General features: G+C 73.4%; 48 protein-coding genes and 1 pseudogene (2 of these 49 only partly in view). 32 read left to right on the forward strand and 17 right to left on the reverse strand.

The genetic code is table 11. From position 1 onward, the window contains the following. The 3 genes from WFI00_RS10535 to WFI00_RS10545 all read right to left on the reverse strand — a co-directional run. A protein-coding gene (locus tag WFI00_RS10535; protein ID WP_336632263.1) for a quinone oxidoreductase family protein crosses the window boundary here: on the reverse strand, positions 1-22 show its 5' end (the start). Its footprint begins 920 nt before the window's first position; 22 of the gene's 942 nt are visible here — the first part of the coding sequence; it begins with the start codon at positions 20-22; its stop codon lies beyond the left edge, outside the window. 199 nt (positions 23-221) lie between these two features. Further along, positions 222-4,106 (reverse strand): ATP-dependent RNA helicase HrpA, encoded by a 3,885-nt coding sequence (gene hrpA, locus WFI00_RS10540; RefSeq protein ID WP_336632264.1) that lies wholly within the window; start codon positions 4,104-4,106, stop codon positions 222-224. Positions 4,107-4,147: 41 nt separating this feature from the next. Continuing rightward, entirely contained in the window at positions 4,148-5,740 is a 1,593-nt protein-coding gene (locus WFI00_RS10545) for a dolichyl-phosphate-mannose--protein mannosyltransferase (RefSeq protein WP_336632265.1), read from the reverse strand. A 90-nt stretch (positions 5,741-5,830) separates the two neighbouring features. Here WFI00_RS10545 and rsmI point away from each other — a divergent pair, with 90 nt between their 5' ends. Continuing rightward, positions 5,831-6,646, forward strand: a complete 816-nt coding sequence (rsmI, locus tag WFI00_RS10550; RefSeq protein WP_336632266.1) for a 16S rRNA (cytidine(1402)-2'-O)-methyltransferase — start codon at positions 5,831-5,833, stop codon at positions 6,644-6,646. Positions 6,647-6,652: 6 nt separating this feature from the next. Here rsmI and WFI00_RS10555 read toward each other — a convergent pair whose 3' ends face one another. The 4 genes from WFI00_RS10555 to WFI00_RS10570 all read right to left on the reverse strand — a co-directional run bounded on the left by WFI00_RS10555 (position 6,653) and on the right by WFI00_RS10570 (position 12,557). Further along, positions 6,653-7,582 (reverse strand): sugar ABC transporter permease, encoded by a 930-nt coding sequence (locus WFI00_RS10555; protein WP_336632267.1) that lies wholly within the window; start codon positions 7,580-7,582, stop codon positions 6,653-6,655. Then, positions 7,582-9,198: an ABC transporter permease subunit gene (locus WFI00_RS10560; protein ID WP_336632268.1), complete on the reverse strand. Its 1,617-nt coding sequence runs from the start codon at positions 9,196-9,198 to the stop codon at positions 7,582-7,584. The genes WFI00_RS10555 and WFI00_RS10560 overlap by 1 nt, the downstream gene beginning before the upstream one ends. Before the next feature lie 69 nt (positions 9,199-9,267). After that, positions 9,268-10,506 carry a sugar ABC transporter substrate-binding protein gene (locus WFI00_RS10565; protein ID WP_336632269.1) on the reverse strand — a complete coding sequence of 413 codons (1,239 nt, stop codon included), beginning with the start codon at positions 10,504-10,506 and terminating at the stop codon, positions 9,268-9,270. Positions 10,507-10,532: 26 nt separating this feature from the next. Then, complete coding sequence (locus tag WFI00_RS10570; protein ID WP_336632270.1) at positions 10,533-12,557, reverse strand: beta-galactosidase; 2,025 nt, start codon at positions 12,555-12,557, stop codon at positions 10,533-10,535. Positions 12,558-12,724: 167 nt separating this feature from the next. Between WFI00_RS10570 and WFI00_RS10575 the strand changes: the two genes are divergently transcribed. From WFI00_RS10575 to WFI00_RS10590, 4 genes are all read left to right on the forward strand, one after another. After that, positions 12,725-13,738 (forward strand): LacI family DNA-binding transcriptional regulator, encoded by a 1,014-nt coding sequence (locus tag WFI00_RS10575; protein WP_336632271.1) that lies wholly within the window; start codon positions 12,725-12,727, stop codon positions 13,736-13,738. 61 nt (positions 13,739-13,799) lie between these two features. Next, a complete protein-coding gene (metG, locus tag WFI00_RS10580) occupies positions 13,800-15,362 on the forward strand; it encodes a methionine--tRNA ligase (protein WP_336632272.1) in 1,563 nt (520 codons plus the stop codon). A gap of 52 nt (positions 15,363-15,414) precedes the next feature. After that, positions 15,415-16,293: a TatD family hydrolase gene (locus tag WFI00_RS10585; RefSeq protein WP_336632273.1), complete on the forward strand. Its 879-nt coding sequence runs from the start codon at positions 15,415-15,417 to the stop codon at positions 16,291-16,293. After that, positions 16,293-16,823, forward strand: a complete 531-nt coding sequence (locus tag WFI00_RS10590; RefSeq protein ID WP_336632274.1) for an NUDIX domain-containing protein — start codon at positions 16,293-16,295, stop codon at positions 16,821-16,823. The genes WFI00_RS10585 and WFI00_RS10590 overlap by 1 nt, the downstream gene beginning before the upstream one ends. On the opposite strand, the gene WFI00_RS10595 is transcribed toward WFI00_RS10590, so the two are convergent. After that, a complete protein-coding gene (locus WFI00_RS10595; RefSeq protein WP_336632275.1) occupies positions 16,706-18,544 on the reverse strand; it encodes an HNH endonuclease signature motif containing protein in 1,839 nt (612 codons plus the stop codon). The genes WFI00_RS10590 and WFI00_RS10595 overlap by 118 nt on opposite strands. 211 nt (positions 18,545-18,755) lie before the next feature. Between WFI00_RS10595 and WFI00_RS10600 the strand changes: the two are divergent. Continuing rightward, positions 18,756-18,965, forward strand: a pseudogene (locus WFI00_RS10600) (GNAT family N-acetyltransferase); the annotation flags it as partial. Here the strand turns inward: WFI00_RS10600 and WFI00_RS10605 are convergent. The 4 genes from WFI00_RS10605 to WFI00_RS10620 all read right to left on the reverse strand — a co-directional run bounded on the left by WFI00_RS10605 (position 18,866) and on the right by WFI00_RS10620 (position 23,316). Next, a complete protein-coding gene (locus WFI00_RS10605) occupies positions 18,866-19,645 on the reverse strand; it encodes a phosphotransferase (protein ID WP_336632276.1) in 780 nt (259 codons plus the stop codon). The pseudogene WFI00_RS10600 and the gene WFI00_RS10605 overlap by 100 nt on opposite strands. Then, on the reverse strand, positions 19,642-20,928 hold the full coding sequence (locus tag WFI00_RS10610) for an MFS transporter (protein WP_336632277.1): 1,287 nt from the start codon (positions 20,926-20,928) through the stop codon (positions 19,642-19,644). The genes WFI00_RS10605 and WFI00_RS10610 overlap by 4 nt, the downstream gene beginning before the upstream one ends. 136 nt (positions 20,929-21,064) lie before the next feature. Next, positions 21,065-22,021 carry a LacI family DNA-binding transcriptional regulator gene (locus WFI00_RS10615; RefSeq protein ID WP_336632278.1) on the reverse strand — a complete coding sequence of 319 codons (957 nt, stop codon included), beginning with the start codon at positions 22,019-22,021 and terminating at the stop codon, positions 21,065-21,067. Next, positions 22,018-23,316: a glutamyl-tRNA reductase gene (locus WFI00_RS10620; protein WP_336632279.1), complete on the reverse strand. Its 1,299-nt coding sequence runs from the start codon at positions 23,314-23,316 to the stop codon at positions 22,018-22,020. The genes WFI00_RS10615 and WFI00_RS10620 overlap by 4 nt, the downstream gene beginning before the upstream one ends. Before the next feature lie 125 nt (positions 23,317-23,441). Between WFI00_RS10620 and hemE the strand changes: the two genes are divergently transcribed. The 18 genes from hemE to WFI00_RS10710 all read left to right on the forward strand — a co-directional run bounded on the left by hemE (position 23,442) and on the right by WFI00_RS10710 (position 42,253). Next, positions 23,442-24,506: a uroporphyrinogen decarboxylase gene (gene hemE / locus WFI00_RS10625; RefSeq protein WP_442928321.1), complete on the forward strand. Its 1,065-nt coding sequence runs from the start codon at positions 23,442-23,444 to the stop codon at positions 24,504-24,506. Further along, positions 24,503-25,909, forward strand: a complete 1,407-nt coding sequence (locus tag WFI00_RS10630) for a protoporphyrinogen/coproporphyrinogen oxidase (protein WP_336632280.1) — start codon at positions 24,503-24,505, stop codon at positions 25,907-25,909. The genes hemE and WFI00_RS10630 overlap by 4 nt, the downstream gene beginning before the upstream one ends. Before the next feature lie 10 nt (positions 25,910-25,919). After that, positions 25,920-26,609, forward strand: a complete 690-nt coding sequence (gene hemQ / locus WFI00_RS10635; protein WP_336632281.1) for a hydrogen peroxide-dependent heme synthase — start codon at positions 25,920-25,922, stop codon at positions 26,607-26,609. Beyond that, complete coding sequence (locus tag WFI00_RS10640; RefSeq protein ID WP_336632282.1) at positions 26,609-27,859, forward strand: ferrochelatase; 1,251 nt, start codon at positions 26,609-26,611, stop codon at positions 27,857-27,859. The genes hemQ and WFI00_RS10640 overlap by 1 nt, the downstream gene beginning before the upstream one ends. Then, positions 27,856-28,827, forward strand: coding sequence for a hydroxymethylbilane synthase (hemC, locus tag WFI00_RS10645; protein ID WP_336632283.1), 972 nt, complete (start codon positions 27,856-27,858; stop codon positions 28,825-28,827). The genes WFI00_RS10640 and hemC overlap by 4 nt, the downstream gene beginning before the upstream one ends. Continuing rightward, the gene (locus tag WFI00_RS10650) at positions 28,824-29,630 is read left to right on the forward strand and encodes a uroporphyrinogen-III synthase (RefSeq protein ID WP_336632284.1); all 807 of its coding nucleotides are present in this window, start codon (positions 28,824-28,826) and stop codon (positions 29,628-29,630) included. Before hemC ends, WFI00_RS10650 begins: the two co-directional genes overlap by 4 nt. Further along, positions 29,627-30,622 carry a porphobilinogen synthase gene (hemB, locus tag WFI00_RS10655; protein ID WP_336632285.1) on the forward strand — a complete coding sequence of 332 codons (996 nt, stop codon included), beginning with the start codon at positions 29,627-29,629 and terminating at the stop codon, positions 30,620-30,622. Before WFI00_RS10650 ends, hemB begins: the two co-directional genes overlap by 4 nt. Then, positions 30,619-31,926 carry a glutamate-1-semialdehyde 2,1-aminomutase gene (gene hemL, locus WFI00_RS10660; RefSeq protein WP_336632286.1) on the forward strand — a complete coding sequence of 436 codons (1,308 nt, stop codon included), beginning with the start codon at positions 30,619-30,621 and terminating at the stop codon, positions 31,924-31,926. Before hemB ends, hemL begins: the two co-directional genes overlap by 4 nt. Positions 31,927-32,095: 169 nt before the next feature. Continuing rightward, a complete protein-coding gene (gene rsmA, locus WFI00_RS10665; protein ID WP_336632316.1) occupies positions 32,096-32,962 on the forward strand; it encodes a 16S rRNA (adenine(1518)-N(6)/adenine(1519)-N(6))-dimethyltransferase RsmA in 867 nt (288 codons plus the stop codon). Further along, positions 32,959-34,032, forward strand: a complete 1,074-nt coding sequence (locus tag WFI00_RS10670) for an aldo/keto reductase (protein WP_336632287.1) — start codon at positions 32,959-32,961, stop codon at positions 34,030-34,032. The genes rsmA and WFI00_RS10670 overlap by 4 nt, the downstream gene beginning before the upstream one ends. After that, positions 34,029-34,958, forward strand: a complete 930-nt coding sequence (locus WFI00_RS10675) for a 4-(cytidine 5'-diphospho)-2-C-methyl-D-erythritol kinase (RefSeq protein ID WP_336632288.1) — start codon at positions 34,029-34,031, stop codon at positions 34,956-34,958. Before WFI00_RS10670 ends, WFI00_RS10675 begins: the two co-directional genes overlap by 4 nt. Before the next feature lie 131 nt (positions 34,959-35,089). Beyond that, positions 35,090-35,383 (forward strand): WXG100 family type VII secretion target, encoded by a 294-nt coding sequence (locus WFI00_RS10680; protein ID WP_336632289.1) that lies wholly within the window; start codon positions 35,090-35,092, stop codon positions 35,381-35,383. Between the two features lie 49 nt (positions 35,384-35,432). Continuing rightward, a complete protein-coding gene (locus tag WFI00_RS10685) occupies positions 35,433-36,104 on the forward strand; it encodes a WXG100 family type VII secretion target (RefSeq protein WP_336632290.1) in 672 nt (223 codons plus the stop codon). Beyond that, positions 36,104-36,412 carry a WXG100 family type VII secretion target gene (locus WFI00_RS10690; RefSeq protein ID WP_336632291.1) on the forward strand — a complete coding sequence of 103 codons (309 nt, stop codon included), beginning with the start codon at positions 36,104-36,106 and terminating at the stop codon, positions 36,410-36,412. The genes WFI00_RS10685 and WFI00_RS10690 overlap by 1 nt, the downstream gene beginning before the upstream one ends. 24 nt (positions 36,413-36,436) lie before the next feature. Next, complete coding sequence (locus WFI00_RS10695; protein WP_336632292.1) at positions 36,437-40,288, forward strand: toxin glutamine deamidase domain-containing protein; 3,852 nt, start codon at positions 36,437-36,439, stop codon at positions 40,286-40,288. Then, positions 40,285-40,710 (forward strand): hypothetical protein, encoded by a 426-nt coding sequence (locus tag WFI00_RS10700; protein WP_336632293.1) that lies wholly within the window; start codon positions 40,285-40,287, stop codon positions 40,708-40,710. Before WFI00_RS10695 ends, WFI00_RS10700 begins: the two co-directional genes overlap by 4 nt. Next, entirely contained in the window at positions 40,707-41,924 is a 1,218-nt protein-coding gene (locus WFI00_RS10705; protein WP_336632294.1) for a hypothetical protein, read from the forward strand. The genes WFI00_RS10700 and WFI00_RS10705 overlap by 4 nt, the downstream gene beginning before the upstream one ends. After that, a complete protein-coding gene (locus tag WFI00_RS10710) occupies positions 41,921-42,253 on the forward strand; it encodes a hypothetical protein (RefSeq protein WP_336632295.1) in 333 nt (110 codons plus the stop codon). The genes WFI00_RS10705 and WFI00_RS10710 overlap by 4 nt, the downstream gene beginning before the upstream one ends. Positions 42,254-42,308: 55 nt before the next feature. On the opposite strand, the gene WFI00_RS10715 is transcribed toward WFI00_RS10710, so the two are convergent. The 4 genes from WFI00_RS10715 to WFI00_RS10730 are packed head-to-tail and all read right to left on the reverse strand — an operon-like array spanning position 42,309 to position 44,974. Continuing rightward, positions 42,309-43,046 (reverse strand): hypothetical protein, encoded by a 738-nt coding sequence (locus WFI00_RS10715; RefSeq protein ID WP_336632296.1) that lies wholly within the window; start codon positions 43,044-43,046, stop codon positions 42,309-42,311. Continuing rightward, complete coding sequence (locus tag WFI00_RS10720; RefSeq protein WP_336632297.1) at positions 43,043-43,663, reverse strand: hypothetical protein; 621 nt, start codon at positions 43,661-43,663, stop codon at positions 43,043-43,045. The genes WFI00_RS10715 and WFI00_RS10720 overlap by 4 nt, the downstream gene beginning before the upstream one ends. Next, a complete protein-coding gene (locus WFI00_RS10725; RefSeq protein WP_336632298.1) occupies positions 43,660-44,430 on the reverse strand; it encodes a hypothetical protein in 771 nt (256 codons plus the stop codon). Before WFI00_RS10725 ends, WFI00_RS10720 begins: the two co-directional genes overlap by 4 nt. A gap of 4 nt (positions 44,431-44,434) precedes the next feature. Then, on the reverse strand, positions 44,435-44,974 hold the full coding sequence (locus WFI00_RS10730; protein ID WP_336632299.1) for a hypothetical protein: 540 nt from the start codon (positions 44,972-44,974) through the stop codon (positions 44,435-44,437). A gap of 115 nt (positions 44,975-45,089) precedes the next feature. Here WFI00_RS10730 and WFI00_RS10735 point away from each other — a divergent pair, with 115 nt between their 5' ends. The 5 genes from WFI00_RS10735 (at position 45,090) to WFI00_RS10755 (ending at position 54,390) form a co-directional block, all read left to right on the forward strand. Further along, positions 45,090-46,160 carry a hypothetical protein gene (locus tag WFI00_RS10735; protein ID WP_336632300.1) on the forward strand — a complete coding sequence of 357 codons (1,071 nt, stop codon included), beginning with the start codon at positions 45,090-45,092 and terminating at the stop codon, positions 46,158-46,160. Between the two features lie 18 nt (positions 46,161-46,178). Beyond that, entirely contained in the window at positions 46,179-50,498 is a 4,320-nt protein-coding gene (locus WFI00_RS10740; RefSeq protein WP_336632301.1) for an FtsK/SpoIIIE domain-containing protein, read from the forward strand. A gap of 108 nt (positions 50,499-50,606) precedes the next feature. Further along, a complete protein-coding gene (locus WFI00_RS10745) occupies positions 50,607-51,188 on the forward strand; it encodes an FHA domain-containing protein (protein ID WP_336632302.1) in 582 nt (193 codons plus the stop codon). Positions 51,189-51,205: 17 nt separating this feature from the next. Further along, positions 51,206-52,531: a GNAT family N-acetyltransferase gene (locus WFI00_RS10750; RefSeq protein WP_336632303.1), complete on the forward strand. Its 1,326-nt coding sequence runs from the start codon at positions 51,206-51,208 to the stop codon at positions 52,529-52,531. Between the two features lie 41 nt (positions 52,532-52,572). After that, entirely contained in the window at positions 52,573-54,390 is a 1,818-nt protein-coding gene (locus WFI00_RS10755) for an ABC-F family ATP-binding cassette domain-containing protein (protein WP_336632304.1), read from the forward strand. A gap of 133 nt (positions 54,391-54,523) precedes the next feature. On the opposite strand, the gene WFI00_RS10760 is transcribed toward WFI00_RS10755, so the two are convergent. Beyond that, positions 54,524-55,021, reverse strand: coding sequence for a MarR family winged helix-turn-helix transcriptional regulator (locus WFI00_RS10760; protein ID WP_336632305.1), 498 nt, complete (start codon positions 55,019-55,021; stop codon positions 54,524-54,526). A gap of 111 nt (positions 55,022-55,132) precedes the next feature. Between WFI00_RS10760 and WFI00_RS10765 the strand changes: the two genes are divergently transcribed. The 3 genes from WFI00_RS10765 to WFI00_RS10775 all read left to right on the forward strand — a co-directional run. Beyond that, entirely contained in the window at positions 55,133-56,815 is a 1,683-nt protein-coding gene (locus WFI00_RS10765) for an FAD-dependent oxidoreductase (RefSeq protein ID WP_336632306.1), read from the forward strand. A gap of 109 nt (positions 56,816-56,924) precedes the next feature. Next, complete coding sequence (locus WFI00_RS10770) at positions 56,925-57,074, forward strand: hypothetical protein (protein WP_336632317.1); 150 nt, start codon at positions 56,925-56,927, stop codon at positions 57,072-57,074. Positions 57,075-57,091: 17 nt separating this feature from the next. Beyond that, a protein-coding gene (locus tag WFI00_RS10775) for a metal-sensitive transcriptional regulator (RefSeq protein WP_336632307.1) crosses the window boundary here: on the forward strand, positions 57,092-57,152 show its start. It continues 209 nt past the right edge of the window; 61 of the gene's 270 nt are visible here — the first part of the coding sequence; the start codon lies at positions 57,092-57,094; the stop codon falls past the right edge of the window.

Raw genomic sequence — 57,152 nt, forward strand, 5'->3', positions numbered from 1 at the left:
TGTAGGTGATCGCGGTGCTCATGGTGAGTGCAACGGTACCCGGTGGGCCGTATTCCGCGGGCGCAGGGGCCCTGCCGCGCGCCCGGGCCGGCGTCGGCCCCGCACGTACTCCGCAGATCTTCACCTACTCCGCACCCATCGGGGCGGATCGTGCGGAGTACGCGCCATGATGCGGAGTTCGTGCGGGCGGGCGGCGCGGGCGGCGCGTGTGAGCGGGCGGGTCAGGCGGACAGAGCCTTCGTGATGCGGGGGAGGGAGACGGGCTCGGCGGTGCCGAGCGACTGCGCGAACAGGCTCACCCGGAACTCCTCGAGCAGCCACCGCGCGTGCACGAGGGACGGCGGCGACGTCGCCGGCAGGGGGAGCGCCCCGCCCGCGTCGGCGTAGAGTGCGGCGGCGCGCTCGAACTCCGTCATCCGCTGCCGGTCGCGGCCGGGATTGTCCGTCAGCGTGCGCACGCGATCGAGGGCGCCCTGCAGGTAGCGCGGCAGGTGCCGGAGGCGCTCGAGCCCCGTGCGCGAGACGAAGCCCGGGAAGACGAGACCCGCCAGCTGCCCCTTCACGTCGCCGAGCGCCGCGAGGAGGGTCAGCGCGTTCTGCCCCTTCACGGCGCGTTCGACGTCGCGGTGCAGCGTCAGGATGCGGGCCGTGAGCGAGACCGCCTGGAACAGCTCGTCCACGATCACGGCGGACAGGGCGTCGCGCACCGCGGCGAACTGCTCGGGGGTGCGCACGCCGCCCGGCGCCGTGCGCTGCATCACGGCGTCGGCGACGGCGAGACGGGCATCCTCGATCAGCGCCTTCGCGGAGGGGTACGGGGACGCGGCGAGCGACAGCTTCTCCGCGGCGGTCAGGTGATCGAGGACGTAGGCCGAGGGCGAGGCGACGGCGAGCAGAAGGAGTCGCCGCACCCCCGCCCGCGTGAGGTCGGCGGCGCGATCCGGGGTCGACTCGATCCGCAGCGCGACGCTGTCCTTCTCGTCGACGAGCGCGGGGTACCCGCGGACGACGCCGCCCGCGACCCGGGTGTCGACGACCTCCGGCAGCACGCCCACGTCCCACCCGGTGATGCCCGACCTCTCGGTCACGGCGACGGATGCGGCCGCGACGTCGTCGGGCGTGCGCGCGGCAGCCACCGCGGCGGGGCGGGCGAGCGTCCGCGCCACCTGCTCGCGGGCGCGACCGGCCAGCCGACGCTGGAGGTCGCCGAGGTCGCGGGAGGTTCCCGCCGTGCGGCCGCGCTGGTCGACGGCGCGGAACGTCACGAGCAGGTGCGGAGGGACACGGCCGAGGTCGAAGTCGTCGGTGCGCACCGGCTGGTTGGCCACGCGCTGGATGCGGGCGGCCAGGGCATCGCGCAGGGTCTGCGGCGGGAGGCCGGAATGGTCCTCGGGCCCGGCACCGGCGAGCTCGGCGCCGAGGGTGGCCGCCCAGTCGGCGGCGGGCACGACGTGTCTCCGGATCGCCTTGGGGAGCGCCTTCAGGAGCGCCGTGATCAGCTCGGCCCGGAGCCCGGGCACCTGCCAGTCGAAGCCGTCGGGACGCAGCGACGCGAGCAGCGGGAGCGGCACGACGACGCTGACGCCGTCCTCGGGGCTCCCCGGCTCGAACCGGTACGCGAGGGAGAGCACCTGGTCGCCCTGGGTCCAGCGCCCCGGGAAGTCCCGCTCGTCCGACCGGGACGATGCATCGAGGAGGTCGGCCTCGGTCATGTCGAGAAGGCGCGGCGCACGCACGGATGCCTCGCGCCACCACTGCTCGAACGAGCGGACGTCCACCACCTCGGCGGGGACGCGGGCGTCGTAGAACCCGAACACCGCCTCGTCGCCCACGAGGATGTCGCGACGTCGCTCGCGCTCCTCCACCTTCTCCAGACGTCGCCGCAGCTCGAGGTTCCGCCGTTCGAACGCGGTCAGCCTCTTGTCGAGGTGGGCGACGTTCCACTCGCCCTCCACGAGCGCATGGCGCAGGAACAGTTCGCGCGCCAGCGGCTGGTCGATGCGGGCGAGCTGCACCCGCCGACGGGGCACGATCTCGACCCCGAACAGCGTGACCTTCTCGGCCGCGACGGCGGCTCCGGCATCCTTCGACCAGTGCGGGTCGCTGAGGCTGCGGTGCGCGAGGTCGCCCGCGGGCTCCTCCGCCCACGCCGGATCGATGACGGCGACCGTCCGGGCGAATAGGCGCGAGGTCTCGACGAGCTCGGCGGCCATGACGGCGTCCGGAGACGCCTTGCGCAGCGCGGAGCCGGGGAAGATCGCGAAGCTCGCCCCGCGGGCACCGCGGTACTGCGCGAGCGGCGCGCGTCCCTTGGGTGCCGCCGCCTGCGCGGCACGTGCGCGCGTGTCGAGCACGCCGATGTGGGAGAGCAGCCCCGCCAGGATCGCCCGGTGCACGAGGGCGGGATCGGCCGCGCCGTCGCCCGCGGGGGGACGCGCCCGGTCGCCCTTCGCCGCCGTCAGCTGGCGCAGTTGGCGGTGCACGTCGAACCACTCGCGCGTGCGCACGTAGTTCAGGTGCTCGGCACGGCACAGCCGCCGGAACGCGCTCGATCCGAGCTCCCGCTGCTGCTCGCGCAGGTGGTTCCAGAGGTTCAGCAGCGTCAGGAAGTCGCTCGTCGGATCGGCGAACCGGGCGTGCAGGCGGTCGGCGCGCTCGCGCGCAGCGGCGTCCTCGGCGGAGGGGCGCTCGCGCACGTCCTGGATCGACAGGCCCGCGACGATCGCGAGCACCGGCTCCGTGACGCCCAGGCGGCGTGCCTCGACGATCATCCGTGCGAAGCGGGGATCGATCGGAAGCCGGGCGATCTCGCGACCCAGGCCGGTGAGGCGGCGCTCGCGCCCCACGGCGCGCAGCTCGGTGAGCAGGTCGAAGGCCGCCTTCACGCCGCGGCTGTCGGGCGGCGTGAGGAACGGGAACTCCTCGATGTCGCCGAACCCGAGGGACAGCATCTGCAGGATGACCGACGCGAGCGAGGTGCGCAGGATCTCGGGCTCGGTGTACTCGGGGCGCCCGAGGAAGTCCTCCTCGGAGTAGAGCCGGATCGCGATGCCGGTCGAGGTGCGTCCCGCTCGACCCGAGCGCTGCTGCGCCGACGCCTGCGAGATCGGCTCGATGGGCAGCTGCTGGATCTTCGTGCGCGCGCTGTAGCGGGAGATCCGCGCGGTGCCGGCGTCGACGACGTAGCGGATGCCGGGAACCGTGAGGCTCGTCTCGGCGACGTTGGTCGCGAGGATCACCCGGCGGCGCAGCCCCGCCACGGCGGACGGCTCGAACACGCGGTGCTGCTCGGCGGCGGAGAGCCGGCCGTAGAGGGGGAGGACCTCGGTGGGGCGTGCATCCTTCGCGTAGGCGCCGCGGATGGCATCCATCGCGTCGCGGATCTCCGCCTCGCCCGGCAGGAAGACGAGGACGTCGCCGTCGGCTTCGCGGTCGAGCTCGCGCAGGGCCGCGACCAGGGCGTCGACGTCGTCCTCGCCCGCCGGCTCGTCCGCATCGGTCGAGCCGCGGTACCGGATCTCGACGGGATAGGTGCGCCCGGACACCTCGACGATCGGGGCGGGATCGCCCGAGGAGTCCGCGAAGTGCCGAGCGAAGCTCTCCGGGTCGATCGTCGCCGACGTGATGATGACTTTGAGGTCGGGACGCTCCGGAAGGATGCGGGCGAGGTAGCCGAGGAGGAAGTCGATGTTGAGCGAGCGCTCGTGCGCCTCGTCGACGATGATCGTGTCGTAACGGCGCAGCAGCCGGTCGCGGTGGATCTCGTTCAGCAGGATGCCGTCGGTGACCAGCGCCACCCGGGTGTCGGCGGACACCTGATCGGTGAAGCGCACCTTGTAGCCGACGGCGCCGCCGAGCGGGACCTGCAGCTCGTGCGCGATCCGCTCGGCGATCGTCCGGGCGGCGATGCGGCGCGGCTGGGTGTGCGCGATCGAGGTGCGGCCGAGCTCGAGGCAGATCTTCGGCAGCTGGGTCGTCTTCCCCGAGCCGGTCGCGCCGGCCACGATCACGACCTGATGGCCGGAGATCGCGCGCGCGATCTCGTCACGCGCGGCGCTGACGGGCAGCTCGGGCGGATAGGAGATCACGGGGACGACGGCGGGCATAGCCCTCTATCGTATGACGAGCGCCGCCCGGACGGATCGACTCAGACCCAGCCCTGCATCCAGTTGTGCAGGCGGTAGAACTCGTACGGCACCTGCACCGCCGACCACAGCGGGTACCAGAAGACGGAGAGGGCGACGGCGACGGCGAGGAAGACCAGTACGACGCGCCTGCCCGAGCGCCGTCGGTGGACGCTCGCGTGCGCGGGACCGGCGATCCATCGCAGGGCGAAGGTGAGGGCGAGGATCAGGAACGGCCAGATCGCGATCGTGTAGAACTGGAAGATCGTGCGCTCGGGGAAGGTGAGCCAGGGCAGCCAGGTCGCGGCGATGCCGACCAGCACGACGGCGACCCGCCAGTCCCGCTCGAGCGCGAAGCGGTAGACGAGGTACAGCGCGGCGGCGACGCTCGCGTACCACAGCAGCGGGTTGGGCATGCTGTAGAGGATCTCGAGGCAGCCCGCCTCGCCGCCGGTGCACCCGGCCTGGCCGTCGGCGGTCGCCTGCGCGTACATCGACGTCGGCCGCCACAGGCTCGCCCACTGCCAGGCGGGGCTCGCGTAGCTGTGCGGCGACGACATGTTCGCCATCGAGGTGTAGATCGTCTGGTGGTACCTCCACAGGCTCTGCAGCGACAGCGGAACCCACACGAACGCGCCCGTCGCGGGGGAGTCGTCCGCGGCGTGCCGGTCGTAGCCCCCGTCGCTGAGGAACCACCCGGTCCACGACGCGAGGTACACGAGGGCGGCGACGGGAACGAGCAGCACGAAAGAGACGAGGCCCTGTCGCACGGCGTCCATCGGCCAGAACGTCACCCCGAGGCGACGTCGTTTGAGCGCGTCGGTGACCACGAGGTAGAGGCCGATCGCCGCGAGCACCCAGACTCCCGACCACTTCACGGCGCAGGCCGCGCCGGCGGCGGCGCCCGCGGCGACGACCCACGGACGATTCCACAGGATCGCTCCCCACAGCGGCGGATCATCGCCCCGCTGTCGCGCGACCGTGCGGGCGGCGAGCCGGTCGAGCGCCCCGCGGCGGTCGAGCACGGCGAACCAGAACGCCAGCAGCACGAAGAACGCGAGGAAGACGTCCAGGAGCGCCACCCGGCTCATGACGATGCCGAGGCCATCGATCGCGAGGAGGAACGACGCCACGGACGCGAAGACGAGCGAGCCGGTGAGGGACCGGGCGAAGAGGAAGAGCAGGAGGACCAGGGCCGTCCCGAACAGGGCGGTCGCCACACGCCAGCCGACCGAGCTGTCCGGCCCGAACAGCGCCATGCCCGCGCCGATCAGGAACTTGCCCAGCGGCGGATGGACGACGAAGCTGCCCGTCAGGGTGAAGATGTCGGTCTCACCGGCGACGAACCGGGCATCCGCCCCGTCGGGCCAGGTAGCCGCGTACCCCAGGTTCCACTGGCTCCAGGCATCCTTCACGTAGTACGTCTCGTCGAAGACGAGGCTGTGCGGATGCCCGAGGTTCCAGAACCGCAGGATGCCGGCGAGCAGGGTGATCAGCGTCGGGAGCAGCCAGGAGTACAGGCGGCGCAGTCGCGGGTCGTCGGCGACGCGGAGCCGCCAGGCGTCGTACCGGGACGGGCGGAGCTCGGGAAGCAGCGGCTCGACGGCGGTGGACACGGGCATCAGCCTAAACGCTCGGGCTCCGTGCCCCCTGTCTGCGATGACGCTCGCGGTCACCGCCGGCGGGCGGGCGCCTAGGCTGAGCGGGTGATCATCCTCGCCGCGACCCCCATCGGCAACCTCGGCGATGCGTCGGCCCGGCTCGTCACGGCGCTGGAGACCGCGACCGTCGTCGCGGCCGAGGACACCCGGACGACGCAGCACCTGCTGCAGGCGCTCGGCATCGACAACCGCCCGCGGCTCGTCGCGCTGCACGACCACAACGAGAAGCAGCGCGCCGCCGAGCTCGTCGCCCGCGCACGGGACGAGGACCTGCTCGTGCTGAGCGACGCCGGGATGCCGACCGTGAGCGACCCCGGGTACGCGCTGGTCGCGGAGGCGGTCGTCCAGGGTGTGACGGTGACGGCGATCCCCGGCCCGAGCGCCGTTGTCACGGCGCTCGCCGTCGCGGGCCTTCCCACCGACCGGTTCACGTTCGAGGGCTTCCTTCCGCGCAAGCCGGGGGAGCGGCGCAGGGCGCTCGCGCTCGTCGCGTCCGACCCCCGCACGATGGTCTTCTTCGAGGCGCCCTCGCGGCTCGCGGACACCCTCTCCGCCATGGCCGAGGCCTTCGGCGCCGACCGGCCCGCCGCGGTCTGCCGGGAGCTGACGAAGCTGCATGAGGAGGTCGTGCGCGACGGACTCGGGGCGCTCGCGGAGTGGGCGCGGGGCGGCGTCCGCGGCGAGATCGTCGTGGTGGTCGCCGGCGCCCCCGCCCGGGACGTGTCGGCGGAGGACGCCCTCGCGCAAGTGCAGGCGCTCGTCGCCTCCGGCACGAGACTCAAGGACGCCGCCGCCGAGGTCGCGACCGAGACCGGTCTGTCCAGCCGCGACCTCTATCAGGCGGCGCTCGCCGCCCGGTGAGCGGTCTCAGCCCTTGACCGAGCCCGCGGTGAGACCCCCGACGATGTAGCGCTGCAGTCCGAGGAACAGCGCCAAGACGGGGACCGAGGCGAGGATCGCCCCCGCGGCGAACAGCCCCCAGTTGCTGGCGAGCTGGTTCGAGACCCACTGGTACATGCCGACCGCGAGCGTCCAGTTGTCCTCCGAGACGAGCACGATCTTGGAGATGATGTAGTCGCCGAACGAGGCGATGAACGCCAGCAGACCGACCACCGCCAGGATCGGCGTCACGAGCGGCATGATGATCGTCCAGAAGATCTGCGCGTGGCTCGCGCCGTCGATCTTCGCGGATTCGTCGAGCTCCTGCGGGATCGTGGTGAAGAACCCGTACATGAGGAACGTGTTCACGCCCAGTGCGCCGCCGAGATAGATGCAGATCAGGGCGAGCTTGGAGTTCAGGCCCAGCGCGGGGAAGACGTCGCCGAGCGCGAGCAGCATGAGGAAGATCGCGACGAATGCGAGCGCCTGCGGGAACATCTGGATGACCAGGAGCGCGGTCAGCCCGACACGCCGACCGCGGAAGCGGAAGCGCGAGAACGCGTACGCGGCCGCGGCGCCCATCAGCACCGCGCCGACGGCGGCGGAGATGCCGACGATCAGCGTGTTGCCGTACCAGGTCCAGTACCGCGTGCCGAAGAGGGCGGCGTAGTTGGACAGGTCGAAGGCGCTGAACAGCGCGCTGCTCGAGGAGAGGCTGCCGCCGGGGTTGAGGGAGGCCGACAGGACGTACACGAGCGGGAAGACGGCATAGAAGAGGACCACGAGGGCCAGCACGTACTTCCAGCCGACCTCGAGGATCCAGCGTCGCCGGACCGCGCCCCGACGCGCGGGGTCGAGCCGCACCGCGGCCCTGGCGGCCTGTGCCTCGTGCCGGGGGGAGGTGTTCGCGATGCTCATCACTGGTACTCCTCGAGCTTCTTGGTCTGACGGAACGCCAGAGCGGAGATGACGGCGACCACGAGGAACACGATGATCGACAGGGCACTGGCCAGGCCGTAGTCGGCCTTTCCGCCGTTGACGCCCGAGATGTCCCAGATGGCCGAGATCAGGATGTCGGTGTAGCCGAGGGTGTACGGCGCTCCGGGGATGGGCGGGCCGCCGGTGTTGAACATGTAGATGATCGTGAAGTTGTTGAAGCTGAAGGCGAAGGACGAGATCAGCAGGGGTGCGGTCGCCACGAGCACGAGCGGCAGGATGATCGAGCGCAGCTGCCGGAAGCGTCCGGCGCCGTCGATCTCGGCGGCCTCCAGCGCGTCGGCGGGGAGGGCCTGGATCGCGCCGGTGCAGACGAGGAAGAAGTAGGGGAAGGTGAGCCAGACGTTGACGAAGAGCACCGCGAACCGGGCGAGCCAGGGGTCGCCGAGCCAGTCGATGTTCGCGCCGCCGAAGAAGAGCTGGTTGACCACGCCGAACTCGGAGTTGAACATGCCGCGCCACAGCAGTGCCGACATGAAGGCCGGGAACGCGTAGGGGAGGATGAACAGCGTCCGCAGCACCTTGCGACCGCGCAGGCGCTCGTCGTTGAAGACGATGGCCAGGACGAGCCCGAGCGCGAAGGGCACGGCGACCGAGAGGAACGCCCACGCGAACGTCCACGCCGTGACGAGGGCGAGCGGCTGGAGCATCGCCCCGTCGGTGAACAGGCGCAGGAAGTTGGCGAACCCGACGTGCACCGTCCATCCGGCGGCAAGGCTCTGTCCGTCGTTCGAGGTGAACAGGCCCTGGTCGGTGGCGTGGTAGACCGTGCCGGTCGCGGTGTCGGTGATGGTCTGCGTCGCCGCATCCCACTGCATCGTGGAGAGGTACACGGTGCCGGAGGAGCCGTCGCGGGTACGCAGGGACCCGTCGTTTGGATCGTCGGAGACCGGCACGCGCAGCGCGGTGATCTCGCTCTGCAGCGCGAGGACCCGGTTGAGCGGCAGGACCGTCCATCCCGGCACCTCCTTCGGAGCCCCCGACCCGGACATCTCGCCGACGACCTCGAGCGGCTGGTCGGGGGATCCCGCTCGGATGGCACCGTCGTCGTTGACCGCGAGGCCGTACTCGCCGCCGCGCTCGACGACGGCGAGCGGATACCGCGGCGAGCCCTCGACGAGGCGCTCACCCTGGATGAGCGCGGCCTGGACGGCTTGCTCCTGCGTGCCGACGTGGCCCGCGCCGTAGTTCGTGAAGGCGATGTACGCGGTGTAGCCGAAGATGAACACCTGGAAGATCAGGAGGAAGGCGAGCCCCGGGAGCAGGTACTTCAGCGGGAGCGCGCGCTTCGAGAAGTAGACGACATCGGCCGCGATGAGCAGCAGGACCGCGACGGCGAAGATGAGCCACGACTCGGCGCGGAACGCCGCGACGATGCCGAGCAGGCCGAACGCGTTGACGACGGCCATGACGGCGAGCTTGACGAGGAAGCCCCAGCCGGGGCCGTTCCAGCGGCGGCCGTGCGCCTCGGGGCGCGGGCCCGAGCCGCGCCCGGTCGGCGGTGACGCGAGCGCGGTGGCGCCTTTCGGAATGGACATCGGTGTCTCCTTCACGGGAAGAGGGTGTGCACCGGGTGCGGGAGGTCGGCCCGCACCCGGTGCCGGGGGTCAGCCGATGGCCGCCTGGACGTCCGCGACCATCGCGGACCAGGTCGAGGCGGGGTCGGCGCCCTTGATGATCTGCGACTGCGCGGTGTTCCACATCTCCCAGACCGAGCCCATGACCGGCAGCGAGGGCTGCGGCACGCCGGCGGCGGCCGAGGCGAGGAAGCCCGCGACGACCGGGTCGGAGGCGACCTTGTCGGCGACGCTCTTCCAGGCGGGCAGACGCGGGTCGGCGTCGTACAGCGCCTGCTGGGCCTCGTCGGTGGCGAGGTACCGGGTCAGGAACTGCTGCGCGACGAGGGCGTTCTTGCTCTGGGAGCTCACGTAGAACCCCTGCACGCCGACGAACGGCGCGGCGGTCTCGCCGCCCGCGGACGGGATCGGGTTGACCTTGATCTTCACGCCCTGCGCGGTGAGGGTGTCGATCGCCCACGGTCCCTGGATCGTGTAGGCGGCCTTGCCCGAGGCGAACAGCTCGTTGTTGGTGTCGTAGTCGATCGTGGTGGAGATGTCACCCGTGCCGGTCTCGCCGTGGGCTCCGAGCCACTGCGCGAACGCCGTGCCGTTGTCGCCGCCCATGCCGACCTCGGTCGTGTACGACCCCGACGCGTCCTGGGTGAACACGGGGGCTCCGAACGACGTCTGGAAGCCGTACATCGTGTACGCGTCGCCCTTCTGGCCGGCCGTGTTGATGACGAACGGTCGCTCGGCGCCCGCCGCCTTGGCCGTGGCGATCATGTCGTCGAAGGTCGCGGGGGCGTCCTCGCCGACGAGGCCCGTGTTCTGGACCAGCGCGATCGACTCCAGCGCGTACGGGAAGCCGTAGACCTGTCCGTCGTAGGTGAAGGCGTCGACGGCGACCTTCTCCAGCTGCGACGCCGCGTCGCCGAGGTCGACGGTGTCGATGACGCCCGCCTCCACGAACGCCCCGAGGAAGTCGTGCGCTCCCACGGTGATGTCCGGGCCGTTCCCGGTCGGGACCTGGTTGATGAAGTCGTTGCGGATGTCCTCGAAGTTCTTCTGGACGAGATCGATCGTGCCGCCCGTCTCCTCCTCGAACGTCTTCGCCGCCGCCTCGATGGCGGGTTTGCGGTTCTCGTCGGTCCAGATCGTGAGCGTCACTCCGCTCGCGTCGATCGTGTCGTCGGAGCCCGTGGAGGCCGGTGTCGAGCCGCCGGAGCAGCCCGCGAGCAGAACGGTGGTCGCGGCGAGGGCCGCGACGCCGATGCCCATCTTGCGCATGGTATGTCCTTCCGTAGAGGTGTTTCTCACTGTGGGTGCGTCGTGCGGACGACGGCGACGCCGCCGCCGTCCAGCACGAACGCGCCCGCGAGGGCCGTCTGCGTGAGCAGCTCGGTCCCCGACGTCTGGAGCGAGACGGGCTCGCTGCCGTGGTTGATGAGGACGCGGTAGTCCGCGTCCTCGCCGCGCCGGGTGACGGACTCGATTCCGGCGGGAAGGTCGGCGGGGGAGATCCCCGCGTCCCGGTAGACCTGCGTGAACACGGCGCGCAGGCCCGCGGCGTCGGGGCGCGTGGCGAGGTACCAGCCGACGCCGTCGCCGTGCGCATTGCGCGTGATCGCGGGGCGACCGGCGGCGGGCCCGTCGAGGTAGCGGGCGCGGGTCTGCGCGGAGCCGACGACGAGGTCCTCCTGCCAGACGTCGGCGTCGACCCGGACACCGTCCAGTTCGATCGCCGCGACGACGCCCTCCCGCAGCGGCAGGTGCTCCTCCACGCGGACGCCGAGCGCCGGCTCGAGCGGTGCGAGGAACCCGCCGGGGTGGACGGCGTCGTTCTCGTCGACGACGGCCGAGAAGAAGGAGACGACGAGCACGCCGCCCTGCGCGACGTAGCGGTTGAGGTTGTCGGCGTCGGCCTGGCGAAGGAGGTACTGGGCGGGTGCGAGGACGAGTCGATAGCCGGAGAGGTCGTGGCCGGGCAGGGCGAAGTCGACCGTGATGCCGTCGCGCCACAGCTGCTCGTAGAACGCGCGGATGCGCTCGTCGTGGCCGACGTCCACGCTCGGACGCCACTCGAGGTCCTGCGCCCAGAAGGATTCGAAGTCCCACAGGATCGCGACGTCCGCGTGCACGCGCGATCCGCGCATCTCGGCGAGGCGGCCGAGCGTCGCGCCGAGATCGACGACCTCGCGGAAGACGCGCGAGGTCGTGCCCGCGTGCGGGATCATCGCCGAGTGGAACTTCTCCGCGCCCGAGCGTGAGGCGCGCCACTGGAAGAAGAGGATCCCGTCGGCTCCGCGGCCGAGGTGCGACAGGGAGTTGCGGGCCATCTCGCCGGGGCGCTTGGCGATGTTGCGGGGCTGCCAGTTGACGGCGGACGTGGAGTGCTCCATCAGGATCCAGGGCGCTCCGCCGCCCACCGAGCGCGTGAGGTCGGCGGCGATGGCGAGGCCGATCTCGCCTTCGGGATCGGCCGCCCAGAGGTAGTGGTCGTCCGCGACGACGTCGACCTCGGCCGCCCACTTCCACAGGTCGCAGCCGTTGTGCTGATTCGCCATGAAGTTGGTCGTGACGGGGCGGTCGCTGTGCGCGCGGATGGCGTCGCGTTCGGCGACGAAGCACGCCCGCAGCTGGTCGTCGGTGAAGCGGGCGAAGTCGAGGCGCTGGGCGGGGTTGATGACGCTCGCCGCCGCCGCGGGGGCGCCGACGTGCTCCCAGTCGCCGTAGTGCTGCCCCCAGAACGCGGTTCCCCATGCGTGGTTGAGGGCGTCGAGCGTCCCGTAGCGCTCCCGCAGCCAGTCGCGCCAGGCGCGCACGGCATGCGCGGAGTAGTCCTCGCCGACGGGCACGCCGAACTCGTTGTGCACGTGCCAGAGGACGACGGCCGGGTGGTCCCCGTATCGCCGGGCGAGCTCGCTCGCGATCCGCACGGCTGCCGCACGGTAGGCCGGCGCCGAGTGCGACGCCATGCCGCGGGCTCCGAAGCCGAGGGCGACGCCCTCGGCGGTGACGGCGCGGGCGTCCGGGTGGTTCGCGAAGAACCAGGCGGGCGGAGAGGCCGTGGGTGTGCCGAGGTCGACGGCGATGCCGTTGCGGTGAAGGAGGTCGATGACCTCGTCGAGCCAGCCGAAATCGAACTCGCCCTCGCGCACTTCGAGCAGTCCCCACGCGAAGATGCCGATGCTGACGAGGTTCACCCCCGCCTCGCGCATACGCGCGACGTCGTCGTCCCACACCTCCCGTGGCCACTGCTCCGGGGTGTAGTCGCCGCCGTAGGCGATGCCGGGCAGCTCGGGCCAGAGGTGCGTGGCCGGGCCGGGGGTGATGCTCATCGATTCGGTTCCTCATCGTCCGTGTCGGGCTGTGACCGGTCACAGCTTCGGGCCCATGGTAGGCACCGATGTCGCGGCCGTGCACGGTTCGTTATCGAACTGTGACCGGTAACAGTCCTCGGTGCGCCGCCGACGGCGCCGCCGCCGCGCGCGGTAAAGTCGCGTCCGTGGACCCCATCCCGAGCGTGCGCAAGCCGACCATCCGCGATGTCGCGGCAGTGGCGGGTGTGTCGCACGGCACGGTGTCCCGCGTGCTCAACGGAGGCCACTGGGTCTCGCCGGATGCCCGTGCCGCCGTCGAGGAGGCGATCCGCACCACTGGCTACACCACGAATCACGCGGCGCGCAGTCTCGCGACGGGCAAGTCGGGGTCGGTCGCCTTCCTGCTCACCGAGCCGCAGCACCTGCTCTTCGCCGACCCGACCTTCGCCCTCCTGCTGCGGGGGGCGACCGAGGCCCTCGCGGAACGGTCGATGACCCTCGTGCTGCTCATCGCCGACACTCCCAAGGAGCAGGCCAATGTCGAGCGGTACGTCCGGGCGGGGCACGTCGACGGCGTCCTGCTCATCTCGTCGCACGAGTCCGACTCGCTCCTGGCCTCGCTCGTGGACGCCGGCGTGCCGGTCGTCTGCACGGGCATCCCGCTGGGGCGAGCGGCGTCCGTGCCGAACGTCTCGGTCGACGAGATCGGGTCCGCGCGTCTGATGACCCGCTACCTGATGGACCGGGGCCACGACCGCATCGCGCTCATCACGGGCCCCGACGACACGCCCGGCGGGCGCTTCCGCCTGGTGGGCTTCCGTGAAGAGCTCGGCGACCGCTTCGACCCCCGCCTCGTCGAACAGGGCAGCTACGAACGAGCCAGCGGCGACCTGGCGATGACACGCCTGCTGGAGCGCGAGCCGGACATCGACGCGGTGTTCGCGGCGAGCGACGTCATGGCGGTCGGAGCGATCGAGGCGATCCGACGCAGCGGCCGACGCGTCCCCGAGGACATCGCCGTCGCGGGCTTCGACGACTCGGGACTCGCCGAGACCCACCGGCCGCCGCTCACGACCATGCGCCAGCCGTGGCCGCAGATCAGCTCCACGATGGTGGACATGGTGCTCGACATCGTCGCGGGCAGACCGCGTGAGTCGATCGTGCTGCCGACGACGCTCATCGTGCGCGAGACGGCGTGACCGCCCGCGGGCGGTCGTCACACGCGGAGGCGAGAGTCTGCGCCCCGCCTAGAATCGACGGGTGAGCACCGGTCAGTCCTTCTACATCACGACGCCGATCTACTACCCCTCGGACCTCCCGCACATCGGTCACGGGTACACGTCGGTCGCCGTCGACGCGCTCGCGCGCTGGCATCGCCAGGCGGGTGACGACACCTGGATGCTCACCGGCACCGACGAGCACGGTCAGAAGATGCTCCGCGCCGCCGCCGCGAACGGAGTCACGCCGCAGGAGTGGGTCGACAAGCTCGTCACGGAGTCGTGGTTCCCGCTGCTGGAGACCCTCGACGTCGCCAACGACGACTTCATCCGCACGACCCAGGCTCGTCACGAGGAGAGCGTCCAGAAGTTCGTCCAGGCGCTCTACGACCGCGGCTACATCTATGCGGGGGAGTACGAGGCCCTGTACTGCGTCGGCTGCGAGGAGTTCAAGCCGGAGGCGGAGATCGTCGACGGCACCGGCGCGTTCGAGGGGCTCAAGGTCTGCGCGATCCACTCGAAGCCCCTCGAGCTGCTGCAGGAGAAGAACTACTTCTTCAAGCTGAGCGAGTTCCAGGACAAGCTGCTGGAGCTGTACTCGACCGAGCCCGACTTCGTACGCCCCGAGTCGGCGCGCAACGAGGTCGTCTCCTTCGTGCGGTCGGGCCTGAAGGACCTGTCCATCTCGCGCTCCGCGTTCGACTGGGGCATCACGGTCCCCTGGGACCCCTCGCACGTCATCTACGTGTGGGTCGACGCGCTGCTGAACTACGCGACGGCCGTCGGATACGGCACCGACCCGGAGCAGTTCGATCGTCGCTGGCCCGCCTACCACGTCGTCGGCAAGGACATCCTCCGCTTCCACGCGGTGATCTGGCCGGCGATGCTGATGGCGGCGGGGCTGGACGTGCCCCGCGGCGTGTTCGCGCACGGCTGGCTGCTCGTCGGCGGCGAGAAGATGTCGAAGTCGAAGCTCACCGGCATCGCCCCCACCGAGATCACCGACGTGTTCGGATCCGACGCGTACCGGTTCTACTTCCTGTCGGCGATCGCCTTCGGGCAGGACGGCTCGTTCTCGTGGGAGGACCTGTCGGCGCGGTACCACGCCGAGCTCGCGAACGGCTTCGGCAACCTCGCGTCGCGCACGACGGCGATGATCGAGAAGTACTTCGAGGGCATCGTGCCGCCGGCCGCCGCCTACACCGAGAACGATCTCGGCATCCAGAAGATCGTCGCGGATGCCACGGTGATGGCCGACTCGGCGATGGAGCGCTTCCGGCCGGATGAGGCGATCTCGCACATCTGGGCCATCGTCGACGCGCTCAACGGCTACATCACCGAGAACGAGCCGTGGGCACTCGCCAAGGACGACGCGCAGCGCGGACGCCTCGGCACGGTGCTGTACACGGCCGCGGAGGGGCTGCGCGCGCTCGCCGTGCTGCTGAGCCCGTTCATGCCGGAGGCGACGGAGAAGCTGTGGATCGCCCTCGGGCACGCGGGGCGTCTGCAGGACCAGCCGCTGCGCGACGCGGGGCGCTGGGGTCAGCTCGCCGCCGGTTCGTCCGTGAACGGTCTTGCTCCGCTCTTCCCCCGCGTGGAGCAGTGATCCGGGCCCGGACGAGCGGGGCCCGCGCCGTCGCGCGGAAGGGAGCGACAGCATGACGGATCCGTCGACCTATGTGCGCGTGCGCGAGAAGGGATCCCGCGACGTGTCCTACCCGGCCGCTCCCGAGCCGCTGCCGGTCGCGGTCTACGACAACCACTGCCACCTCGAGATCGAGGACGGCGAGGGTCTGCCGCTCGCCGAGCACCTGGAGCGTGCCGTCGCCGTGGGCGTGGCCGGCGTCGTCCAGGCGGGCGGTGACATCGAGTCCAGCCGCTGGTCGGCGTGGGCGGCGGCGTCGCATCCCCGGGTCCTCGCAGCCGTCGCGATCCACCCCAACGAGGCGCCCGCGTACGCCGTGGACGGACGGCTGGACGAGGCGATCGCCGTGATCGACGAGCTGGCGGCGCAGCCGCGGGTGCGAGCGATCGGGGAGACGGGGCTCGACTTCTTCCGGACGGGTGAGGAGGGTGTGCCCGCTCAGATCGAGAGCTTCGAGGCGCACATCGCGCTCGCGAAGAAGCACGGGATCTCGATGCAGATCCACGACCGCGACGCCCACGACGCGGTGCTCGACACGCTCGCCCGGGTGGGGGCGCCGGAGCGCACGGTGTTCCATTGCTTCTCCGGCGACGCCGACATGGCGCGCGTCGCGGCGGACCGCGGCTACTGGCTCAGCTTCGCGGGGAACGTGACGTTCAAGAACGCGCAGAATCTGCGCGACGCGCTCGCGGTGACGCCGCGCGAGCGCATCCTCGTCGAGACGGACGCCCCGTTCCTCACGCCCACGCCGCTGCGCGGTCGGCCCAATGCTCCCTACCTGGTCCCCGTGACCGTCCGGTTCATGGCGGAGGAGCTGGGTGTGGACCTGGAGGAGCTCTGCGTGCAACTGGCAGCGAACACGCTCGAGGTGTACGGGGCATTCGAGGACTGATGTCCGACGACGAGCTGTGGGACCTGACGGACGCCGCGGGCACGCCGACGGGCCGCACGCATCGTCGCGGCGACCCGGAGTGGCCCGAGGGCGAGGTCTTCCACGTCGTCGCGTCGACGTGCGTCGTGCGTGAGGACGGACGTGTCCTCGTCTCCCAGCGCGCCGCGGTGAAGGATCATCCGCTGCGCTGGGAGTTCCCCGCCGGGAGTGCGCTGGCGGGCGAGACGAGCGTCGAGGCTGCACGGCGCGAGCTCGAGGAGGAGGTCGGGCTCGTCGCCGCGCCCGCACGCTTCGTCCTGGTCGGCCGCGTGCGGGAGGCGCGGGCGCTGTTCGACCTGTACCTCCTCGCATGGACCGGCGATGCGCCGCTCCGGCTGGACCCCGAGGAGGTCGCCGCGTCGCGGTGGGTCGCCTACGACGAGGTCGAGCGGCTCTGCCGCGACGGCCTGATGGCGGCGCCGTGGGTCGCGCGTCTCGAGGTGCTCGGCGCGCCGCTGCGCGCGGCGCTCGATGCGGCGGGCGGCGCGTAGCCGCTGGGCCCGGAGCGGTCACCGGGCCCGGGGTGGGCGGTGGGGCCGGGGCGGGCGGTGGGTCCCTGCTGGGCGGTGGGGCCGGGGCGCAGGAGTCGTGGCGGGGGCGGGCGGAGGTCGCCCCACGCGTAGCGCAGCATCGTCCGCGGAGGCAGAGGCACGCCCTCGCGCCGATCGGGATGGTGCAGCACCGTGTTCCCCGCTCCGTCGCGGGTGATCCGCCATCCGCCGTGGTGCAGCTGCATGTGATGGAACCGGCACAGGAGGATCCCACGATCCACGTCGGTCCTCCCGCCGTCGCGGTGCCAGTGGTCGATGTGATGCGCTTCGCAGAACGAGGGTGGCCTGTCGCAGCCGCGCCACCGGCATCCACCGTCGCGCAGCGCCAGGGCCACGCGCTGAGCCGGGGTGAACAGACGTACCTCGCGGCCCAGGTCGAGCGGCCGGCCACGGCCGTCGACGGTGCACGGCAGGGTGCCCGTCGTGCAGGCGTGCCGTGCGACGAGCCAACCGGGCAGAGCGGTGCGGTCGTCGGTCAGGTGACCGACCGCGGGGCGTCCGTCCTCGACGGCTGCCGCGGACGCCGTGGTGAGCACGAGACGCACCCCCGCCTGCCGTGCGCCGAACACCGCGCCCGCCTCGGCGAGCGATCCCGCCCGGAGGACGTCGATCAGCAGGTCGTAGGCGAGCTGGTCGTTCGTCCGGGGGTCGGCGGTCAGCTCTTCGGCGCGCGCCCGTTCCTCCGGACCCACGAACCGTGGCCCGCCGCGTCGGGGACGGAGCGCCGAGTCGATGACGGCCGCGACCCATGCCGCCGCCTCGTCGTCGAACGTGAAGGAGCCGCGGCGGACACCGTCGTGGTCGGTCCACAGGCGGAAGCTCCGACCGTGGAACCGCTCGTCGAAGCGGCGCTCGGCGCCCGCCGGGTCGAGGATGTCGCGGACGGTCCGAGCCGCCTGGGCGAGTTCCTCGACGGTGCGGTGCGAGGCCTCATCGATGAGGTGTGTCGCCGCGGCAGCCCACGCCGCGCTCGCATCGGGTGCGGCATCGTCGAGCGCCGTCGCGTCCATCGCCTCGTCGTCCGGCCCTTCGTGTTCCGGCGAGCTCTCCACCATCGTGCGTGCGGCGTCGGCCCGGGGCGGTTCGCCCAGGCCGCGAAGGATCGCGTCGTGCTGGGCGCACGTGATCGCACCGTTCATCAGTGCGTCGCCGAGCGTGGCGTGCCACGGTCGCTCGGCGGCCGGAGCGGTGGTGTCGTCGCGAGCGGTGCCCGCGCCGTCCGGCTGAGGAGCGTCCGGTGCTCCGGCGAGGTCCGGCATCGCGGGCCCTCCGTGCCCGCCGTCTCCACCCTCGCCGCCCTCAGCGCCCTGCCCGCCCTTCCCGCCGGCGAGCGTCTCGCCCAGCCGCACCTGCCGGGCGGCGTCGCTGCGCGTCGTGCCCGTGAGCTCCTGGATGAGGGCGACGGGCGAGCGGTGACCGCGCGACTGCGCGAGGCCCCCGTGCCCGTGCTCGCGCGTCGATCGCGCGGCCACGACACCGGAGCCGGCGATGCGCAGCGACTCGCCGCCGCGCACGAGCGCCGACGCCGCCGCGATGAGCGAGACGACGGCGTCGTCGCCCAGCTCCGCCACCGCGCCCGCGATCCGCGTCGCATCCTCGTGGTCGCCGACCAGACTGCGCAGCGCGTCGAGCGCTGTCTGCAGGTCGGTGAAGAAGGACATGCTCCATGATCCCGCGGACCTCCGACATTCGAACAAAGATACGACCGAGCGTCGCTCGACGCCAGCGGCCCGTAGCCTGAGAGAGATGGACGTTCGCCTCCGACCCAGCATCCCGGCCGACATCGACTGGCTCGTCGAGCTTCGGGCCGAGGTCCTCCGAGGCGACCTGGAGCGGCTCGGACGCTTCGACGAGCATCATGTGCGCGATCGGATGCGTCGCGCGTTCCGTCCCGAGTGGACGCGGATCGTCGTGGTGGCGGGTCGCGACGTCGGATCGATCACGGCCCGCCCGGAGGGCGCGACGCGATGGATCGAGCACTTCTACCTCGCGACGCACGCCCAGGGCGCCGGCGTCGGCAGCGCGGTGCTGCGCACGGTCCTCGCCGAGCCGTTCGACGAGGTCACGCGCCTCGACGTCCTGCAGGGCAGCGCTGCCCGCCGCCTGTACGAGCGGCACGGGTTCACCGCCGATGCCGAGGACGAGGTCGACGTCTTCATGACCTGGAGGTCCTGACGCGCGCGGAGTTGCTCCCGTGCCACGGAGGAGATCAGGGCGACGACGGCCGGGACGAGGGCGGCCAGATCGCCCGCCGCCGCGCGGGGCTCGCGACTCGGGTCGTTCAGGGCGAATGCCTGCGCGGAGTACGCGAGGTCCCAGACACGTGTGCTCGGCCCCGCGGCGTCCGCGTCGATGAAGACCCAGCGTTCGCCGAGGATCAGGTTCCACGGCGCCAGGTCGTTGTGGCAGATGAGCTCGGCGCTGGGCGCGGGGATCGCACTCTCCCATACCGCATCCGCCGGCGGGGTATAGGGCATGCTCGCGTCGTGGATGCGGCGGACGATCCTGCCGACCCGGGACAGGTCGAGCCGCGACAGCGGGGGAGCCTCGATCGCACGGATGCCCGGGACGAACTCCTGCACCTGCCGGCCCTGCGCGTCGCGCCCGAGCGGCTCCGGCAGATCGACGCCGGTGCGGCGGAGCGCCGCGACGAAGTCGACGACGCTCGCCGTCGCGGCGGTCCACGGCTTGCGCACCGTCGCGCCGACACGGACGACCGTCGAGGCGACGTTGTCGCCCGAGAGCGGCTCTTCGGCGGTCACGGCGTCGGCGTCCGGTCGTCGCCGCCCGCCGGAGCGGTGTCCGTCTCGGCCAGCACCGGACGCGCCGCCGCGATGTGCGAGATCGAGCGCCAGACGAGGAGCAGCGTCACCGCCGAGCCGCCGAAGGCGAACCACCACGGCGCCGTCAGCCCCCACGTCTGGGCGATGACGCCGCCGAGCGCCTGACCGATGACCAAGCCGCCGAAGACGCCGACCATGTTGACCGATGCGATGCGACCCTGGAGGTGCAGGGGGACGAGGCGCTGGCGGACCGTGGTCGAGATCGTGCCCCACACGAACGCGTAGGCACCGAACCCGAACATGATCGCGAACGCGATCGCGGGCTCGGTCGTCACGGCGAAGCCGAGGTGCATCAGCACCTCGAGGGTCAGACAGACGCGCATGAGCGTCGCGAAGGACACGTGCTTCTCGAGCCAGCCGAACGACGCGATCCCGGCGAGGCCGCCCACCGCCGACGCGGTGGTGAGTGCGCCGTATCCGACCGCGCCCATGCCGAGGTGCTCGGTCGCGTACAGGACGAGGATGCCCCACGGCGCGGCCCAGGTCACGTTGAAGACCAGGATGATCAGCACGAGGGTGCGCACCGCGGGCGTCTGGCGCAGCCAGGCCAGACCCTCGCGGATCGGATGAGGGGCGACGGGGTCGTGCGCGTCCTCCGCCGACGGAACCGGGGTGTGTCCGATCCGTGCGATCAGCACCACCGCGAGGGCCACGCAGAGGATCTGCACGAGGAAGGGCCAGAACGACCCGACGGCGAAGAGGAACGCGCCGAGCGGCGGACCGGCGAGCTGGTTCGCGACCAGGTATCCGGCCTGCAGGCGTGCGTTTCCGATGCCGAGGTCCGCGGGGCGGACGAGCATGGGCAGGAGGGTGCTGCCGGCGGAGTCGGCGAACACCTCCGCCGTGCCGTAGAGGAAGGCCGTGGCCAGCACGATCCACACGGTCGCGTGACCGGTCAGCAGGAACACGACGAGCGCGGCGACGACGACGGCGCGGCTGCCGTTGGCGATCATGACCAGGCGGCGCCGGTCGTGGTGGTCGGCGACGGAGCCGGCGAACAGGCCGAAGAGGAGCCACGGCAGGAACTGCATCATCGCGCCGGCGGCGACCAGGATCGGCGACGACGTGAGGGACGCGATCAGCAGGGGTGCGGCGGACAGGGCGATGCCGTCGCCGAGATTGCTCGTCCACGACGAGGACAGCAGCCACCGGAAGTCACGCCCCAGGCGGCGCGGCGCGACGAGATCACCGAGCGAGGGCATCCCGCCATCCTAAGCGCGCCCCCCGACGCCCTCCGCACGCTCGCGAGACGGCGCGAATGCCACGCTCCCGGGCGTAGAAGTGCGCATTCGCGCGGTCTCGCGGACGCGCGCACGGCGGAGTGGGAGGAGAGGGCGGTCAGCGGGTGGTGGAGCCGCGGATGAGGTCCACGGGCAGCTCGACCGAGCCGGGGGACACGATGCCCGCGTCGATCGCCTCGAACACGGCGTCGGCGGCGCGATCGGGGTAGACGCACACCTGGGTGATCCCGAGCCGCTCCCCGAGGCCGCAGTCGGTCGTGCACAGAGCGATCAGCTGCAGGTCGCGCGGTAGGACGACGCCGATCTCCTCGAGGTGGAGGTAGATCTCCGCCCCCTCCTCGCAGAATGCGAACACGGCGTCCACGCCCGCGTCGAGCAGCACGTGGAGCGCGCTCATCAGGCGGCGGCGGTCGGCGTCGACGCGCGCCACGACGGGCTGCCGGCCCCGGACGGCGCTCCACGCGAGGTAGGCGCTCTCACCGAGCTGATCGCGCGGCACCTCGCTCTCGTCCACCAGGAAGCCGATGCGCCGGGCGCCGGTCTCCTCCAGGTGGGCGAGACCCAGGCGGACCGCCGCGGGGTAGCCGGTGCGGATCGTCAGACCGTCCGGCACGCTCAGGTCGTTGGCGGCGACCGGGATGCCGGCGGCGATCGCCTCGCGCAGGATCGCGCGATCATCGGCCGGGTCGGGGAAGAACAGCGCGTCGATCTCCGCCCCGGCGAGCAGGTCCGGCCGCGAGGCGGGCAGGACGGTGACGGTGAACCCGCGCACGGCGCCGGCGCCGACGAGCGCGTCGAGCTGGCGGGCCCTCTGGAGCGCCCGGCGTCCGTCCTGGAGCGACGTCGCCGCCATGACGAACCCGACCGACATCGCCCGGCCGCTGCGCAGCGCCGCGGCGTGCTTGTTCGGCGAGTAGCCGAGCTCCGCCGCGATCGCCTTGATGCGCTCCCGGGTCTCGGCGCGGAGATTCCCGCGGTCGTTGAGCGCCTGGCTCGTCGCGGCGGTCGACACGCCGGCGCGTTCGGCGACGTCCCGGAGCGTGACCCGGCTCATCCGAGGTCGCGCCGCGCATCGCGCGGCCGCGGGCTCCGTTCCGCGAGGGGGTCGGCGGCGGGGAAGACGGTGGCGACCGCGTCCCGCCACGCGGGGCCCTCGCCGGTGGCGGCGAGAGCGTGGCCCTGGGCGATGAGGCCGTGCAGGAGCGCGCCGGAGAAGTGCCGGAGCGCCGCCTCGGTGTCCTCGCCGGCGCCGCGGGCGCGGGCCCGCGCGATCTCGGCGTCGAGCACGGTGTGGACGTGGGTGCGCATGTCGACGACGGCGGGCGCGACCTCGTGCACGCGGCGCGCCCTGGCGTGACGCTGTGCCGCGGTCTCGACGATCAGGCGCGCCTCGTCGATCGTGGCGAACTCGTCGATGGGCGCGTGCACCCGGATCGTGTCGAGATCGAGCACCTCGACGCCGGGGAGGGCCCGCAGCCCGGGGTCGACGTTGCGGGGCATCCCCAGGTCGATGACCAGCTGATCGCGCACGACGGGAAGCGCTGCGCGCGCGGCGCCGTGGTCCTCGACGGTGAGGACGGGGGCGTGGACGGTCGTGGTCGTGCAGGTGACGACGACGTCGGCCGCGGCCGCCTCGTGGGCGAACCGCTCGGCGTCGACGGTCACGAGGTGCTCCCGCTGGGCGAACCGGCGCCGGCCCGACGGGGAGTGCACGCGGATGTCCGTCGCTCCGACCGCCCGGAGCGCCGCGAGGGATGCGGCGGCGTACCGGCCCGTGCCGACGAGGAGGACGCGGGCCTGCTCCCACGCGCCGACGCGCGAACCGGCGAGCTCGACGGCGAGGCGCACGAGCGACCGGCCGGACTCGCCGAGCCGGGTGGAGTTCTTCACCGCGCGCGAGGTCTCGGTCGCCCGCTGGAAGAGGTGCTCGAGCGGCCCCGTCGTGACGCCGTCGCGACGCGCGGCCTCGAGCGCGCGCCCGACCTGACCGGAGATCTCGTCCTCGCCGACGGCGATCGAGTCGAGCCCCGCGGCGACGGAGAACAAGTGCTGGGCGACGCCGTTGCCGTGGGCGAAGTCGACCGTCTCGCGCACGCGCCGGAACGGCAGAGAGGCGAGGCCGGCGATGCGCTCCATGGCGGCATCCATCGCCGGCAGGGGCGACGCGTCGGGGGCGTCGGCGACGTCGAAGTACGCCTCGAAGCGGTTGCAGGTGGCGAGGACCACGGCCCCGCGGATCGCGTCGTGCGCGCCGGCGAGCTCGGCCGCGGCGGCGTCGCCGACGACCGAGAGGCGCTCCAGGTCTTCGAGCGAGGTCGTGCGGTGATGCGCGGTCAGGCAGACGAGCACGGGCGGGAACCTCTTTTCGGATCGTGGGTAGTATAACGATTAACTCCCTCCCGCTCCGATTCGAAGGCTGTCTTTTGCACGCTCCGCACCCGCTCGCCCTGCACGACACCGCCTCTTCGCGTCTGGTGCAGGCGCTCCGGGGGCACCGCCCGGAGACGACGCCGGTCTGGTTCATGCGGCAGGCGGGCCGCTCGCTGCCCGAGTACCGGGCGCTGCGCAGCCGCGGGACGATGCTCGAGGCGTGTCTGGATCCGGCACTGGCCAGCGAGATCACGCTGCAGCCGGTGCGCCGTCACGCCGTGGACGCCGCGGTGTTCTTCAGCGACATCGTCGTGCCGCTGAAGCTCGTCGGGCTGGACGTCGAGATCGCCGCCGGACGGGGGCCCGTGTTCGCCGAACCCGTGCGCACCGCCGCCCAGATCGCGCGTCTCGTGGAGATCGACCCCGATCTCGTCCTCGAGCGCGGCGAGGCGGTCGCCGAGGCGGTGACGCGGACGACCGACATGCTCGCGGAGGTGTCCGCCGACCGCGGCGAGCCGATCCCGCTGATCGGCTTCGCCGGGGCGCCCTTCACCCTCGCCGCCTACGTCGTGGAGGGCGGGCCGTCCAAGGACCACCTCGGCGCGCGCAGCCTGCTGCACTCCGACCCCGCGGCCTGGCAGGACCTCACCGCGTGGCTCGCGGCGGTCACCGGGCGCTTCCTCGCACTGCAGGTGCAGGCGGGGGCGAGCGCGGCGCAGCTCTTCGACTCGTGGGCGGGCGCCGTCGCCCCCGCCGACTACCGGCGCCGGGTGCTCCCCGCCTCCGCCGCCGCGCTGGACGCGGTGCGCGCGCTCGACCTCCCCGGCGCGCCGGAGGGCGTGCCGATCATCCACTTCGGGGTCGGCACGGGCGAGATCCTCGCCGACATGGCCTCGATCGGCGTGGATGCGCTCGGCGTCGACTACCGCGTGCCGCTCGACGTCGCGGCCAGGCGCATCGGGGCGGATCTCACCCTGCAGGGCAACCTCGACCCTGCGCTGCTGTTCGCGCCGGCCGAGACGCGCCGCGCCGCCGTGCACGAGACGCTGACGGCGGGGCTCGCGGCCCGCGCGCACGTCTTCAACCTCGGCCACGGGGTGCCCATGGACACCGACCCCGCCGTGCTCACCGACCTCGTGCGCACGGTCCACGACTGGCGCGCGGAATGAGCGGCGCCGTTCCCGCGGACGCCGACGTCGTCGTCGTCGGCGCGGGGGTCGCCGGCCTCGCCGTCGCCCACGACCTCGCGCGCTCCGGCGTGTCGGTGGTCGTCTGCGACGCCGCCGACCAGGTGGGCGGGCTGCTGAGGCGCGGGACGCTCGCGGGCCTGGACGTCGACCTCGGCGCGGAGTCGTTCGCGACCCGCACCGACGCGGTCGCCGCCGTCATCGCGGATGCGGGACTGCCGCTCGAGATCGTCGCTCCGCGCCCCGGCGGCGCGCACCTGGCCGTCGCCGCCGACGCGGGCGCCGCGCTCAGCGTCGTGCGCGCCCCGCTGCCGCGCCGGACCGTGCTCGGGATCCCGGCCGATCCTCTCGCGGCCGACGTCGTCGAGCTCATCGGCGCGGAGGCGGCGGCGCGCGTCGCGGCCGAGGTGGATCTGCCCGCCGACGGGGGCGAGGAGCCGTCCCTGTTCGCGCTCGTGGCCGCGCGCTGCGGCGAGGTCCTCGCGACGCGGGTCGTGGACACCCTGTGCCGCAGCGTGTACTCCCGACCCGCCGCCGACGTGCGCCTCTCCGCGCTGCACCCCGGCCTGTGGCGGGCGTACCGCGAGCAGGGATCGCTCGTGCGGGCGGCGGGGCTCGTCGCCCAGGACGCCCGGGCGGGGGCCGCGGTCGCCGGGATCGCCGGGGGGATGTGGCGCCTTCCCGACGCCCTCGCGCGCGCCGCCGTCGTCCAGGGTGCGCGCGTGCTCACCGGGACCGCGGTGCGCCGGGTGTCCGGCACACGGCCCGACGGCTTCGTCGTCCACACCGACGCCGGATCGGTCGCCGCCCGCCGGGTGGTCGTCGGGGCCGGCCCCGCGGCATCCGCTCGACTGGTCGGAGCGCACCCGTCGGACGCCCCGTCCGGCGGTCGGGTGCGCGTGGTCGCCGCCGCGGTCGACCATCGCGGGCTCGATTCCTTCCCCGTCGGCTCCGGCGTCATCGTCGATCCGGTGCTGCCCACCGCGGCCAAGGCGCTCACGCACGTGAGCGCCAAGTGGTCCTGGGCCGCCGAGGCCGCCCCGGCAGGACGGCACATCGTGCGCCTGTCCGCGCGGGATGCCGACGCCCCGGGGCTGGCGGATGCGGCGGACGTCGCCCGCGAGCTCTCCCTGCTCACCGGTCTCGAGATCCTGCCCGCCGACATCGTGGCGACGATCGTGCAGGACTGGCCGGACGCGGTGGCCGCCGGCGGCACGGACGCGCTCCGCGACGCCGCCGCCGCCCGCGGCCTCGACCTCGCCGGAGCCGTCGTCGCCGGAACCGGGCTCGCCGCCGTCCTGCCGCACGCACGCGCACTCGCCGCCGCGCTCGTCGCCGACGCCGCGTCGGCGCCCTTCTCTTCCCGTCCATCCGTCACCATCTGAGGAGCCCCGCATGACCGATCCCACCCCGCTCGGCTACACCCTCTTCGCCGTGCTCGCCGGCCCGCGGCCGCGCGGCATCGCGCCGGACGCCGCCGCGCTCGCCGAACTGGAGGCGGTCGCCGCGGTGCTCGAGGCGGACGGAGTCGCCCTCCGCGGCCTCTACGACGTCACCGGGATGCGCGCCGAGGCGGATCTGATGGTGTGGCTCCACACGATCCCGGGCAGTGCCGACGACCCGGCGTCCCTGCAGCGGGCGCTGCGGGCGCTGCGACGCACCTCCGCGCTGGCCGAGTTCGAGAACGTGTGGAGCGTCATGGGCGTCCACCGCGACGCCGAGTTCAACAAGCGCCACGTCCCGGGGTATCTCCGCGGAGAGCACGCGCGGGGCTGGCTGTGCCTCTATCCGTTCGTCCGGAGCTACGAGTGGTATCTGCTCCCGGCGGAGGAACGCGCGGCGATGCTCGCCGAGCACGGCCGCAAGGGCGCCGCGTTCACCGACGTCGTCGCCAACACCGTCTCGACGTTCGGGCTCAGCGACTACGAGTGGCTGCTGCCGCTCGAGGCCGACGACCCGATCCACCTCGTCGACATGATGCGCGACCTGCGCGCGACCGATGCGCGCCGCCACGTGCGCGAGGAGGTGCCCTTCTACACCGGGCGCCGGATCGAGATCGCCGAGCTCGCAGAGGTGCTGAACTGATGGCCGCCGAGAGGCTGACGGCCACGGGCGACGTCGCGTTCCGGCCGAAGCCGCCCCGCGCCACCGGAGTGCCGCCGTGTTCGAGCGTCGAGGGCGACGAGTGCCGTGTGCCGGCCGCGTCGGCGGCGGCCGCCCCCGGCGATCCGCACGTGTCCGCGCCGACCGCGTACGACGGCATCCTGCTGCTCGGCTTCGGCGGCCCGGAGGGGCAGGACGACGTCATCCCGTTCCTGCGCAACGTGACGGCGGGGCGGGGGATCCCCGACGAGCGCCTCGAGGAGGTCGCCCACCACTACCGCCACTTCGGCGGCGTCTCGCCGATCAACGAGCACAACCGCGAGCTGAAGGCCGCCCTCGACGCCGAGCTCGCCGCCCGCGCGATCGACCTGCCCGTCTACTGGGGCAACCGCAACTGGATGCCCTACGTCGCCGACGCGCTCCGGTCCGCGCACGACGACGGCCGCTCGCGCCTGCTCGCGATCGCGACGAGCGCCTACAGCTCCTACTCGTCGTGTCGCCAGTACCGCGAGGACCTCGCCGACGCCGTCGAGGCGACGGGACTCTCGGGCCTGGTCGAGATCGACAAGGTGCGCCAGTTCTTCGATCACCCGGGCTTCGTGACGCCGTTCGCCGAGGGCGTCGCCGACGGGCTCGCGACGCTGCGCTCCGAGGGCTTCGCCGACGACGAGATCGAGATCCTCTTCTCGACGCACTCCATCCCGAACTCCGACGCCGACCGGTCCGGCCCGCCCGAGCGCGAGCTCGGTCCGGGCGGCGCGTACGTCGCGCAGCACACCGCCGTGGCCGAGGCGATCATGGCGCGCCTGGGTGCGGCGTGCGCCTGGCAGCTCGTGTACCAGAGCCGGTCGGGCCCGCCGCAGGTGCCGTGGCTGGAGCCCGACATCAACGACGCGATGGCCGAGCTGCCCGGGCGCGGCCGGAAGGCGGTGCTGATCGTCCCGCTCGGCTTCGTCAGCGACCACATGGAGGTGCTGTGGGACCTCGACACCGAGGCGCTGGAGACGGCGGGGGAGCTCGGACTCGCCGCCGTCCGCACCCCGACGCCGGGAACGCACCCGGCGTACGTCGCGGGGCTCGTCGACCTCGTCGTCGAGCGGGTGGAGGGGAGCGCCGTCGAGACGCGACCCCATGAGACCGAACTCGGCCCGTGGTACGACGTCTGCCGTCCCGGATGCTGCGAGAACAAGCGCCTCGGCTTCCAGCCGGCGCTCGCCGGGATCGCGCCGTGACCAGCGCCCCGCCCCTCCGACTCGGCACGCGGGCGAGCCTGCTGGCCACGACGCAGTCGGGGACCGTCGCCGAGGCGATCCGCGTAGCCACGGGTCGCGCCGTCGAACTCGTGCCGATCACTACCGCGGGCGACGTGCTCACCGGCCCGCTCGCCCAGCTGGGCGGCACGGGGGTGTTCGTGGCGGCGCTGCGCGACGCGCTCCTGCGGGACGACTGCGACATCGTCGTGCACTCGATGAAGGACCTGCCGACCGGCCCGGTGGGAGGGCTCCGCATCGGTGCGGTCCCGGTGCGTGCCGCCGTCGGCGATGTGCTGTGCACGGCCCGCGGGGACCGCTCGACGGGTGCGGGCGCCGGGCTCGACGCGCTGCGCCCGGGCGCGGTCGTGGGAAGCGGCTCGCCGCGGCGCGTCGCCCAGCTGCTGCGCCGCCGCCCGGACCTGGTGGTGCGCGGCATCCGAGGAAACGTCGACACGCGGCTGCGGAAGGTGGACGACGGCGAGTACGACGCCGTCGTGCTCGCCGAAGCCGGCCTCGTGCGCATCGGACGGGGGGAGCGCATCGACGAGCGCTTCGACCTCGATGCGTGGCCGACCTCGGCCGGTCAGGGCGCCCTGGCGGTCGAGGTGCGCAGCGACGACCCGTTCGGCGCCGAGCTCGCCGCGCTCACCGACCCCGACGCGGAGGTGACGGCTCTCCTCGAACGCGCCGTCCTGCGACGGCTCGAGGCCGGATGCGCGGCGCCGGTCGGGATCACCGCCCGCGTGCTCCCCGCCGATGCGGGGGTCGCCCTCGCCGCCGAGGTGTACGCGCTCGACGGAGCGCGCTCGGTCCGGATCGAGCGGACGTTCGGGCGCACCGAGGTCTCCGGCGAGGCGGGTCGAGCGGGCGCGGCGGCCGAGGTCGTCGCCGCCTTGTTCGACGGCGGCGCGGGGGAGCTGGCCGACCTGGCGGAGAGCGGTCGATGACGCAGGCCGCCGGACGACTGAACGGCGCCCGCGTGCTCATCCCGCGCGGCGGCGCGTGGGGCGCGCGGGTCGCCGACGAGGTCGTCCGCCGCGGCGGTGAGCCGGTGATCGCGCCCCTGATCGCGTCGGCGCCGCCGCGCGACGAGGCGGCACGCGACCGCGCCTTCGCCGCGCTGTCGGCGGGCGCGTACGACTGGCTCTTCGTGACGAGTGCGGCGAGCGTCGAGCAGCTCGCCGCTCAGGGCGTCGCCGTGCCCGGCGGCACCCGCGTCGCGGCGGTCGGGCCCGCCACGGCCCGCGCGGTCCAGGGCATCGGTGTCGAGCCCGCGTTCGTGCCCCGCGGCGAGTCGTCCGCGTCCGCCCTCGCCGCGCAGTGGTGCGCCGGGCGGGACCCGCAGAGCACCGGGCGTGCACTCGTCGTCCGGTCCGACCTGGCGACGGCCGTCCTGAGCGACGAGCTGCAGCTGCGCGGGTTCGGCGTCGACGTCTGCATCGCCTACCGCACCGTCGGGATCGATCTGCCCGCCCCGGTCGCCCGAGACCTGGCGTCCGGCCTCATCGACGTGGTGCTGCTGACCTCGCTCAGCGTCGCCCGCGAGCTGCGGCGACAGATCGGCCCCCTCCCGTCGTCCGTCCGGGTAGCCTCGATCGGGCCCGGGACGACGCGCGACGCCGTCCGACTCGGCTTCGCCGTGGACCACACCGCGCGCACCCAGAGCGTCGACGCGCTGCTCGCCGAGATCGACGCCCCCGCATCCGCCGATCACGGAATCGGCGCCGCTGAACCGAAAGGCACCCCATGACCGCGTACCCCGTCCGCCGCCTGCGGAGGCTGCGGCAGAGCCCCACGGTGCGCCGGCTCGTCGCCGAGCACGACCTCACGCCGCGCCGGTTGATCCTCCCCGTCTTCGTCAAGGAGGGGATCGACGCCCTGCAGCCGATCGCGAGCATGCCGGGGGTCGCCCAGCATCCCCTCGACGCGCTTCCCGACCTCGTGGAGGAGGCGGTCGCCACCGGCATCGGCGGGATCATGCTCTTCGGCGTGCCGACGACCCGGGATGCGACCGGCACCGGCGCGACCGATCCCGAGGGCATCCTCAATCGAGCGATCGCCGTCGCCGCCGAGGCCGCCGCGGGGCGCCTCACCGTCCAGGCGGATCTGTGCCTGGACGAGTTCACCGACCACGGCCACTGCGGCCTGCTCGCCGCCGACGGGTCGGTCGACAACGACGCGACGCTCGAGGTCTACGCGCGGATGGCGCTCGCCCAGGCCGATGCGGGCGCCGGCGTCCTGGGCCTGTCCGGCATGATGGACGGGCAGGTCGCCGCGTGCCGCGCGGCGCTGGACGCCGTGGGGCGCACGGACGTCGTGATCCTCGCGTACTCCGCGAAGTACGCCTCCGCGTTCTACGGCCCGTTCCGGGATGCGGTCGAATCGACCCTCACCGGCGACCGGCGCACCTATCAGCTCGATCCCGCGAACGGGCGGGAGGGCGTGAACGAGGCCCTCGCCGACATCGACGAGGGTGCCGACATCGTCATGGTCAAGCCGGCCGGGCCCTACCTCGACGTCCTCGCCGAGGTCGCCGCGGTCTCGAGCGTGCCGGTGTGGGCCTATCAGGTGTCGGGCGAGTACGCGATGATCGAGCACGCCGCCGCCGCGGGGGTCATCGACCGCGAGCGCGCCATCGGCGAGAGCCTCCTCGGCATCCGCCGGGCGGGCGCCGAGGCGATCCTGACCTACTGGGCGATCGAGGTCGCCGGGTGGCTGAACGAGGGACGGACCCTGGCATGAGCCTCACCAACGAGCAGCTGTTCGACCGCGCCCGCGCGGTCATCCCCGGGGGCGTCGACTCGCCCGTGCGCGCCTACGGGTCGGTCGGCGGCACGCCCCGCTTCGTCACCGGCGCGGAGGGTGCGTACATCACGGACGCCGAGGGACGCCGCTACATCGACCTCGTCGCCAGCTGGGGCCCCGCCCTCGTCGGGCACGCGCACCCCGAGGTCGTCGCCGCGGTCCAGGCGGCGGCGGCGCGCGGGCTCTCGTTCGGCGCACCGACGCCCGCCGAGGCCGAGCTCGTCGAGGAGATCGTGCGCCGCGTTCCCGCGGTCGAGAAGGCACGGCTCGTCTCGACCGGCACCGAGGCGACCATGACGGCGATCCGCCTCGCCCGCGGGGCGACCGGGCGAGACCTGCTGGTCAAGTTCGCCGGGCATTACCACGGCCACTCCGACGGGCTGCTGGCCGCCGCGGGGTCCGGGCTCGCGACGTTCGCGCTGCCCGGGTCGGCCGGCGTTCCCGAGGCGATCGCCGCCCAGACGCTCGTCGTCCCGTACAACGACCGCGCGGCCCTCGAGGCGGTCTTCGCCGCGCATCCCGGTCGGATCGCCGCGGTGATCACCGAGGCGGCCGCCGCGAACATGGGCGTCGTCGCGCCCGCACCCGGGTTCACGGCGTTCCTCGCGGGCCTCTGCCGCGCGAACGGCGCGCTCCTGATCAGCGACGAGGTGCTCACGGGATTCCGCGCCGCGGCGGGCGGCTACGCCCAGGTCCTCGCCGAGGCGGGCGAGGACGTCGTCCCCGACCTCGTCACCTTCGGGAAGGTCATCGGCGGGGGGCTCCCCGTCGCCGCCGTGGGCGGCCGCGCCGACGTCATGGACCTGCTCGCCCCCACCGGCCCCGTGTATCAGGCCGGCACCCTCAGCGGGAACCCGGTCGCGGTCGCCGCCGGGCTCGCGACGCTGCGGCTCGCGGACCACGCCGTGTACGCCCGGCTGTCCGCGGCATCCGATGCCCTGTCCGCCGCCGTCGGCGACGCGCTGGCTGCGGCGGGCGTGCCGCACGTGATCCAGCGCGCGGGAACGCTGTTCAGCGTGTTCTTCGGCGCCGAGGTCGCAGCGGGCGTGCCCGACTACGCGACCGCGCAGCGGCAGGATGCCGGAGCGTACGGCCGCTTCTTCCACGCGATGCTGGACCAGGGCGTGTCGCTGCCCCCGTCGGCGTTCGAGGCCTGGTTCGTCACCGCGGCGCACGACGACGACGTGATCGCCCGGATCGTCGAGGCGCTGCCCGCCGCAGCGCGCGCCGCCGCGGCCTGACCCCCCCCGGCGACACCGACTCCGCAGGATGTCACGTGCTCCGCAGGGCATCCGCCGCTCTCGTGCGGAGTACGTGATCATCTGCGGAGCCGGTGGGGACGGGTCGGCGGCCGGCGAGGACGGGCGTGCGGGCACGGGCGGCCGAGAGGCGCCGGATAGGGTGGATGCCATGCCCGTGACCCTGCTCGGAGCGGCCGAGATCCGCGCCCTCGCCGCCGATCTCGACGTCACGCCCACCAAGAAGCTCGGTCAGAACTTCGTCGTCGACGCCAACACGGTGCGCAAGATCGTCCACGTCGGCGAGGTCACCGCCGCGGACCGCGTCGTCGAGGTGGGGCCGGGGCTCGGATCGCTCACCCTGGCGGTCCTCGAGACCGGCGCGCAGGTCACGGCGGTCGAGGTCGACCACCGTCTCGCCGAACGCCTCCCCGAGACCGCCGCCGCCCACGGCGTGCCCGCCGGCGCGCTGACGGTCGTGGACGCCGACGCGCTCCGCGTCACGGAGCTGCCGGGCGAGCCCACCGTGCTCATCGCGAACCTGCCCTACAACGTCAGCGTCCCTGTGCTCCTGCATTTCATGGAGACCTTCCCCGGGATCCAGCGCGGCGTCGTCATGGTGCAGGCGGAGGTGGGGGAGCGCCTCGCCGCCCCGCCGGGGTCGAAGGTGTACGGCGCCCCGAGCGTCAAGGCCGCGTGGTACGGACCCTGGCGGCTCGCCGGCACCGTCTCGCGTCAGGTGTTCTGGCCGGTGCCCAACGTCGACAGCGTTCTCGTCGGCTTCCGCCGCGACGCCGAGCCACGCGGCGACGAGACGCTGCGGCGGGCGACGTTCCGGATCGTGGACGCCGCATTCCAGCAGCGCCGGAAGATGCTGCGCCAGGCCCTCGCGCCCGTGCTGGGCGGCTCGGCCGCGCAGGCCAGCGAGGTGCTGACGCGTGCCGGCGTCGATCCGACGCTGCGCGGCGAGCAGCTGACGATCGAGGACTTCGTGGCGGTGGCCCGCGCAGCGGGCGGCGCGGCTAGCCTGGACGGGTGACCGAGACAGAGAACCGCTTCCCCGCGACGCGCGGCGGAGACATCCACCGCCCGTACACCGCCGCCGCCGACCGCTACGAGAGCGCCACGTTCCGGCAGGTGGGCACGAGCGGGCTCTACCTGCCGCCGCTGTCGCTGGGCCTGTGGTGGAACTTCGGCGACAACATCCCGTTCGACCGCCAGCGCACGCTCCTGCGCCACGCCTTCGACCGCGGCATCACGCACTTCGACCTGGCGAACAACTACGGTCCGCCGTACGGCTCGGCGGAGACGAACTTCGGCCGCATGATGCGCGAGGACTTCGCGCCGTACCGCGACGAGCTCATCATCTCGTCGAAGGCCGGGTGGGACATGTGGCCCGGGCCCTACGGCACCTACGGCTCGCGCAAGTACCTGCTGGCCAGCGCCGAGCAGTCGCTCACCCGGATGTCGCTCGACTACGTCGACATCTTCTACTCGCACCGCTACGACCCGGTGACCCCGCTCGAAGAGACGATCGGCGCGCTCGACACGCTCGTGCGTCAGGGCAAGGCGCTCTACGTCGGCATCTCGTCCTACAGCGCGGAGCGCACGGCCGAGGCGCACGCCATCGCCCGGTCGCTGGGCACCCCGCTGGTCATCCACCAGCCGTCCTACTCGATCCTGAACCGCTGGGTCGAGGACGGTCTCACGGGCGTCCTGCGTCAGGAGGGGATGGGCGCGATCGCGTTCACCCCGCTCGCGCAGGGCCTCCTCACCGACAAGTACCTCGGCGACGGCACGGCCGACCGCGCCCAGCAGCGCTCGTCGCTCCCCGGCGGACGTCTGAGCGAGAACGCCCTCTCTGCGCTGCGCTCCCTGGACGTCGTGGCGAAGGAGCGCGGACAGTCCCTCGCGCAGATGGCGATCCAATGGGTCCTGCGCGACCCGGTGGTCACCTCGGCGCTCATCGGCGCCTCGCGCACCGAGCAGCTCGACGAGAACATCGCGGCGCTGGACGGTCCCGCCTTCAGCGCCGAGGAGATCGAGCGGATCGACGCCGTCTCGGACGCCGTGGACGTCGACCTGTGGGCGGAATCGACGACCGCGTGAGGTCTCGCGACGACGACCGTCGGGTCCACGTGCGCGCTCCGGGGAAGATCAACGTCTTCTTCGAGGTCGGCGACGTGCAGCCCGACGGCTATCACGACGTCGCATCGGTGTATCAGGCCGTCTCGCTCTACGAGGATCTGTGGGCGGGTTTCGCGGACGCCGACGAGATCGTGGTCACGGGCGACGTGGACGTCTCGGGCGTCCCGCTCGACGCCTCCAACCTCGCCGTCCGCGCGGCGCGCCTCGTGGCGCGTCGCGTGGGCTACACGGGCGGCATCCGCCTCGAGATCCACAAGGGCGTCCCCGTCGCCGGCGGCATGGGCGGCGGGTCGGCGGATGCGGCGGCCGCCCTCGTCGCCGTCAACGAGCTGCTCGGGGCGACCCTCGGCGCGCATGAGGTGCAGCAGCTGGGCGCCGAGCTCGGCGCCGACGTCCCCTTCGCCGTCCTCGGCGGGACGGCGGTGGGCACGGGCCGGGGCGATCAGCTCGCCCCCGCGCTCGTGCGCGGGCGATTCGACTGGGTGCTGACCACGCGCGGAGACGGGCTGTCGACCCCCGCCGTCTACGGCGAGCTGGACCGGCTCCGCGCCGAGGTCGACATCCGGCCCCGCGCCGCGGCGACCGACGTCGATCCGGCCGTGCTGCAGGCGCTTCGCGCGGGCAGCCCCGCGGCTCTCGCCGGCGCGGTCCGCAACGACCTGGAACGGGCCGCCTGTCGGCTGCTGCCCGACCTGGACACCACGATCTCCACCGGGCTGCGCGACGGCGCGCTCGCCTCGATCGTCTCGGGATCCGGCCCGACCGTCGTGCACCTCGCGGAGGACGCCGATCACGCCGAGTCGCTCGCGGCGCGCCTCACCCGCGCCGGCCGCCCGTCGTTCGCGGTGCACGGCCCCGTCGCCGGGGCCCGCGCGAGCGCCCGCTGAGCGTGCGCCGACCGGCATGGGGAGTTCTCCCCATTGGGCTCCGCGGGTGGCTGTGCATAGGCTGAGGCCGGGCAGCATCGTCGCGAGAGCGTGACCGCCGCCGAAGACCATCACCGTAGAGAGGGAACATCATGGCCGAGATCCGCGTCACCTCAGAATCGCTCGCCGGCGTCGCCGGGCAGCTCTCCAGCGGCTCGCAGTCGATCGAGTCGCAGCTGTCGAACCTGAAGTCCCTCGTCGAGGGGCTCATCTCCGGAGACTGGGGCGGGAGCGCCTCGCAGAGCTTCAACGAGCTCTACTCGCAGTGGGACCAGGCCGGCATCCAGCTGAAGGAATCCCTCCAGGGCATCAGCGACCTGCTCAACCAGGCCGCCCTCTCGTACGAGGACAGCGAGAGCGCGATCGCCTCGACCTTCACCGGCTGAACACGACATCCGCTCGCCTCCGCGCGAGCGCCAGGGGGAGGGATGACGGATGGTTTCGTTCCGGGTGCGGGCGTCGTCGCTCAGCGAGGTCGCCTCGTTGCTGGGCACGGTCGTCGCGACGTTCGACGCGAACCTGGCGGCCGTCGACGCCCACGTCAACCGCACGGTCGACGTGAGCTGGCGCGGTGAGGACGCCGAGGTCTTCGCGCAGGGGTGGTCGACGTTCCTGGCCACCTCGGCGGCCGTGCGGCAGTCCCTCGTGGCGCTCCAGAGCGGCCTGATCGCCGCCGACGGCTCCTACACGCAGACCGAGGCCGGCATCCAGCGCGGCTTCGCCGGGCGCGTCGGGGTCGTCCGCAACGTGGGCGCCGCGTCGAGCAGTGTGGGCAGCCGCGTCGACACCGGCGAGCAGCGCGCGGACGCGATCTCCGAGTTCTTCGGCCGCGACGGCGACGAGCGCTCCGGCGCCGCGGTCGTCGGCGGCGGGGGAGTGCGGGCGAGCTCCGGCCAGCGCACCGGCTCGGCGCCGGCGGACGACGATCGCACCGTCGAGGTGGAGTTCGAGGACGGAGCGACGTTCGCCGAGGTCGAGCAGGACGTCGCCGAGGCGGGCGTCTCGGCGGAGTCGATGGACGCGCGTGTCGACGCCGGCGTCGTGCGCTCGGATGCGCTGACCGGCGGACTCGACGACCTCGCCGGCTCTCTGGGAAGGACCGACTGATGGGCGATCAGAAGGCGGACACCGCCGACCTCACCGCCCTCGCCGACGCCCTCGGCGAGCTGGTCGCATACTGCACGGCGCTGAAGCAGGGCGCGGGCGGATTCGCGTACATGCTCCCCGCGGAATGGCAGGGCCCGGCCATGGCGAACTTCATCTCGATGTTCGAGAAATGGCAGTTGGGCGCCGAGGCGCTGACGACGGCGGCGGAAGGCCTCAAGGAAGAGGTCGACGGCGCGCGCCAGGCGTACGAGCAGACCGCCGAATCGCTCGACACCGCCTGGAACCAGATCAGATCGTCGCTCGGCTGAGCGACCGAAGGGGAGACGGGACCGATGCCCGCTGTGGAGTTGAACGCCGCCCGCCTCGCGGCGGACGGAGAGGTGCTGCACTCGATCGCGCAGAGCGCGTGGCAGGCGGCGCGTGCGTGTCAGGCCGCCCTGTCGGGGACGTCCGGGATGGCCGGCGACGAGGAGTCCGCCGAGGCGTTCGCCCAGGGTCAGGACGGTGAGCCCGGGTACGACGGGTACGCGCAGGATGTCCTGGCCGGTGTCATCAACGCCGCCAACACCCTGAAGACGCTGGACGCCGCGATCGCCAACACCGCTCGGGCGTACGACGGCGCGCAGCTGGTGGGCGCCTTCCGCTCCGCCTCCGAGTCCGCCATCCCCGAAGAGACGGCGGTGCCGTTCCCGGCGTCCGTCTCGGTGCCCTCCGCGCTGGGACCCGGTCCGCAGTCGCCGCTCGGCGAGTTCGCCGAGTTCGTCCAGGACGCGCTGGCCCAGATCGGCGTGCGTCTGCCCGACGCCGACACCGGCAAGCTCGGGGCGGCGGCATCGGCGTGGACGGAGCTTTCCGGATCGCTGAGCGGCCTCGAGGGGCGCATCGGCGGGGCGTTCGCGAACGCGTCGGCGATGACGTTCCCGCAGCAGGCCACCGTGCTCGGATGCCGCGACAAGGTCGCGACGTCGTTCGGCTCGCTCAGCGAGAGCGCGGCGTCGATGGCGGGCTTCGCGCAGTCGATGCTCGACGAGACCAACAAGGCGTGGGAGGAGATCGGCTGGTTCCTCGCGCAGATGGCGGTCGAGATCGCGATCGAGATCGGCGTCGGCGCCCTCCTCGGCGCGATCACCTTCGGTGCCGGCGCGGCGGCGATGGTCGCGAAGATCGCTCTGACGGTCATGCGCTGGGCGATCAAGATCGCGAACCTCTGCCGCAAGCTGCGGGCGCTGATCATGGCGGCCCTTCGCGCAGCCCGCATGGCGATCCGCACCGGCGTGCACGTGGCCCGTGAGGCGCTGTCGGCCGGTCTCGCCTCGGCGATCACGACGACGGGATTCAACTCGGTGCGCGGCTCGCTCGACCCGAGCTTCCAGCCGCAGAACGTGCTCACCGCCGCGCTGTCGGCGACGGTCGGCGGCGCGGCCGGCGGGACCTTCTCCCGCATCGGCGGCGCCGGGACCTCGCAGATCGCGAACGCCGGGCTGCGCCGCACCACCCATGTCGCGGTCGAGGCCGGCGGCGGCGCGATCGACGGCCTCGCATCGGGCGCCGCGGAGTCCGCGATGACCGGTCAGGCGTTCAACCCGATCGGCGCCGCCGTCCTGGGCTCGCTCCTGGGCGGGTCGATGGCGGGCAAGGGCCACGGCGTGCGGCCGGCTCCGACGGGCGGCGGTGGGTCGGGCGTCTCGATCGAGGCCGGCGGACGCGTCCCCGTGACGGCGGCCGCGGGCGCGGGCGCCGCGCCGTCGACCGGCGGAGGCTCGGGTCTCGCGGTGAACGCGGATGCGCCCACGCCGGGCGGCTCCAGCGGCGGGACCGCGACCGCGGGCGACGGCTCGGGTGTGAGCATCGACCACGATGCGCCGACCCCCGGCACCGGCGTCGACGGCGGTTCCGGCGGCGGGGACGGGGCGTCGATCGACGTGTCGTCGTCGACCCCCGACCTGCCGGCGAGCCTCGGCGGGGACGGACCCTCCTCCCCGGACGCGCCGTCCGCTCCGGACGCACCGTCGGCCCCGGATCTGTCGTCGCCCTCGTCGCCGGATGCGCCGTCGAGCCCGGATGCGCCGTCGAGCCCGGAGGTCTCGTCGCCGGATGCGCCGTCGACGCCGGACTTCTCGTCGCCGGATGTTCCGTCGACGCCGGACTTCTCTACGCCGGATGCTCCGTCGACGCCGGACTTCTCTACGCCGGATGCGCCGTCGAGCCCGGACTTCTCTACGTCGGATGTTCCGTCGGCGCCGGACTTCTCGTCGCCGGATGCGCCGTCGGCTCCGGACTCCTCTACGCCGGATGCGCCGTCGAGCCCGGACTTCTCGTCGCCGGACGCTCCTGCCGCCCTCGACCTGTCGTCGCCGTCGACGCCGGACCTGCCGTCGTCGCTCGTGTCGGACGCTCCGTCGTCGCCGCCCGCCGACGGCGCGGCCCTGACGTCGGACGCTCCGGCGGCGCCCGACGCTCCCGCGGCGGGCGGGCTCCCGACCGCCCCGGGGCACGTGTCGACGTCCGCGCCGGACGCACCCTCCACCGCGGGCGCACCGCGTGCACCGGAGGTCGACGGCGTGTTCGCGGAGGTCGACGCCCCCGTCGTCGATGCCACCGCCCCGGACGCGATTGCCCCGGACACACCGGCCCCCGACGCACCGGAGGGCTCGTCCACGGAGGGCCATGTGCCGGCCGTGGATCCCGAGGTCGCCGGCACAGCCGGGGCGGCTGCCGCGGCCGCGGGAGCGTTCGCGGCGCCCTTCGTGCGGACCCCGAGCGGATCGTCGCTGTTCGGCACGCCGCCGAGCACGCCCGACGCGTCGAGCCCTGCGGAACCGCCGTCGGGAGCTCCGGACGCGACGGCGCCCGAGGCCGGGAACGGTCCGGACCGCGCCGCCGAGGGCGGCCCCTCCGACGGCGGCGATGCCGCGACGGGGCCGGAGACCCCGGAGACCCCGGACGCCGCGCCGGGCATCGACCGCACCGAGCTCACCACCGCCGAGGTGGACACGGCGGTGCAGGCGATCAACCCGAACTTCGACCCGACCGATCCGTCCAACGGCTTCGCGACGAACTGCGGGCACACCTCCTCGATCCTCAACGACGTCCTCAACGGGCAGCCGGTGCGGGAGGCGCCCGGCGGCTCGACCCTGGACTTCGCGCAGATGGAAGCCGCCACCGGACGCCCGCAGACGGCGGCGACGCCCGCGCAGATCGAGGCGGCGCTGCGCGCCGCCGGGGCGGGGTCCCACTGCGTCGTCGGCGTGGATCGTGCCGGGATGGCGGGGCACTGGTTCAACGCCTACTTCGACGGCACGACCGTGTGGACCCTCGACGCGCAGTCCGGCACCCGCACGGGGTGGCCGCCGCACGAGCCCGACGCCACGTATTGGGACGCGTCGATCGACGCCGACCTCGTCGTGACCCCGGACGCCCCGGCGGATCCGTCGGGTGCGCCTGCCGCGGCGGATGCTCCGGCCCCCGATGCCGCGCCCGCGGTGGACTCGTCGACCGACCCCGCGACCGCGCCGGAGCCGTCCAGGGACGGCCGGGTCGCCGACCCCGGATCCGATCGTCGGATCACGGACTACCTCGAGTCGCAGGGCCGCACGATCGCGGACGTCCACGCGCTCCGCCTCACGCCCTCGTCGCAGCTGAGCGCCGCCGACCGCGACCTGCTGCGCACCGTGCGGGAGCTGATCGACCCGCCGACGCCGACGACGCCGCTCGTCAAGGTGATCCCGATCGACTCGCTGTGGAACTACCTCGACCCGACGTCGGGCTGGACGCAGGTCGCCGGCTACGTCGCCCGCGCGACGGACATCGACCCGTGGGCGGGCCTGACGCAGATCGTGGCCGACGCGCGACTGGACTACACGATGGCGGACGGATCGCCCAGCCCGTTCCAGCGTCCCGGCGTCACCGAGTACGCCTTCATCGAGTTCACGACCCCCGATGCCGATGCGCTGTCCATCCCGTACTCCTCCGACTTCGGCGGCACGGTGAACGATCCCGCGCCGGCGACGGGGAACGGCATGCTCGCCAACCTCGACGACGTCTTCCGTCCCGAGTACAAGGCGGACCGGCTGCTCGACCTCGACGAGGGGGCGCGGATCTGGGTCGTGGGTCCCGACGGCCCTCGCCTGGTGGGGATCTACCACTCCGGCGTCGGCTTCGTCGCCCACGGCGGACCGCGGTGAGCCGCCTCGCGGAAGCGGGTCTGTACGCGCGCGTCGGCTCGCGTGACGTCCGCGTCGTGCGCAGCGGCGGCTGGAAGCTCGTCTCGGGGGATCCGGCCAGTGAGTCGCGCGGGTTCTCGCCGATCGGACGGGGACGCTTCGCCCGCGACATCGGTCCCGACGAGCGGATCGAGGTGTTCCGTCTCCGCTACGTCGGGACGTACGCGGGCGTCCCCGTGGAGGCGGCCCCCAACGGTCGGGGCTCGGTGATGCTGACGACGGAGGATCCGCGTGCGCAGAGCCTCGGATTCGACTCGCTCGATCGCCGCACGTGGGCGCGCGGCGTGCCCGAGGACGACGGCCGTCTCACGCTCCGCACCGAACGGGAGAAGGTCCGGGCGCCGTGGTTGGATGAGAGAACACAGCGAGAGGACAGAGGATGAGTCAGCTCACCCAGGCCGTCACCGCCGCGCGCGAGGACGCCCTCCTGCGCGGGGGGCTCCCGTGGGTCGCCGGCTACGTCGTCCGGCTGGACGATCTGACATCGCCGCCCACCCCGGAGGCCCTGTACGCCGAGCTCGGACTCGGCTTCCCGGCGTCGCCCTTCTCCGCGGATGCCGCCTTCGTGGACATCCTGAACCTCCCCGCCTCACCGGACCTGCTGCTGGACTCTCCCGCCGACGCGGCGGATCGTCCCGCCATCACCGACCACGAGCCGTTCGCGAGCGGATCGGGTTTCGTCGACAGCGCGGCACGGTTCCTGCCGGTGTGGTGGGCGGCGCCGTCGCGTGTTCCGGCGGGCGCCTCGATCTGGCGCGTGAGCGCGGACGCGCCGCCGCGCATGATCGCCGGATACGCCAGTGTCGCCGAAGGGTGGATCGCCGCGCCCGGTGTCGAGCTCGCCGCCACCCCCGCCCAGAGCACGCCCCTGCTCGGGATCCGCGCGGTGTGGCGCGGCCGCGAGATGATCGCGGATGTCCTGCCCGACGGCCGGTGGATCGTGTGCGGTGAGGACGAGTTCGAGGGATCCGAGCTGTCCGCGCGCGGTCTGTGGTGGAAAGAGGTGCCGTCGGGGGAGCTGTCGCACGTGGAGGTGCTCCGGGTCCTGGCCACCTGGCGAGCGCTCCCCGTGCAGCTGGTCGCGCTCGCGCGCGACGACTCCGGCGAGAACGCCCGGGTTGTCTACACGGGCCGCGACATGCCGGCCGCGGAGGCCGCCGGAATGACGAAGACCGCTGCCGGCGTGTACGAGAGCGTCGTGGCCGCGGGAGAGCTGGACGGGGTGCGCGAGGAGCGCCGCAGCGCCGCGCTCGCGGACCGGGCGGCGCAGCCCTCGGGGATCGATCCCGCGCAGCCCGTGCGGATCGATCCGGCGCAGGCCACGGCCGCCCAGGCACGGCTCATCGAGGTGGGCACGCAGCTCCTGCGGCGGAGGTGGCCGGATGCCGTTCTCGACGCCTTGGCGCTCGACGGCGGCGCGGTGCTGCTGACGCAGCCCGTGCGCGGCGGGGTGTCGCTGTACGTCGCCCCCGACGAGTCCGTCATGTTCGCCGCGTCGTCGCTGGAGCCCTCCGCGGCACGGGAGATGTTCCGCGCGGGACGCCGCACCGACCCGGCGAAGTTCGAGCCGAGCACGGAAGGTCCCGGCGCGCGATGACGAGCGCGGCATTGGCGGACCGCTGCGCGGCGCTGCGTCAGCCCGTCGTGGACCTCGTCGAATCCGGGATCCGGGCGACGACGAGCCCGACCGAGGCTCCCGCCCTCATCGCCCGCATCGCCGCCGTGCAGGCGGTGCTCCGGGAGGGTACCGAGGGCATCGACGAGACGTCCTACCTGTCCTGGCATCCCGTGGCCGTCGCGACGCTGCACCGGATGGAGCAGGCGGCGCGATCCGGAGACGCGGCGGAGGCCTGGCGCCTGTTCACGGAGCCGACGACCGGCTTCTTCCCGCTGAGTCAGTCCTGCGCGGGGCAGCCGGGCTGGTGAACCCCGTGCCGTTCACGGCGCCACGCGGAGGGCGCTGTGCGTCGGCGCGGCGTGCTCACCGACGAAGACCGCCCGCGATGACGTCGTCGAGGTAGGGTCCTTTCCAGCGGATCGCCGGGGGCACCTGGGCGAAGAGGGCGCGCGGCACCCCGTGCGTCTCCGCCTGGGCGAACAGCATCGTGACGACCGCCTGCGTGTCGAGCTCGTCGTAGACGGCGTCCAGCAGCAGGGGGACGGTCGCGCGCCGCGCTCCGTCGGGCCAGCGCGGGTAGAGCGTCACCCGGGAGGCGGCGGCCGCATCCGCCGTCGCGGCGCGCAGCGCCTCGCCGTCGCGGACGCCCAGCTCGCACAGGATCGTGCCGCTGCCGGCGCGGATGGCCGCCCGCCCCGCCCACCCGACGACGGGGACGCGCCCCAGCTGACGGGTGCGGGCCCGGTCGTCGGTGACGCACACGAAGACGAGGTCGTCCCAGCCGATGCCCGTCAGCCCGGGCAGGCGGATTCCGCGATCGTCGGCGCGCAGGACGCCGCCGCCTCCCGTGAGGAGGCGCAGCATGCGGGTGCGCGCCCGCGCGGCCACGACCACCCCGACGCACAGCGCGCCCAGGAGGGCCACGAGGGCGACGGTGAACCAGGAGCCGCGTCCGGCGGAGGCGAGCCACGTCGCCGCGGCGGCGGCGAGGAGGACCATGACGACGGCACCGCCCACGAGTCCGCGATTCCACCGACGCGCGGAGGCGACCTTCGCCGCGTCGACCCGGACCTCGAAGTCGGGCAGGCGCGGCGCGGTCATCGGCCGAGCTGCGGGTCGGTCGTGCCGCCCGCCGGGACGTACGGCTGGGCGAAATGGGCCGCGTCGCGGCGCTTGATCTGGACGTAGCCGCGGTCGCTCAGCTCGATGAGGGGCCACGTCCGGGCACCCGCGCCGGTGCCCAGCTGCACGGTCACGAAGGCGCGGCGATCCGCGTCGGCGCGGTAGACGCGGACCGCGATGTCACCGCGCTTGACGACGGGCACCGGCAGATACACGGCGGGGTCTCCCGTGGCGAAGCGCCGGTGCAGCTCGCCCGCGACCGCCGCGTCGCCCGCGACGGGCAGCTCGAAGCCGCGCAGCACGGTCCCGGTGGACGTGCGGCGCCAGCGCGTGGCACCCGACACGGCCAGCCAGCCGAAGGTCACGGTCGCGAGCGCGGTGAGGGCGACGGCGCCGGGGGCGACGATGCCGGGCAGCGCGTCGGTGCTGCGTCCGCGCCACGAGACGACGCCGTTGCCGGCGAGCCCGTCGTAGTTCACCAGGCACAGGATGAGCGCGACGGCGGCGACGGCACCGAGCGCGCCGAAGACGATCGTGAGCGCCGGGGAGCGGCGCAGTGCGAACCCTGGGTCGCCGAGCAGAGTCAGGTCTTTCATCGTTCCTCCGTACAGGGCAGTGCGGCGGCAGCGGCGGCGAGGTCGACCGGCTCGCCCCAGTCGGCGAAGGCGAGCGAGCCCTGTCCGCTCGCGTCGCCCCCGACGAACGTCCGCGGCAACGGCGGCCCGAACCTGTCGACGGTGAGCACTCCCACCACCGACCCCTCCTCGCCCGTCACGACGTCGATCGTGTCGGCGCCGTCGGCGGGCGCGTCCGCGTCGGGTGCGCTGGCGGCGACGCCCCGGCCGTCCAGGACCGTGCGCACGAGGTCGGCGGGGTCCAGCAGCGGCCCCCATTCGCTCAGGCGCGGGTCGAGGCCGGTCGTGCAGGTGACGGCCCCGGGCGTCGTGCCGGGGTACAGCCGGGCGAACGCGGCGTTCCCACGGAGTCTGGTCCCCGTCGACGAGACGACCGCCTCCAGACGCAGGTCGCCCGCCGCGACGGTGGCGGTGTAGGCCGCGGACGTGCCGCGGTAGTCGATCGTGACGGTACGCCCGGGCGCAGGATCGGCGTCGGGGGAGGTCTGGACGGTCTCGGTGACCGACCCGGTCACGTGGACGGGGCCGGCGGCGCGCATCGCGCCGGTGACGATCGCGACGAGGTCCTCGCCGGAGCGCAGCCACAGGCCGTTGCCGGCGGCGGCCTCCGCCGAGCCGAGATCGATCCCCGCCGGAGCGGTCGGCTGCGGCGCCGGCTTCGCGCAGGCGCTGAGGGACAGGCCGAGCGCGAGCGCCGCGGTGAGCGCTAGCGGGCGTCGGATACGCATAGCGCTAGCGGGCGTCGGAAACGCATACCGACGCGCCGTTCTGGGACTGGAGGGTGGCCGCGTCGAGACTCACCGGGCCGTCGGCGGCGGCCGGGCGCACGATGAAGCAGCTGCTTTCGTCGTACAGGTCGGCGGCGGAGAACACCCACGCGGAGGTGCCGCGCACCAGCTGCGTGAGGTCGGTCGTCTCTCGGTCGCCGGAGACCTGGTAGAGCGCGTAGGCGGCGTCCGGGCCGTCCCACGCGAGCGCGACGTTGCCGCCCTCGGACGAGATCCGCAGGTGCGACACCGTCACGGAGCTGTCGGTCATCGCCGACACGATCGCCCAGGCGAGCGCCGCGCCGAGCGCCAGCACCGTCAGCAGGATCGACACCACGAACGCCGGATGGAGCCACCACGGGCGCTGCTTCGCGGGGGTCTCGACGATCTCCGGAAGGACCTCGACGCCGGAGGAGAGGTCGCGACCGCCCCCGGCACCGATCCGCGGCCGCCCGGGCTCGACGCCGATCGTCGGGCCCGACGACGAGGTCGAGGGTCCGCTCATCCGGTGCATCCCTTTCGTCGCGGTCGCCGGTCGCCGCAGGTGTCGGCGGGGCCGCGTACCATGCTATATCGGTGCCGCGTCGCGGCCCGGCCCCGCCCGCTGTCGAGGAGGACGAGTGTTCCGCACCCTGCGCACGGCGGCCGTGGTCGCCCTGGCGGCGGTGCTCATGGGGCTCGCCCCCGCCGCCGCGGCCGACACCGGGGATGCCCCCGCCTCCGGACCCGCCGACGTCTCCATCCCGTACGACGATGCGGCATCGATCGAGCCGCAGGCGCCGTGGCGGATCGCCGACTGCGCCGCCGTGTCGGCCGCGAGCCCGCTCGTGCGCGCCTGCGACGCGGAGAGCATCGAGCTGCGCGCCGACGGCTACGACCCGGAGGCCGGGGTCACCCGCCTGCCGGTCCGGCTCGTGGCGGGCGATCGCACGCTCGAGGTCTCGTACCGGGTGACGCTGGAGGCGCCGGCCGCGCCGTCGGTCACCTCCCCGGGCGAGCGCGCCGTCGCCTCCGGAGCGATCCTGCGGGTGCCGCTGTCCGATTTCGCCCCGGCGTGCATCGCGTGCGCCGCGGGGGGCGGCACGCGGGTCGTGGACGTCGACCCGGTCGAGGCCGGCACCGCCTGGACGACCCCCACCCACGTCGTCTTCCGTGCCGCGGCCGGCTATCGAGGCGCCGCCGACGTCCATGTGGAGGTCGTGGACGACCACGGCAGCGCGGCGCGTACGGGCATCCCCGTCTCGGTCTACCCGGCGCGCGCGGAGGCGGAGCTGATCGCCCTCGACGTCACCGTCCCCCTGAGCGCCGAGGCAGGCGCGGAGATCGACCTCCGGACCCTCGTCGCGAGCCGGTCCGGCGACGAGGTCGTCGTGGTGGGATGCGGGGCGCCCCTCCACGGCGCGGTCGCCTGCGACCGCGACGGGGTCGCCCGCTATCGCGGCACGGGCGCGGAGGACCAGTTCTCGTTCCACGTCGCGGCCGGCGGCGAACAGGCCTGGGGGTCGGTGACGCTCGTGCCGGGCGGCACCGCGGAGGGGCCCGTGCCCACGGCGCCCTCCGCCGCGGCCGTGGACGGCGCCGCCGTGGCCATGGGGATCGTCCCGCCGATCCCGCCGGAGGGCGGCTCAGCCGCCGACGACGGCATGTTCCGGGCGCTCAGCGCGGTCCTCGACCGCGTGGGCGCGCAGTGACCTGGAGGAGATGACGAGATGACCCTGAGAGTGACCGTCGGCAGTCAGGCCGGCCGCGCCGCCGCGGGGACTTGGCTGCTCGACACCGACGACGCGACGACCGTCGCCGAGGCGGCGGAAGCGCTCGGCGTGCCCCTGTCGGCCATCGCCCCGTCGGCCGACGGCGCCGAGCCGCTCGCCGTCGCCCCCGTCCTCTCCGGCGCGACGCTGCTCCCCGACGCCGCCGCACCGGTCCTCGAGCCGGGGACCCTCCGCCTCGCGGTCGTGGGCGGCCCCTTCGCCGGCGAGGTCGTCGCCGTCCAGCACGGGATGCGCTTCACCGTCGGCCGCAGCGGCGACCTCGCGATCGCCGACGAGGGCCTCGCTCCCGTCCACGCGCGGCTGAGCATCGAGGGCTCCCCGCAGACCGGCCCGCTGACGGCGAGCATCGAACCGGCGGCCCCGGACGCCGAGGTGTGGGTCAACGGCGAGCGGGTCGCCGGCGCCACCACGATCGTCCCGGCGGATCTCGTGCAGCTCGGCGCCAGCATCCTGCGCCTGGGCGTCGTGCCCGTGTCGGACGCCGACCTGCACCGCGACCCGCTCGGCGACCGGGCGTTCAACCGCCCGGCACGGATCTTCCCTCCCACCGAGCCGCCCGTGGTCGTCCTGCCGGGGGAGAAGCCCGACGACCCCGACCAGTCGCCGCTGCCGTGGCTGTCCGCGATCATCCCCGTCGTGCTCGGGGTGACGATGGCGGTGCTGTTCGGACGCGCGATCATGCTCCTCATGGCGGCGGCGAGCCCCATCATGGTGATCGGCTCCTTCCTCACGAACCGGAAGCTCGCCAAGAAGAAAGGCGTGAAGACCGAGCAGCAGTGGATCGACGAAGTCCGCTCCGCCGCGGCGCGGATCGCCGATCTGACGCGCCGTCAGAGGTTGTCGTCGTGGTACCGCTCGCCCGACGCCGTCGTCGTCGAGGACATCGCCACGGCGCCCCTGTCGCGGCTCTGGGAGCGGCGGCGCGGCGACGAGGACGCGGTCGCGGTGCGACTCGGTGCGACCGAGGTCGACCTCGACGCGCGTTTCGAGGGCGGCGGGAAGGATCGCGGTGTCGCCCACCGCGTCGGTGTCACGCCCGCCCCGCTGTCGGCGGACCTGCGCGGCGGCGCCCTGGGCATCGCGGGCGACCGCGAGGCGGCCGTCTCGGTCGCCCGCTCGATCCTGGTGTCGTTCGCGACGCTGCGCTCCCCGCGCGATGCGGCGATCGTCGTCATCTGCCCCGACGAGGCCGCGGCGGAGTGGGGCTTCGTGCAGTGGCTGCCGCACACCCAGCCGGGCGCCGACGGACCCGTGTCGGTCGGCAACACGGACGACACGCGACGGGAGCGCCTGCGCGAGCTGACTGCGACCCTCGAGCACCGCGCCCGTGCGGCGGGTCAGCGCGGAGCGGGACCGTTCCCGGACGTCCTCGTCCTGGTGGACGGCGCCCGCGACGCCCGCATGCTCCCCGGCATGGTGCCGCTCCTGGAACAGGGCGCCGCGCACGGCCTCCACGTCGTGGCGATCGACTCCGAGCGAGCACGACTGCCCGAGGAGGCGCGCAGCATCGTCGAGATCGACCCCGGCGACCCCTCGGTCGCCCGCGTCGAGACGGCGGGCGACTACTTCCCCGTCGTGCTGCTCGACGGGATGTCCGCGCTGCGCGCGGAGCGCATCGCGCGCAGCCTGTGCTCCCTGCGCCACGTCAGCGGCGTCGGCGACGACGCGATCCTCCCCGACGCGGTCCGCTTCGTCGACCTCATGCGCATCGACCTGGACGACCCGGGGCCGCTCGTGCGGCGGTGGAGCTCGCAGCCGCGCAACATGTTCGTCGTCGTCGGCGCCACCGGCGAGGGCGAGTTCGCCCTCGACATCAGCCGCGACGGACCGCACGCGCTCGTGGCCGGGACGACCGGCTCGGGCAAGAGCGAGTTCCTGCAGACGCTCGTGGTCTCCCTCGCCCTCGCCAACCGCCCGGACGCGCTCAACTTCGTGCTCATCGACTACAAGGGCGGGTCGGCCTTCGCCGACTGCGAGCGCCTGCCGCACACGGTCGGCATGGTGACGAACCTGGACGCCCGCGAGACCGAGCGCGCCCTCGCGTCGCTCGAGGCCGAGCTGAAGCGTCGCGAGCGCGTGCTGCGCGATCTCGGGGCCAAGGACATAGACGCGGCCTGGGCGAAGGACGCCGACACCTCCGCGGCGCGCGGCCTCGCACGCCTCATGATCGTCATCGACGAGTTCGCGGAGCTGCGCACCGAGCTGCCCGAGTTCATCGACGGCCTCGTCCGGATCGCGCGCGTCGGGCGGTCCCTGGGGGTGAACCTGGTGCTCGCCACGCAGCGTCCGTCGGGCGTCGTCACACCCGAGATGCAGTCGAACATCAACCTGCGCGTCGCGTTGCGCGTCACCGACCGCACCGACTCCGCCGACATCCTGGGATCCGGCGAGGCGTCCCTGATCTCTCCGTCGACGCCGGGGCGCGCCTTCGTCCGCACGGGCCCGTCGTCGCCGCCGCTCGCCTTCCAGGCGGCGCGCGTCGCGGGCATCCGCCCGGGGGTCCAGCGCACGGTCCGGGTCGCGCCGCGCAAGGCGCCGCTGCGCTGGGACACCCTCGGGTACCCCGCGAAGTTCCCGCCCAGCGGAGGCGACTCCGCCGACGTGACGGATCACGACGACACGGATCTGCGCGCCCTCGTCGCCCTCATCGGTGCGGCGACGGCCGAGCTCGGCATCCGTCGCAATCCGTCGCCGTGGCTCGTGCCGCTGCCCACCGTCCTCCCGCTGGAGCGTTTCCAGTCGGAGGCCGTCCCGGAGCACGCGATCGTGCTCGGGCTCGAGGACGTCCCCGGCGAGCAGTCGCAGCGACCGATGTACTGGGATGCGCGCACCGCGTCGCACGTCCTGTTCCTCGGCGGCTCGATGTCGGGGCGCACCTCGGCGCTGCGACTCATGGCGTCCCAGCTGGTCCAGCAGTTCTCGCCCGCCGATCTGCACGTCTACGTCATGGACTTCGGCAACGGGGCGCTCCTGCCCCTCGTGGACGCGCCGCACACCGGCGCCGTCGTGACGCAGCTGGACGCGGACCGGCTTCCGCGGCTCGTGCAGGCGCTGCTCGAAGACCTCGCGCGCCGTCAGTCGGTGATGGCGTCCGCCGGCGTCGGCCACATCTCCGAGCAGCGCGCCGCCGCCGCACCCGAGGACCGCCTCGCCTACTCCGCGGTGATCGTCGACGGGTGGGAGCGGATGCTGTCCACCATGAACGCCGATCAGCTCGTGACCTTCCGCGACCAGTTCATGCGCATCCTCCGGGAGGGTCCGGCCGTCGGCGTGCGCGTCCTGGTCACCGGGGACCGCGGGGTCTCGGGCGACAAGATGTCCTCGTTCATCGACGAGCAGTACGTGCTGCCGCTGCGCGACCTCGCCGACTACCGCACGGCCGGCATCCTCGCCAAGGACGTCCCGACCGATCTGCCCCCGGGCCGCGTCCTGTTCGGCGCGGCGGGCACGGAGGCGCAGCTCGCGACGCCCTCGCGGGATGTCGGCGGCGAGGCCCAGACGACGCTCCTGCGGCGCACCGTCGAGGCGGTGCGCGACCACTTCGACCGCTTCCCCGAGCTCGCCGCGCTGCCCCGCCCCCTGCGGGTGGACCCGCTGCCGAGCTACGTCTCGCTGAGCGAGGCGCTCGCGCTGCCGGTCGCCGACGGCGGAGCGCCGGACGCCCCGACCCTCGCGGTCGGCGGCGACGTCCTGTCGAGGTTCACCCTCGACTGGCCGGGGGCCGGCGGGCTGCTCGTGACGGGGCCGCGCCGCTCCGGGAGGTCGTCGGCGCTCGCGCTGCTCGTGCGGCAGCTCGCCCCGACGACACCCGTCGTGGTCGTCGCGTCGCGTCCCTCGGTGCTGACCGAGACCGCCCGTGCGCACGGCATCCCCGTCGTCGAGAATCCGCTCCTCACGCCTCCCGAGCTGGAGGAGCTGCTCCCGGCCGACGGGGCGCTCACCACGATCGTCGTCGACGACGCCGAGCAGTACAAGAATGCGGCGATCGAGCACACGCTCACGGGCGTGAAGCAGCGCGCCGTGTTCGCCGTCTCCGCCGACAGTGAGGCACTCTCGACCCTCTTCGGCGGGCCGATCATCGAGGCCAAGCGCGCGCGCCAGGCTCTCGTGCTGCGGCCCGAGTCGACCATCATGGGCACCCAGGCGATCGGATCGCCGATCCCGAAGTTCATGCTCGGGCGCGGGACCCCCGGCGGTGGTGTCGTGACGACCAGCGCGGGATGGCTCGCGGTGCGGGTGCCGGACGTGCTCCAGTGACGCGGGCGCGACGCGTCGCCGGGCGCGATCGCCGGCCGGGATGCGACGGGCGGCGGGGCACGGTACGTAGACTGGGACGGTTCGTCACCGGGACGGGGAGGTGAGCTGATGGCGACCGCTCGATGCGCGTACTGCAACGCGACCCTGATGCCCAACAGCGCCTATTGCCTCGAGTGCGGCCAGCTCATCCCGCAGGCCGCGGCCGCGGCACCCGCCGCGCCGGTCGCTGCGGCGTCCGCCGAGCCGGCGACGCCCGCCCCGGACTCCCGGGCATCCGGCGTTCCGCTGCCCGGATCGCTCCCGTGGCAGGGGAAGCGTTCCGTCGACGCGCCCGAGACGACGCCGCCCGTTCCGACCCGCGTCGAGAGCGTCGAGCTCGTCCTTCCCACCGGCGAACGAGTGCGCGTCAGCGGCACCGTCGTGCTCGGTCGCCAGCCCGCCGACACCGCGCACGCGATGGGCGCGCGCTCCATCGCCGTGGACGACACGACGCGCTCGGTGTCCCGCGTGCACATGTTCCTCCACGTCGCGGACGGTCAGGTGACCGTCCGCGACGCGGGATCGGTCAACGGGTCCCGCCTGCAGCGCGGCAAGAGCATGTACCGGCTCGAGAGCGGGGGATCCCCGCTGCCGGTCGGCCCCGGCGACACGGTCTGGCTGGGCGACGTCGCCCTGCCCATCCTGCCCTGAACCCCGAGGAGAGTGTCATGACCGACGCCGACCGCTTCCACGACCGTGCACTCGATGAGGCGACGACGGATGCGCTGACCGCCGACGGGCTGGAGCTCCGCCGCGTCGACGACACCGATCGCGCCGAGACCGACCGCTGGCTCGACGCCGTCGCGCGCGGCTTCCTCGGCGGCGAGCCGGAGGAGGCGCGTCGGGCCACCTTCTTCGAGCTGGGCGCCTACCGGCGCAAGCTCGGCGTCTACGACCGAGCGGCTCCCCAGCCCTCCGAGCCGGTCGCGACGTTCGCCTCGTGGCTGACGACGCTGACCGTCCCGGGCGGCGCCGTTCCGGCCAGCGCGATCAGCTCGGTCACCGTCGCCCCCACCCACCGCCGCCGCGGACTCCTGCGCACCCTGATGGCGGGGGAGCTGCGTGCGGCGGCCGCGGCCGGAGTGCCGATGGCCGCCCTCACCGTCAGCGAGTCGACCATCTACGGCCGGTTCGGCTTCGGCCCCGCCGCGCCCGCCGCATCGTGGGAGGTCGACGTCCGTCGTGCGGGCTGGATCGGGCCGGAGCCGTCCGGGCGGATCGACTTCGTGGCGCGTGAGAGCGCACGCGAGATCGCCCGGGGGCTGCACGAGCGCATCCGTCTCTCCTCGCCCGGCGAGGTCGCGATCCCGGGCGGTCACTGGGAGCGGTTCTTCGGCACCACCGCGGATGCGGAGAAGCCCGGGGAGCTGCGCGTCGTGCAGTATCGCAGCCGGGGTGAGGACGGCGCGCTCGGCGACGTCGACGGGATCGCGCTCTACAAGGTCACCGAGAACGCCGACGACTTCCGGAACTCGACCGTCGATGTCGCGATGCTCCTTCCGGCCACCGACGAGGCCTATGCGGGCCTGTGGCGCTTCCTCCTCTCCCTCGACCTCATCGGCACGCTCCGCGCGTCCGAGCTCGCCGTCGACGAGCCGCTGTGGTGGATGATCGCCGACCAGCGCGCCGCGAAGATCACCCTCCGCGACCACCACTACGTGCGCGTGCTCGATGTGCCCGCGGCGCTCTCGGCGCGCACGTACGACGTCTCGGACACCGTGGCGCTCGAGGTCGTCGACCCGTGGGAGCTCGCCGACGGCACATTCGTGCTCACGGCGGAGGCGTCGGGCGGGGCGGACGTCTCGGTCGTCGACGACCCGCCCGTGGGCATCCCGTTCGTCCGGCTGGGCGTGGCGGAGCTCGGCGCGCTGCTGCTGGGCGGGGTCTCGGCGGTGACGCTCGCGCGCGCGGGACGGATCGAGACGGCGGAGCCGGAGCGGGTCGCGCGCCTCTTCCAGACCGTGCAGGCGCCGCGCCTGAGCTTCTGGTACTGAGCGCCGGGTCGCACCGGCCGCTCGCGTAGCCTGGTGGGGATATGGCACACCTGCTCGGCGGCGAGAGCCTCCACCTCGAATTCCCCACCAAGGTCGTCTTCGACGCCGTCTCGCTCGGCGTCGACGAGGGCGACCGCATCGGCATCGTGGGCCGCAACGGCGACGGCAAGTCGTCGCTGCTGGCCATGCTCGCCGGGCGCCTCGCTCCGGACGGCGGGCGCGTCACCGTGCGCGGCGGCGTGCGGGTGGGCGTCCTCGATCAGGCCGACGTCCTCGCCGACGACGACACCGTCGGGCACGCCGTCGTCGGCGACACGCCCGAGCACGAGTGGGCCGGCTCCGCGCAGACCCGGGAGGTCATCGCGGGGCTCGTCGCCGACCTGCCGTGGGATGCCGCGCTGGGCACGCTCTCGGGGGGTCAGCGGCGGCGGGTCGCGCTCGCACGCCTCCTCGCGGGGGACTGGGACGTCCTGGCCCTCGACGAGCCGACCAACCACCTCGACGTCGAAGCCATCGCCTGGCTCGCGGAGCACCTCAAGACGCGGTGGGCGAAGAACGCGGGAGCCCTGCTGGTCGTCACCCACGACCGCTGGTTCCTCGACGAGGTCTGCACGGCGACGTGGGAGGTGCACGACCGGATCGTCGAGCCGTTCGAGGGCGGTTACGCCGCCTACATCCTCCAGCGCGTCGAGCGGGACCGACAGGCCGCCGCCATCGAGCAGCGCCGCCAGAACCTCGCCCGCAAGGAGCTCGCGTGGCTCCGCCGTGGCGCCCCCGCGCGCACGGCCAAGCCGAAGTTCCGCATCGACGCGGCGAACGTCCTGATCGCCGACGTCCCCGAGATCCGCGACCCCATTCAGCTGCAGTCCCTCGCCGTCTCGCGGCTGGGCAAGGACGTCGTGGACCTCCTCGACGCCGGCGTCGCCTACGACGGACGCGAAGTGCTGCGCGGCGTGGAGTGGCGGATCGCGCCGGGTGAGCGCACGGGCATCCTCGGCGTCAACGGCGCGGGCAAGTCGACCCTCCTCGGACTCGTGGCCGGAGCGGTCGCGCCGACGAGCGGACGGGTGAAGCGCGGCACGACCGTCAAGGTTGCGACGCTCACGCAGCGCATGGACGAGCTCGACCCGTTCCTCGACGACCCGGTGCGCGTCGTGATCTCGGGGCTGCGGACGAGCTACACGATCGGATCGGGATCGAAGGCGGCCGAGCTGACGCCCGGTCAGCTGCTGGAGCGGATGGGGTTCTCGTCCGCGCAGCTCTCGACGCCGGTGAAGGACCTCTCCGGCGGTCAGCAGCGTCGCCTGCAGCTCCTGCTCATCCTCCTCGACCAGCCGAACGTGCTGATCCTCGACGAGCCCACGAACGACCTCGACACCGACATGCTCGCCGCGATCGAGGACCTCCTGGACTCGTGGGCCGGCACCCTCCTGGTCGTCTCGCACGATCGGTACTTCCTGGAGCGGGTGACCGATCAGCAGTACGCGGTGCTCGCCGGGCCCGACGGTGTGGGACGTCTGCGCCACCTCCCCGGGGGCATCGACGAGTACCTGCGTCTGCGCGACGCGGCCTGGCGCGGAACGGCGGTGGCATCGGCGTCCCCCGGGGGCGCGGCGCCGGCGTCCTCGCCGGGGCTGTCCGGAGCGGAGCTGCGCGCGGCGCAGAAGGAGCTGACCGCGGCCGAGCGCCGGATCGAGAAGCTCACCGCGCAGGCGGACGCCGCACGCACCGCCCTGGCCGACCACGACCAGTCGGACTACGTCGGCCTCGGCGAGAAGATGCGCGCGATCGGCGACCTCGAATCCGAGATCGCCGCGCTCGAGGAGCGCTGGTTCGCCCTCTCCGAGCTCACCTCCTGAGCCCCGCGCTCCGCGCGTGCCCGTCCCCGGGCATCGCACCCCGGGTGCGCCGAGTTTCGGTCCCGTGATGCACTCTCGCCGGGCCTCGGGAGAGTTTCGGTCGCCCGAGGGGTCCGAAACTCCGGGGGCGACCTCAGGCGTCGAAGCCGAGCGAGAGCTTGCGCAGGAGACCGGCGAGGCGCTCGCGGTCGCCGCGGGAGAGGACGCCGAGGAGGACCGCCTCGGCGTCGACGAGGCGGGTGATCGCGGCATCCACCCGCGTCTTGCCGTCGTCCGTGATCGTCACCAGCACGCTGCGTCCGTCGGCGGGGTCGGCCTCGCGGCGCACCAGGCGTCGCCCCACCAGCCGGTCGATGCGGTTGGTCATCGTCCCGCTCGAGACCAGGGTCTGCTGCAAGAGCTGCTTCGGGCTGAGCTGGTACGGCTCGCCCGCGCGCCGGAGCGCCGACAGGACATCCCACTCCCACGGCTCCAGATCGCTGCGGCGGAACGCCTCGCGCCGCGCGCGGTCGAGGTGTCGTGAGAGGCGGTCGACGCGCGAGAGCACCTCGAGAGGGGAGAAGTCGAGGTCGGGGCGCTGGATGCCCCAGGCGCCGACGATGCGGTCGACTTCGTCGTGCTCGGTGCTCATCCCCCCATTATCGCGATGGGGCTCGACCGTCCCTGCCCGAGTGGCCATACGCATACCCCCGGGGGTATAGTGAGATCGTGCCCGGACGACCCGGGTGGGGGAGGAGCATCCATGCGCATCGTGATCGTCGGGGGCGTCGCCGGAGGGATGAGCTGCGCCGCCCGCGCGCGGCGGCTCGACGAGTCCGCCGAGATCGTCGTCCTGGAGCGCGGAGCGCACGTCTCCTTCGCCGGCTGCGCCCTGCCGTACTTCGTCGGCGGGGAGATCGCGGACCCGTCGGCCCTCCTCGTGCAGACGCCCGCATCGCTGCGCGCCTCTCTCGATCTCGACGTCCGCGTGCACCACGACGTGACCGCGCTCGACGCGGTAGCCAAGACCCTCACCGTGGTGACGCCCGACGGCATCGACACCCTGAGCTACGACGCGCTGGTCCTTGCCCCGGGCGCCCAGGCGGCGCGACCGGACATCGCCGGGCTCGACTCCCCGCGCGTGCGCACTCTGCGGACGGTCGAGGACGCCGTGGCCCTTCGCGAGCGCATCGAGACCGGAGCGCGCACGGCGGTCGTCCTGGGCGCCGGGTTCATCGGGCTCGAAGCCGCCGAGGCGCTCGCGCAGCGCGGACTGCACACGAGCATCGTCGAGTTCGCGCCGCACGTGCTGCCTCCCCTCGAGGACGAGCTCGCCGCCCTCGTGACCGCCGAGTTGCGCGGCGCCGGCGTCGACGTGCACGCCGGCGTCGCGGCGGTCGCCGTCGAGCACGGCACGGACTCGGATGTCGTGGTCCTGAGCGACGGCACCCGCCTGGATGCCGACGTGATCGTGCTCTCTGTGGGCGTCCGCCCCGACACCGCCGTGTTCGAGGCGGCCGGCGCCGCGTGCGTACGCGGAGCGGTGGTCGTCGACGAGCACGGACGCACGTCGCTTCCGGATGTGTACGCCGTCGGGGATGCGACGGCGTCGGCGGACGCCGTCACGGGAGCGGTCCGCCCCGTCGCCCTCGCCGGACCGGCGAACCGCGCCGGGCGCCTGGTGGCCGACGCCATCCTGCGTCCGGGTGCGGCCCGTGCCATCCCGCAGCCCGTGGGCACGGCGATCGTCCGGGTCGGCGGGCAGACAGTCGCGCTCACCGGAGCCAATCGGGCCGGGCTCGCGGACATCCCGTTCGACACCCTGCACCTGCACCCGACGCAGCACGCGGGGTACTTCCCCGGGGCGTCGCAGATCCACCTCGTGGTCCACGTCGCCCGCGACGGCGGCAGGATCCTCGGCGCACAGGCCGTGGGCGCCGACGGCGTCGACAAGCGGATCGACGTGCTCGCCACCGCGATCCGCGCCCGCTGGAGCGTCGACGACCTCATCGACCTCGATCTCGCCTACGCGCCGCCCTACGGCTCGGCGAAGGACCCGATCACGATGGTCGGCCTCGTCGGAGAGAACGTCCGCACGGGGACCCTGCGCCTCTGGTACGCCCAGGATCTCGACGCGGTGCGTGCCGAGGCGCTCGTCCTCGACGTGCGGACGCCGGCCGAGATCGCCGCGGGCGCAATCCCGGACGCCCTCCGGATCCCGCACACCGAGCTGCGCGCCCGCCTCGACGAGGTGCGCGCCGCCGCCGCGGGCCGACCCGTGCGCGTCCTGTGCCAGTCGGGCGTGCGCTCGGCGATCGCGCATCGCGTGCTCGCGCAGTCGGGGTTCGACTCCGCGTCGCTGTCGGGCGGGATGCTGACGCTCCGCGCCGTGCTCGGCGATCGCGCCGGCGAGGTGCTCGTCGCGGACCGCGACCGGGCGCGGTGACCGCTCGCCGGTCCCCGCACCCCGTCCCTTCCGAGACTCCCATCCATCCCCCGACCCCGACCCGGAGAACCGTCCGGCCGACCCTGAAGGAGACACCATGTGCCAGGCCGTGGCATGCAAGACGTGTGGAAAGACGACGTGGGCGGGCTGCGGCCAGCACGTCGACCAGGTGATGCGGGGGATCCCGCAGTCCCAGCGCTGCCCCGGGCACGAGCAGGAGAGCGGCTCCGGCTTCTTCTCGCGGCTGTTCAGCCGGTGACGGTCCAGGACGATCCCATGGTCTCCTCCGATGCCGACGCGCAGCGCAAGATCCTGAACCGCCTCCGCCGCGCCCGCG

Source organism: Microbacterium sp. MMO-56, assembly GCF_037146215.1.
In the GTDB taxonomy this organism is placed as follows: domain Bacteria; phylum Actinomycetota; class Actinomycetes; order Actinomycetales; family Microbacteriaceae; genus Microbacterium.

Bases quoted from the DNA above. Each gene is read 5' to 3' on its own strand.
- hrpA (WP_336632264.1), bottom strand. From the start codon at position 4,106: ATGCCCGCCGTCGTCCCCGTGATCTCCTATCCGCCCGAGCTGCCCGTC.
- WFI00_RS10555 (WP_336632267.1), bottom strand. From the start codon at position 7,582: ATGAGCATCGCGAACACCTCCCCCCGGCACGAGGCACAGGCCGCCAGG.
- WFI00_RS10560 (WP_336632268.1), bottom strand. From the start codon at position 9,198: ATGTCCATTCCGAAAGGCGCCACCGCGCTCGCGTCACCGCCGACCGGG.
- WFI00_RS10565 (WP_336632269.1), bottom strand. From the start codon at position 10,506: ATGCGCAAGATGGGCATCGGCGTCGCGGCCCTCGCCGCGACCACCGTT.
- WFI00_RS10570 (WP_336632270.1), bottom strand. From the start codon at position 12,557: ATGAGCATCACCCCCGGCCCGGCCACGCACCTCTGGCCCGAGCTGCCC.
- WFI00_RS10585 (WP_336632273.1), top strand. From the start codon at position 15,415: ATGACGGATCCGTCGACCTATGTGCGCGTGCGCGAGAAGGGATCCCGC.
- WFI00_RS10590 (WP_336632274.1), top strand. From the start codon at position 16,293: ATGTCCGACGACGAGCTGTGGGACCTGACGGACGCCGCGGGCACGCCG.
- WFI00_RS10595 (WP_336632275.1), bottom strand. From the start codon at position 18,544: ATGTCCTTCTTCACCGACCTGCAGACAGCGCTCGACGCGCTGCGCAGT.
- WFI00_RS10610 (WP_336632277.1), bottom strand. From the start codon at position 20,928: ATGCCCTCGCTCGGTGATCTCGTCGCGCCGCGCCGCCTGGGGCGTGAC.
- WFI00_RS10615 (WP_336632278.1), bottom strand. From the start codon at position 22,021: ATGAGCCGGGTCACGCTCCGGGACGTCGCCGAACGCGCCGGCGTGTCG.
- WFI00_RS10630 (WP_336632280.1), top strand. From the start codon at position 24,503: ATGAGCGGCGCCGTTCCCGCGGACGCCGACGTCGTCGTCGTCGGCGCG.
- hemQ (WP_336632281.1), top strand. From the start codon at position 25,920: ATGACCGATCCCACCCCGCTCGGCTACACCCTCTTCGCCGTGCTCGCC.
- WFI00_RS10640 (WP_336632282.1), top strand. From the start codon at position 26,609: ATGGCCGCCGAGAGGCTGACGGCCACGGGCGACGTCGCGTTCCGGCCG.
- WFI00_RS10650 (WP_336632284.1), top strand. From the start codon at position 28,824: ATGACGCAGGCCGCCGGACGACTGAACGGCGCCCGCGTGCTCATCCCG.
- hemB (WP_336632285.1), top strand. From the start codon at position 29,627: ATGACCGCGTACCCCGTCCGCCGCCTGCGGAGGCTGCGGCAGAGCCCC.
- hemL (WP_336632286.1), top strand. From the start codon at position 30,619: ATGAGCCTCACCAACGAGCAGCTGTTCGACCGCGCCCGCGCGGTCATC.
- rsmA (WP_336632316.1), top strand. From the start codon at position 32,096: ATGCCCGTGACCCTGCTCGGAGCGGCCGAGATCCGCGCCCTCGCCGCC.
- WFI00_RS10680 (WP_336632289.1), top strand. From the start codon at position 35,090: ATGGCCGAGATCCGCGTCACCTCAGAATCGCTCGCCGGCGTCGCCGGG.
- WFI00_RS10685 (WP_336632290.1), top strand. From the start codon at position 35,433: ATGGTTTCGTTCCGGGTGCGGGCGTCGTCGCTCAGCGAGGTCGCCTCG.
- WFI00_RS10690 (WP_336632291.1), top strand. From the start codon at position 36,104: ATGGGCGATCAGAAGGCGGACACCGCCGACCTCACCGCCCTCGCCGAC.
- WFI00_RS10695 (WP_336632292.1), top strand. From the start codon at position 36,437: ATGCCCGCTGTGGAGTTGAACGCCGCCCGCCTCGCGGCGGACGGAGAG.
- WFI00_RS10705 (WP_336632294.1), top strand. From the start codon at position 40,707: ATGAGTCAGCTCACCCAGGCCGTCACCGCCGCGCGCGAGGACGCCCTC.
- WFI00_RS10710 (WP_336632295.1), top strand. From the start codon at position 41,921: ATGACGAGCGCGGCATTGGCGGACCGCTGCGCGGCGCTGCGTCAGCCC.
- WFI00_RS10715 (WP_336632296.1), bottom strand. From the start codon at position 43,046: ATGACCGCGCCGCGCCTGCCCGACTTCGAGGTCCGGGTCGACGCGGCG.
- WFI00_RS10720 (WP_336632297.1), bottom strand. From the start codon at position 43,663: ATGAAAGACCTGACTCTGCTCGGCGACCCAGGGTTCGCACTGCGCCGC.
- WFI00_RS10725 (WP_336632298.1), bottom strand. From the start codon at position 44,430: ATGCGTATCCGACGCCCGCTAGCGCTCACCGCGGCGCTCGCGCTCGGC.
- WFI00_RS10730 (WP_336632299.1), bottom strand. From the start codon at position 44,974: ATGAGCGGACCCTCGACCTCGTCGTCGGGCCCGACGATCGGCGTCGAG.
- WFI00_RS10740 (WP_336632301.1), top strand. From the start codon at position 46,179: ATGACCCTGAGAGTGACCGTCGGCAGTCAGGCCGGCCGCGCCGCCGCG.
- WFI00_RS10745 (WP_336632302.1), top strand. From the start codon at position 50,607: ATGGCGACCGCTCGATGCGCGTACTGCAACGCGACCCTGATGCCCAAC.
- WFI00_RS10750 (WP_336632303.1), top strand. From the start codon at position 51,206: ATGACCGACGCCGACCGCTTCCACGACCGTGCACTCGATGAGGCGACG.
- WFI00_RS10755 (WP_336632304.1), top strand. From the start codon at position 52,573: ATGGCACACCTGCTCGGCGGCGAGAGCCTCCACCTCGAATTCCCCACC.
- WFI00_RS10760 (WP_336632305.1), bottom strand. From the start codon at position 55,021: ATGAGCACCGAGCACGACGAAGTCGACCGCATCGTCGGCGCCTGGGGC.
- WFI00_RS10765 (WP_336632306.1), top strand. From the start codon at position 55,133: ATGCGCATCGTGATCGTCGGGGGCGTCGCCGGAGGGATGAGCTGCGCC.